54 protein-coding genes, 1 tRNA gene and 2 pseudogenes (1 of these 57 cut by a window edge) are annotated in these 56,527 nt (G+C 64.3%); 20 read left to right on the plus strand and 37 right to left on the minus strand.

The genetic code is table 11. The features are described 5' to 3' along the window. From Q0C17_RS15210 to Q0C17_RS15220, 3 genes and pseudogenes are all read right to left on the minus strand, one after another. Positions 1-760 (minus strand): annotated as a pseudogene (locus Q0C17_RS15210) (ABC transporter permease); the annotation flags it as partial. A gap of 44 nt (positions 761-804) precedes the next feature. After that, the gene (locus Q0C17_RS15215) at positions 805-1,536 is read right to left on the minus strand and encodes an ABC transporter ATP-binding protein (protein WP_291208079.1); all 732 of its coding nucleotides are present in this window, start codon (positions 1,534-1,536) and stop codon (positions 805-807) included. Between the two features lie 384 nt (positions 1,537-1,920). Next, positions 1,921-2,463, minus strand: coding sequence for a hypothetical protein (locus Q0C17_RS15220; RefSeq protein WP_291208081.1), 543 nt, complete (start codon positions 2,461-2,463; stop codon positions 1,921-1,923). Between the two features lie 438 nt (positions 2,464-2,901). On the opposite strand from Q0C17_RS15220, the gene Q0C17_RS15225 reads away from it, so the two are divergent. Further along, positions 2,902-3,672 (plus strand): class I SAM-dependent methyltransferase, encoded by a 771-nt coding sequence (locus Q0C17_RS15225; protein WP_291208083.1) that lies wholly within the window; start codon positions 2,902-2,904, stop codon positions 3,670-3,672. Between the two features lie 62 nt (positions 3,673-3,734). On the opposite strand, the gene arfB is transcribed toward Q0C17_RS15225, so the two are convergent. Next, positions 3,735-4,169: an alternative ribosome rescue aminoacyl-tRNA hydrolase ArfB gene (gene arfB, locus Q0C17_RS15230; protein ID WP_291208085.1), complete on the minus strand. Its 435-nt coding sequence runs from the start codon at positions 4,167-4,169 to the stop codon at positions 3,735-3,737. A gap of 139 nt (positions 4,170-4,308) precedes the next feature. On the opposite strand from arfB, the gene Q0C17_RS15235 reads away from it, so the two are divergent. The 3 genes from Q0C17_RS15235 (at position 4,309) to Q0C17_RS15245 (ending at position 6,697) form a co-directional block, all read left to right on the plus strand. Next, positions 4,309-4,839, plus strand: coding sequence for an RcnB family protein (locus Q0C17_RS15235; protein WP_291208087.1), 531 nt, complete (start codon positions 4,309-4,311; stop codon positions 4,837-4,839). A gap of 473 nt (positions 4,840-5,312) precedes the next feature. Then, complete coding sequence (gene kdsA, locus Q0C17_RS15240; protein WP_291208089.1) at positions 5,313-6,158, plus strand: 3-deoxy-8-phosphooctulonate synthase; 846 nt, start codon at positions 5,313-5,315, stop codon at positions 6,156-6,158. After that, complete coding sequence (locus Q0C17_RS15245) at positions 6,155-6,697, plus strand: rRNA large subunit pseudouridine synthase E (protein ID WP_366914847.1); 543 nt, start codon at positions 6,155-6,157, stop codon at positions 6,695-6,697. Before kdsA ends, Q0C17_RS15245 begins: the two co-directional genes overlap by 4 nt. Before the next feature lie 4 nt (positions 6,698-6,701). Here the strand turns inward: Q0C17_RS15245 and Q0C17_RS15250 are convergent, their stop codons facing one another. The 6 genes from Q0C17_RS15250 to Q0C17_RS15275 form a co-directional block, all read right to left on the minus strand. After that, on the minus strand, positions 6,702-7,898 hold the full coding sequence (locus Q0C17_RS15250; RefSeq protein WP_291208093.1) for a serine hydrolase domain-containing protein: 1,197 nt from the start codon (positions 7,896-7,898) through the stop codon (positions 6,702-6,704). 141 nt (positions 7,899-8,039) lie between these two features. Continuing rightward, the gene (gene clpA / locus Q0C17_RS15255; RefSeq protein WP_291208095.1) at positions 8,040-10,355 is read right to left on the minus strand and encodes an ATP-dependent Clp protease ATP-binding subunit ClpA; all 2,316 of its coding nucleotides are present in this window, start codon (positions 10,353-10,355) and stop codon (positions 8,040-8,042) included. 58 nt (positions 10,356-10,413) lie between these two features. Beyond that, on the minus strand, positions 10,414-10,731 hold the full coding sequence (gene clpS, locus Q0C17_RS15260) for an ATP-dependent Clp protease adapter ClpS (protein ID WP_366914848.1): 318 nt from the start codon (positions 10,729-10,731) through the stop codon (positions 10,414-10,416). Positions 10,732-10,883: 152 nt separating this feature from the next. Next, entirely contained in the window at positions 10,884-11,285 is a 402-nt protein-coding gene (locus Q0C17_RS15265; protein WP_291208097.1) for a DUF1499 domain-containing protein, read from the minus strand. 19 nt (positions 11,286-11,304) lie between these two features. Next, on the minus strand, positions 11,305-12,624 hold the full coding sequence (locus Q0C17_RS15270) for a tetratricopeptide repeat protein (protein ID WP_291208099.1): 1,320 nt from the start codon (positions 12,622-12,624) through the stop codon (positions 11,305-11,307). Positions 12,625-12,812: 188 nt separating this feature from the next. After that, positions 12,813-13,241, minus strand: a complete 429-nt coding sequence (locus Q0C17_RS15275; protein ID WP_291208101.1) for a phasin — start codon at positions 13,239-13,241, stop codon at positions 12,813-12,815. Between the two features lie 230 nt (positions 13,242-13,471). Between Q0C17_RS15275 and Q0C17_RS15280 the strand changes: the two genes are divergently transcribed. Together Q0C17_RS15280 and Q0C17_RS15285 are read left to right on the plus strand one after the other, a co-directional pair. Beyond that, positions 13,472-14,719 carry a D-alanyl-D-alanine carboxypeptidase family protein gene (locus Q0C17_RS15280; RefSeq protein WP_291208103.1) on the plus strand — a complete coding sequence of 416 codons (1,248 nt, stop codon included), beginning with the start codon at positions 13,472-13,474 and terminating at the stop codon, positions 14,717-14,719. A gap of 91 nt (positions 14,720-14,810) precedes the next feature. Beyond that, entirely contained in the window at positions 14,811-15,776 is a 966-nt protein-coding gene (locus Q0C17_RS15285) for a KpsF/GutQ family sugar-phosphate isomerase (RefSeq protein ID WP_291208105.1), read from the plus strand. A 79-nt stretch (positions 15,777-15,855) separates the two neighbouring features. Here Q0C17_RS15285 and Q0C17_RS15290 read toward each other — a convergent pair whose 3' ends face one another. Then, positions 15,856-16,656 (minus strand): SIMPL domain-containing protein, encoded by an 801-nt coding sequence (locus Q0C17_RS15290; protein ID WP_291208107.1) that lies wholly within the window; start codon positions 16,654-16,656, stop codon positions 15,856-15,858. Between the two features lie 101 nt (positions 16,657-16,757). On the opposite strand from Q0C17_RS15290, the gene Q0C17_RS15295 reads away from it, so the two are divergent. Both Q0C17_RS15295 and Q0C17_RS15300 read left to right on the plus strand, forming a co-directional pair. Then, positions 16,758-16,834: transfer RNA gene (locus Q0C17_RS15295), tRNA-Ile, on the plus strand. 1,082 nt (positions 16,835-17,916) lie between these two features. Continuing rightward, positions 17,917-18,932: pseudogene (locus Q0C17_RS15300) on the plus strand (polysaccharide biosynthesis protein). A 72-nt stretch (positions 18,933-19,004) separates the two neighbouring features. Here Q0C17_RS15300 and Q0C17_RS15305 read toward each other — a convergent pair. The 12 genes from Q0C17_RS15305 to Q0C17_RS15360 all read right to left on the minus strand — a co-directional run bounded on the left by Q0C17_RS15305 (position 19,005) and on the right by Q0C17_RS15360 (position 28,679). After that, the gene (locus tag Q0C17_RS15305; protein WP_291208109.1) at positions 19,005-21,140 is read right to left on the minus strand and encodes a TonB-dependent siderophore receptor; all 2,136 of its coding nucleotides are present in this window, start codon (positions 21,138-21,140) and stop codon (positions 19,005-19,007) included. A 327-nt stretch (positions 21,141-21,467) separates the two neighbouring features. Continuing rightward, positions 21,468-22,340: a phenylalanine 4-monooxygenase gene (phhA, locus tag Q0C17_RS15310; RefSeq protein ID WP_291208111.1), complete on the minus strand. Its 873-nt coding sequence runs from the start codon at positions 22,338-22,340 to the stop codon at positions 21,468-21,470. 58 nt (positions 22,341-22,398) lie between these two features. Beyond that, positions 22,399-22,665 (minus strand): flagellar motor switch protein FliN, encoded by a 267-nt coding sequence (gene fliN / locus Q0C17_RS15315; RefSeq protein ID WP_291208113.1) that lies wholly within the window; start codon positions 22,663-22,665, stop codon positions 22,399-22,401. After that, positions 22,662-23,045 (minus strand): hypothetical protein, encoded by a 384-nt coding sequence (locus Q0C17_RS15320; RefSeq protein ID WP_291208115.1) that lies wholly within the window; start codon positions 23,043-23,045, stop codon positions 22,662-22,664. Before Q0C17_RS15320 ends, fliN begins: the two co-directional genes overlap by 4 nt. Beyond that, entirely contained in the window at positions 23,042-23,956 is a 915-nt protein-coding gene (locus Q0C17_RS15325; protein WP_291208117.1) for a FliG C-terminal domain-containing protein, read from the minus strand. Before Q0C17_RS15325 ends, Q0C17_RS15320 begins: the two co-directional genes overlap by 4 nt. Beyond that, positions 23,953-24,624, minus strand: a complete 672-nt coding sequence (locus Q0C17_RS15330) for a hypothetical protein (RefSeq protein ID WP_291208119.1) — start codon at positions 24,622-24,624, stop codon at positions 23,953-23,955. Before Q0C17_RS15330 ends, Q0C17_RS15325 begins: the two co-directional genes overlap by 4 nt. Before the next feature lie 91 nt (positions 24,625-24,715). After that, positions 24,716-24,988, minus strand: coding sequence for a DUF1153 domain-containing protein (locus Q0C17_RS15335; RefSeq protein ID WP_291208121.1), 273 nt, complete (start codon positions 24,986-24,988; stop codon positions 24,716-24,718). Positions 24,989-25,263: 275 nt separating this feature from the next. Then, a complete protein-coding gene (locus Q0C17_RS15340; protein ID WP_291208123.1) occupies positions 25,264-26,355 on the minus strand; it encodes a phosphotransferase in 1,092 nt (363 codons plus the stop codon). Continuing rightward, the gene (locus Q0C17_RS15345) at positions 26,352-26,966 is read right to left on the minus strand and encodes a hypothetical protein (protein ID WP_291208125.1); all 615 of its coding nucleotides are present in this window, start codon (positions 26,964-26,966) and stop codon (positions 26,352-26,354) included. The genes Q0C17_RS15340 and Q0C17_RS15345 overlap by 4 nt, the downstream gene beginning before the upstream one ends. Positions 26,967-26,984: 18 nt before the next feature. Beyond that, a complete protein-coding gene (gene proC / locus Q0C17_RS15350; protein WP_291208127.1) occupies positions 26,985-27,794 on the minus strand; it encodes a pyrroline-5-carboxylate reductase in 810 nt (269 codons plus the stop codon). 7 nt (positions 27,795-27,801) lie between these two features. Further along, positions 27,802-28,305: a YbjN domain-containing protein gene (locus Q0C17_RS15355; protein ID WP_291208128.1), complete on the minus strand. Its 504-nt coding sequence runs from the start codon at positions 28,303-28,305 to the stop codon at positions 27,802-27,804. 113 nt (positions 28,306-28,418) lie between these two features. Then, positions 28,419-28,679: an accessory factor UbiK family protein gene (locus Q0C17_RS15360; protein ID WP_291208129.1), complete on the minus strand. Its 261-nt coding sequence runs from the start codon at positions 28,677-28,679 to the stop codon at positions 28,419-28,421. A gap of 76 nt (positions 28,680-28,755) precedes the next feature. Here Q0C17_RS15360 and lgt point away from each other — a divergent pair, with 76 nt between their 5' ends. From lgt to Q0C17_RS15385, 5 genes are all read left to right on the plus strand, one after another. Then, the gene (lgt, locus tag Q0C17_RS15365) at positions 28,756-29,709 is read left to right on the plus strand and encodes a prolipoprotein diacylglyceryl transferase (RefSeq protein ID WP_291208131.1); all 954 of its coding nucleotides are present in this window, start codon (positions 28,756-28,758) and stop codon (positions 29,707-29,709) included. A 58-nt stretch (positions 29,710-29,767) separates the two neighbouring features. Continuing rightward, positions 29,768-30,124 carry a hypothetical protein gene (locus tag Q0C17_RS15370; RefSeq protein WP_291208134.1) on the plus strand — a complete coding sequence of 119 codons (357 nt, stop codon included), beginning with the start codon at positions 29,768-29,770 and terminating at the stop codon, positions 30,122-30,124. Positions 30,125-30,151: 27 nt separating this feature from the next. After that, the gene (locus Q0C17_RS15375; RefSeq protein ID WP_291208136.1) at positions 30,152-31,198 is read left to right on the plus strand and encodes an SAM-dependent methyltransferase; all 1,047 of its coding nucleotides are present in this window, start codon (positions 30,152-30,154) and stop codon (positions 31,196-31,198) included. A 69-nt stretch (positions 31,199-31,267) separates the two neighbouring features. After that, positions 31,268-32,278, plus strand: coding sequence for an LLM class flavin-dependent oxidoreductase (locus Q0C17_RS15380; RefSeq protein ID WP_291208137.1), 1,011 nt, complete (start codon positions 31,268-31,270; stop codon positions 32,276-32,278). Positions 32,279-32,381: 103 nt separating this feature from the next. Continuing rightward, positions 32,382-33,620 carry a serine hydrolase domain-containing protein gene (locus tag Q0C17_RS15385; protein ID WP_291208139.1) on the plus strand — a complete coding sequence of 413 codons (1,239 nt, stop codon included), beginning with the start codon at positions 32,382-32,384 and terminating at the stop codon, positions 33,618-33,620. Positions 33,621-33,994: 374 nt separating this feature from the next. On the opposite strand, the gene Q0C17_RS15390 is transcribed toward Q0C17_RS15385, so the two are convergent. From Q0C17_RS15390 to Q0C17_RS15415, 6 genes are all read right to left on the minus strand, one after another. Continuing rightward, the gene (locus tag Q0C17_RS15390; protein ID WP_291208141.1) at positions 33,995-34,393 is read right to left on the minus strand and encodes a hypothetical protein; all 399 of its coding nucleotides are present in this window, start codon (positions 34,391-34,393) and stop codon (positions 33,995-33,997) included. 4 nt (positions 34,394-34,397) lie between these two features. Then, entirely contained in the window at positions 34,398-34,679 is a 282-nt protein-coding gene (locus Q0C17_RS15395) for a hypothetical protein (protein ID WP_291208143.1), read from the minus strand. An 897-nt stretch (positions 34,680-35,576) separates the two neighbouring features. After that, positions 35,577-36,485, minus strand: a complete 909-nt coding sequence (locus Q0C17_RS15400) for a LysR family transcriptional regulator (protein WP_291208145.1) — start codon at positions 36,483-36,485, stop codon at positions 35,577-35,579. Between the two features lie 475 nt (positions 36,486-36,960). Continuing rightward, positions 36,961-37,179: a DUF2892 domain-containing protein gene (locus tag Q0C17_RS15405; RefSeq protein WP_291208147.1), complete on the minus strand. Its 219-nt coding sequence runs from the start codon at positions 37,177-37,179 to the stop codon at positions 36,961-36,963. A gap of 15 nt (positions 37,180-37,194) precedes the next feature. After that, the gene (locus Q0C17_RS15410) at positions 37,195-37,641 is read right to left on the minus strand and encodes a thioredoxin domain-containing protein (protein ID WP_291208149.1); all 447 of its coding nucleotides are present in this window, start codon (positions 37,639-37,641) and stop codon (positions 37,195-37,197) included. Positions 37,642-37,655: 14 nt separating this feature from the next. Then, on the minus strand, positions 37,656-38,930 hold the full coding sequence (locus tag Q0C17_RS15415) for an FAD/NAD(P)-binding oxidoreductase (protein WP_291208151.1): 1,275 nt from the start codon (positions 38,928-38,930) through the stop codon (positions 37,656-37,658). A gap of 140 nt (positions 38,931-39,070) precedes the next feature. Between Q0C17_RS15415 and Q0C17_RS15420 the strand changes: the two genes are divergently transcribed. From Q0C17_RS15420 to Q0C17_RS15430, 3 genes are read left to right on the plus strand one after another with little or no spacing between them, the layout of a single operon-like run. Beyond that, positions 39,071-40,138, plus strand: a complete 1,068-nt coding sequence (locus Q0C17_RS15420) for an efflux RND transporter periplasmic adaptor subunit (RefSeq protein WP_291208153.1) — start codon at positions 39,071-39,073, stop codon at positions 40,136-40,138. After that, positions 40,135-43,413: an efflux RND transporter permease subunit gene (locus Q0C17_RS15425; RefSeq protein WP_291208155.1), complete on the plus strand. Its 3,279-nt coding sequence runs from the start codon at positions 40,135-40,137 to the stop codon at positions 43,411-43,413. Before Q0C17_RS15420 ends, Q0C17_RS15425 begins: the two co-directional genes overlap by 4 nt. Continuing rightward, positions 43,391-43,732: a metalloregulator ArsR/SmtB family transcription factor gene (locus Q0C17_RS15430; protein ID WP_291208157.1), complete on the plus strand. Its 342-nt coding sequence runs from the start codon at positions 43,391-43,393 to the stop codon at positions 43,730-43,732. The genes Q0C17_RS15425 and Q0C17_RS15430 overlap by 23 nt, the downstream gene beginning before the upstream one ends. A gap of 52 nt (positions 43,733-43,784) precedes the next feature. Here Q0C17_RS15430 and Q0C17_RS15435 read toward each other — a convergent pair whose 3' ends face one another. From Q0C17_RS15435 to Q0C17_RS15460, 6 genes are all read right to left on the minus strand, one after another. Then, positions 43,785-45,092, minus strand: coding sequence for a type II toxin-antitoxin system HipA family toxin (locus Q0C17_RS15435; RefSeq protein WP_291208159.1), 1,308 nt, complete (start codon positions 45,090-45,092; stop codon positions 43,785-43,787). Beyond that, positions 45,089-45,448 (minus strand): helix-turn-helix transcriptional regulator, encoded by a 360-nt coding sequence (locus Q0C17_RS15440; RefSeq protein ID WP_291208161.1) that lies wholly within the window; start codon positions 45,446-45,448, stop codon positions 45,089-45,091. The genes Q0C17_RS15435 and Q0C17_RS15440 overlap by 4 nt, the downstream gene beginning before the upstream one ends. Before the next feature lie 315 nt (positions 45,449-45,763). Further along, a complete protein-coding gene (locus Q0C17_RS15445; protein WP_291208163.1) occupies positions 45,764-46,762 on the minus strand; it encodes a phytanoyl-CoA dioxygenase family protein in 999 nt (332 codons plus the stop codon). Continuing rightward, the gene (locus tag Q0C17_RS15450) at positions 46,762-47,412 is read right to left on the minus strand and encodes an acyl-homoserine-lactone synthase (RefSeq protein WP_291208165.1); all 651 of its coding nucleotides are present in this window, start codon (positions 47,410-47,412) and stop codon (positions 46,762-46,764) included. The genes Q0C17_RS15445 and Q0C17_RS15450 overlap by 1 nt, the downstream gene beginning before the upstream one ends. Before the next feature lie 74 nt (positions 47,413-47,486). Next, positions 47,487-48,215, minus strand: coding sequence for a LuxR family transcriptional regulator (locus Q0C17_RS15455; protein WP_291208167.1), 729 nt, complete (start codon positions 48,213-48,215; stop codon positions 47,487-47,489). Between the two features lie 159 nt (positions 48,216-48,374). Further along, positions 48,375-48,773: a helix-turn-helix transcriptional regulator gene (locus tag Q0C17_RS15460; RefSeq protein WP_291208169.1), complete on the minus strand. Its 399-nt coding sequence runs from the start codon at positions 48,771-48,773 to the stop codon at positions 48,375-48,377. 191 nt (positions 48,774-48,964) lie between these two features. On the opposite strand from Q0C17_RS15460, the gene Q0C17_RS15465 reads away from it, so the two are divergent. From Q0C17_RS15465 to Q0C17_RS15480, 4 genes are all read left to right on the plus strand, one after another. Beyond that, positions 48,965-50,344, plus strand: coding sequence for a tetratricopeptide repeat protein (locus Q0C17_RS15465; RefSeq protein ID WP_291208171.1), 1,380 nt, complete (start codon positions 48,965-48,967; stop codon positions 50,342-50,344). A 187-nt stretch (positions 50,345-50,531) separates the two neighbouring features. Continuing rightward, a complete protein-coding gene (locus tag Q0C17_RS15470; RefSeq protein WP_291208173.1) occupies positions 50,532-50,666 on the plus strand; it encodes a hypothetical protein in 135 nt (44 codons plus the stop codon). 100 nt (positions 50,667-50,766) lie between these two features. Beyond that, on the plus strand, positions 50,767-51,456 hold the full coding sequence (locus tag Q0C17_RS15475; protein WP_291208174.1) for a lasso peptide biosynthesis B2 protein: 690 nt from the start codon (positions 50,767-50,769) through the stop codon (positions 51,454-51,456). A 14-nt stretch (positions 51,457-51,470) separates the two neighbouring features. Continuing rightward, on the plus strand, positions 51,471-53,273 hold the full coding sequence (locus Q0C17_RS15480; RefSeq protein WP_291208175.1) for an asparagine synthase C-terminal domain-containing protein: 1,803 nt from the start codon (positions 51,471-51,473) through the stop codon (positions 53,271-53,273). Between the two features lie 15 nt (positions 53,274-53,288). Here the strand turns inward: Q0C17_RS15480 and Q0C17_RS15485 are convergent, their stop codons facing one another. After that, positions 53,289-55,943 carry a prolyl oligopeptidase family serine peptidase gene (locus Q0C17_RS15485; protein WP_291208177.1) on the minus strand — a complete coding sequence of 885 codons (2,655 nt, stop codon included), beginning with the start codon at positions 55,941-55,943 and terminating at the stop codon, positions 53,289-53,291. A gap of 7 nt (positions 55,944-55,950) precedes the next feature. Further along, on the minus strand, positions 55,951-56,527 hold the end of the coding sequence (locus Q0C17_RS15490) for a TonB-dependent receptor (protein WP_291208179.1). The gene runs 2,171 nt beyond the window's last position; only the last 577 of its 2,748 coding nucleotides appear in the window; the start codon falls outside the window, past its right edge; it ends in the stop codon at positions 55,951-55,953.

A 56,527-nucleotide genomic window follows, 5' to 3' on the forward strand; every position in this document is an offset into this window, starting at 1 on the left:
CGACTTCACTGGATACAAATGCGTCCGAAACCTGGTCGCTGCGGTCATACGCGCCGACCGCGCCATAGGCGGCAAGCTCACGGTCAAGCCGCCCGAGGATGTCCGGCACGCTTGCTTCACGCGACAGCCGGAGTACGGCCTCATTGAAAGCCCCTTCCCAGCCGGCGAGTTCGGCAAGCGTCCGGTCGCCCATCCACAGGACGCCAAAGCGCTTTTCATCTGGCACGAGTTCTCCAGGGGCAATCGCATATACATGCTCTGGTGACATCACGAGGCCGGTGACCATCACCTGTACCTGGCGCCCACGGATGATGAACGAGATGTGATCGCCCGGCACGATACGGTGCGCTTCAGCAAATCGCTTGAGCACAACGGCCTCATCCCGTCGTCCGCTGGCCGGAAGGCGTCCCTGGGAGACATGCAGCCGGTTTACCGAGGGTTCGTGCGATTCCGGGATCGAGATGACTTCGCCCAGCACCGGAGCCTGGCTGGCCGGCATATCGATGCGGATGCCGAACCGGAGTCGTCCCTCGATCGCCTGAATACCTGCAATTTTCCGTAGGCTGTCGATCTCGCCCCGAGGCGCCCGCACGACGGGCGCCCAGACATCGGCCATCAGGTTGCGCTCGTAATATGCGCGCCGCGTTTCCTCCAGGGAGGTTACAAGTCCCGATGACAGCAATTGCACCGAGACCCCGCCAGCGATTACCAGCGCAATTGCAATTGCCTGGACGCGCATACCGAAGAAGTCGCGAAACATCTTGCGATCCAGCATCCCGACTGAACCGGACGAGGAAGATCGCCCTACCATGTGATGTTCCTTGGACTGATTGGCGCGGCGTTCACCCTGGTCTCGCGCACCTTGCCGTCCGCGAAGACAACGACCCTGTCAGCAATTTCAGCGACACTGGCATTGTGTGTAATGATGAGTGTTGTGGCGCCAATGCTGTGATTGACGTCGACAAGGGCTTCAAGGACTTTCACGCCGGTCGCAGAATCGAGCGCGCCCGTAGGTTCGTCGCACAACATAACCGTGGGCTGCTTGGCAACAGCCCGGGCGATCGCAACGCGTTGCTGCTCGCCCCCCGACAGCTGCGCCGGAAAATGGTCCATCCGGTCGCCCAGGCCCACGAGTGCAAGCGCATCGGCCGGAGCGAGCGGCGCTTCGGCAATCTCGGTGATCAGGGCAACATTTTCCCAGGCCGTCAGGCTGGGCATGAGATTGTAGAACTGGAACACGAAGCCGACATGCCGGCGGCGATATTCGGTAAGCTCAGCGGACGAAGCTCCTGAAAGGTCTGAGCCGCGGAACAGGACTTCACCGGCTGTGGCCTGGTCGAGCCCGCCAATGATGTTCAGGAAGGTCGATTTCCCGCTGCCAGAAGCGCCGAGTATCACGACGAGTTCACGCTCAGGGATCTGCAGGTCTACCCCGCGCAGCGCCTCGACGGCTGCGGGCCCCTTCCCGTAGGTCCGCCGAAGGCCACGAACATCGAAACAGGCGGTGTCCGGATCTTCACTGATGGTCCGGTGCACGTGGTGAGACTCCCAAATTCAGTGAAGAGGACCGGGATCGTTGAACAGGTCGCCAGCCTACTCCGCTGGCCTAACCAATGCCATTCGATACGCCGCAAGCGCGAGGAACCTGACCGCTCTTCCGCCATCTGTCGGGGATGCCTCGGCCGACTGCTGCGGCCGGGCCGGATGACCGCACCTTGATGGCGCGGGAACCACGAAGATGGCATCAGTGTTTTCCCGGATACCCCGAGGGGAACTTGCGCGCTCGAAACAATCCGCATCGGAACCTGCCGGCATCACCCGCCCGGCTTGAGCCATGATAGCAGGCCGGCCAGCCTTCCGAAGCGGGACTTGTCGCGGTTCTGACGCAAAAGGGTTCTGCCCACAGACGGCGGGTTCGCTTCAGGCGGTCAACACTTCGACAGGCATCTCGGCCAGACGCTGAAAAAGCCTTCTCCGGCGTGCCAGTGGCCACCAGCCATAGAGGAATATCTCAAGCGGGCGCCAGTTTGCGACCCATCCCAGGATGATCAAGCCTTCCGAAAGGATGCGTGCCGCAGAGCCGCTCCCCAGAAGCATGACTGCAACCTGCCCGCCGAGGACGCACGCTATCAGCGTTGCGAGCCCAATCATCAGCGATGTTCGTCCTACGCCAAAGAGTTCGTCTATGTCGCCTTTGACGCGCCGGGCGCGCTGGCGGAAATGATTGGAGAATGCCACCTGCAGCTGCGAAAGGTCCTGCTGTCCGGATTGGGGTATATGCAGGATGAGCCGTATCGGGTTGCGGCGGGGCAATTCCCTCGCCCATTCCACGATGAAGTCTTCGGCTGTCTTTGACAGGTCACGTGAAGGCGTCGGAAAGGGGTCCAGCGGATCGAACAGGAGGGCTATGTTCTCGATCCTGAGCTCGATGACGGATTCAGTTGAGACCAGATCATCGGTCATGGGACATCACCTCTTCACAACCACCCGGCTGGCCGCCGGAGCGCCTCAACTGTCACGCGGAATGCGGCGCAGTTCAAGCTTCAGGCCCGCTCCGGTGCAGGCGACGCCTGGGACGATACCGATTGCCGCCTTCTGCATAGTCCGGGACTGCCGCGTGTTTTTTTGGCAAAGAAGGACCGTCCCGCTCTCCGTTAAGCTGACTGGGCGTGTTGATCCGTGAACGGACCTGACTGAAAACGTATCCCGCAGGGCCGGAGCAGTCGAGGAACGCAGGGCACGCGGGACCCGTTCGCGCCAGTTTCACCGCAGCAGGTGAAGCCGGTCTCAGGCGATAGGCAGGTCCTGATGGCTTGATCGGACAGGCCGCGGGCGCTACCGATCAGCCCGGCCTGTTGCCCAGGCAGCCTGCAAGCCCATGCAAATCGAGGGTGAAGCCCCATGGATGAAATCGCACTCCTTTCAGACCTGCATCAACGGCAGATGCGCCAGGGCCCTGGCGGCGAAGCCGAGACACGCCTCGCGGTCAGCCTGTCGGGCCTTGCTGGCCGGACAGGGCTCAGGATCGCCGACATCGGTTGTGGCACAGGCGCATCGACGCTCGTGCTCGCGAAAGAGCTCGACGCGCACATCGTCGCTGTCGACTTCCTGCCCGGTTTCCTCAAGGCGCTCGCGCAGCGTGCGGGCGCCGAAGGTCTCGCATCCCGGGTCGAGACGCTCCGTGCCGGGATGGGTGAGCTGCCTTTCCAACGTGGATCACTGGATGCAATCTGGGCGGAAGGCGCCATCTACAATATCGGTTTCGAGAAGGGCGTCAGAGCCTGGCGGCGTTTCCTCAAGCCAGGCGGAATTCTCGCTGTTTCGGAACTTACCTGGCTGACCGGCGAGAGACCCGCAAGGCTCACGGAGCACTGGCATAGTCAGTATCCGGAGGTTGCGACCGCGTCAGCCAAGTTTGGTGTGCTTGAGGCCCATGGCTACGCTCCGCTCGGGTATTTTGCGCTGCCCGAGCGCTGCTGGACCGACAATTATTACCGTCCGCTGCAGGCACAGTTCGAGCCGTTCCTTGCACGCCATGCAGGTTCTGAAACAGCGCGCGCGATCGTCGCGTCAGAGGAGGCAGAAATTGCCCTCTACGAAGAATTCTCTGCCTATGTCAGCTATGGCTTCTATATTGCCAAGAAGGACCAGCGCCCGGACGCTGGCATCTGACGATCGCTCGCCGACATCTTGACCGCGGTCCGGGAAAGCCGGGCAGTCCGCACCGACCCGGCCTAGTCCTCGTCACCGACACCGCCGCGCAGGGCTTTGACTTCGCCGCGCTTTTTCTTGGAGGCGATGCGGCGTCGCACGCTGCCGGCGGTGGGTTTGGTCTTGATCCGGCGCTTGGGGGCCGCAGCCGCCTTCAGGATCATCTCGGCAAGGCGGGCCCTTGCAGCCTGCCGGTTCTGGACCTGGCTGCGGTGCTCGCTGGCTTCGAGGATCAGCCGGCCGTCGGCCGTGATGCGGCTGGCATAGAGCTTCTGGAACCGCTCCTTCAGGGCTGCTGGCAGGGACGAAGCGGCCACCTGCCAGGTCAGCTGCACGGCAGATGAAACCTTGTTCACGTTCTGCCCGCCAGGCCCGGAGGCGCGAACGAAAGCCTCACTGATCTCCCATGCCGGCACGGTGAGGCTGTCCGAAATGCGCAGGTCGCCAAACTCGCTCATCGGAGAAACCTGAAGGACCTGTTCAGCCAGAGTTCAGACGGAGGGGCAGACATTCACCCCAGAAACCGGTGTTTGCGCCCTTAGTCCAGCGCAGGCGTCACACCGGCCGAGCAGTTTACAGGAAAGGCCCGTCCCCACGATGTCCCTGATCAAGCACTTTAGCCGTTTCGTGGCAGCGGTCACCGCCGCCAGCCTCGTCATAGCCCCCGTGGCCCAGGCCGACCGGGATCGCGGCGACCGCGGCGGCTGGGAACGTCATGATGACGACGACTACCACGAGTATCGCCGGGATCACCGCCGCGATGACCGGCGCGACTATCGCCGCGACCGTCGCGACCATGACTATTACGACTATCGCCGCCACAAGCCGGTGGTCGTCTACCGTCCGGCCTACGATTACTATCCGCGCAGCTCGGTGACCGTCACTTACGGGAGCTCTTACGGCCCCTATTACTATTCCGGCTACCGGCCACGCTATGATGTGGGCCATTATTACAGCTATGGCCCGCGCCGCACGGTCTACATTCACGACTACGACCATTACGGCCTCTACGATCCGCCGAGAGGCTACCACTGGGTTCGCGACAATGACAGCGGTGACGCCATCCTTGCCTCGGTCGCCACCGGCGCCATCCTCGGCCTCGTGATCGGCGCCATCGCCGCAGACTGACACAAGGCCTCTGTCTACCCCTTTTGAGGCTCACTGACGCCCGGGCGCACCATAAAGGCCGCCCGGGCGTTTTTTGTGCAGTCGCCACAATCCAGGCAGCGATCACCACGATGTTAACTTCACATTGGCGCAAATCATGCTTACCTCGGGACAGCGCCGGATGGTCCGGCGCAAAAGGCCGTGCGCATCGCACGCGTGAAAGGAGGTGATCCATGTCGAGTGAGAAACCAGGTGAGGCCGTTGGGTCTGTGTCCTATGGTGTCTGGCTGGAGCAGCCTCTGACCAGCGCCTAGAGATTCGAAGGGTCGCTGCAACGCGGCCCGGACCTGACAGCCCCATGGGCTCACGGAAGCCGCTCCTTGATCGGGGCGGCTTCTTTGATTCGCACCTGATGATTCTGGACCTGTGCTGACCGGGCTTTTGCGCCGCAGCGTTTTTCCGCTATGGCAGCCCAAGCAAACAGGAGCCGCCCCATGCGCGTCGTCACCCACAAGGCCTCCGGCTGGAGCATCGGCACCGGCAAGCCTCTTGCCGTGCTCGCCGGCCTCAATGTGCTGGAAGACGAAGGCCTTGCCCTGGAGGTCGGCACCGAACTGAAGCGCATCTGCGCCAGCCTCGGCCTGCCCTACGTGTTCAAGGCAAGCTTCGACAAGGCGAACCGCTCGTCGATCAAATCCTATCGCGGCCCCGGCATGGACGGGCTGAAGATCCTCGCCAAGGTGAAGTCAAAGCTCGGAGTGCCGATCGTCACCGACCTGCACGAGCCTGATCAGGCCGAGCCTGTCGCCGAAGTCGCCGACATCCTACAGCTTCCGGCTTTCCTCGTGCGCCAGACCGATCTGGTGATCGCCGTTGCCGGAGCTGCCGCCAGGCACGGCGCGCTCATCCAGGCCAAGAAGGCGCAGTTCATGGCCCCGTGGGACGCGAGGAACATCATCGCGAAGATCGGCGAAGTCGCGCCGCACGTCGGCGTGATCCTCTGCGAGCGCGGCGTCAGCTTCGGCTACAACAACCTGATCGTCGACATGCTGGCGATTCCGGAGATGAAGAAGCTCGGCGTTCCGGTGACGATTGACGCGACGCATGCGGTGCAGCTGCCCGGCGCCGATCCGCGCACCGGCGGCGCCTCCACGGGCGGGCGGCGCGACGGCGTGGCGATCATCGCGAAGTCTGCCGTGGCGGCTGGCGCGGACGGCGTCTTCCTCGAGTTCCACACTGATCCCGACAAGGCCCTGTGCGATGCACCGAGCTGCCTTGCCCTCTCAGCGGCCGAGAACCTTCTTGCCACGCTCAAGACCCTGCACGAGGCCGTCAACTGAAAATCATCCTGTTCAACAAGCCCTTCAACGTCCTGTCTCAGTTCACGGATGAAGGCAGCGGCAAGCGCACGCTGAAGGAATTCGTTCCGGTACCGAACGTCTATCCGGCGGGACGGCTCGACTATGACTCAGAAGGCCTGGTCGTGCTGACAGACAGCGGCCCGCTCCAGGCGCGCATCAGCGATCCCAAGCACAGCCTCACGAAAACCTACTGGGCGCAGGTCGAAGGCATTCCGGACGAAGCGGCCCTCAAGGCACTCGCCACCGGCGTGGAGCTCAAGGACGGGATGACACGCCCGGCGAGGGTGCGCGCGGTCCCGGAGCCGGAAAACCTCTGGCCGCGCGATCCGCCGATCCGCTTCCGCAAGTCGGTGCCCGACAGCTGGATTGAACTCACCATCACCGAAGGGCGCAACCGCCAGGTGCGCCGCATGACCGCCGCGATCGGCCACCCGACCCTGCGCCTCATCCGCGCGCAGGTCGGCGAATGGACCCTTGAAGGGCTCGCCCCCGGCGAAATCCGTTTCGCCAAGGGCTGAAGCGTCAGCGCACCCATGCCCCCGGCGCGTTGGTGCGGTAGCCGAGCGCCGTGTACGCCGCATCGATCAGGCTCTGGCCGCGTTCGTTGAGCAGGAGGCCGTTGCCCATCTGGTTCATCGTGTAGCTGAAGGCGAGGCCGCATTCGGGATCGGCAAAACCGATTGAGCCGCCGGCGCCGACATGGCCGAAGGCTTTCTCGCCGATGATCGCGCTGGTGCCTGGTCCGAAGCCGCCCTTGCGGTTGTCCATCGACTTCATGAAACCGGAAGCAAAGCGCGTCGGGATCAGGAGCGTCGCGTCTCGCTGCGTCGCGGTCGACACCATCGACATCGCAGCGAGGCGGTCGGCCGACACGAGCTTGCCGGAATTCGTCGCAAGCTCCGTGTACCATGCCACTTGCCCGCGGGCATTCGACAGGCCGCCCCCGCCGCCGATCTCGGCGGCCTGCCCTTTACGGTCGTTGAAGTCCCAGCCTCCGGTATTGAGGAAGGACTTGTGCTGGATCGAGTCCGGATCGGTCATCAGCTTGATAACGAACTCGGAAGGCTTATCGTCCGGCTTCGGAACATATTGGCGGATGGGCGCGATATGCACCGCCTCGTTCTCCGGCAGGCCGATCCAGAAACGCGCACCGGTCTTCTCGGCCACTTCCTCGCGGAAGAAGGCGCCGAGCGACTTGCCGGACACGCGGCGCACCAGTTCGCCAACCGTCCAGCCGAAATTGATCATGTGATAGCCGTTGCGGGCGCCGACTTCCCAGAAGGCTTCCTCATCAGCCATCCGGCCCGCCATGTAATCCCAGTCAGCAAAGCCGCCCGGCTTGACCGGATCGCGCAGCGTTGGCAGCGCGCTTTCATGGTTCAGCATCATCTGGACGGTGGTCTTTTCCTTGCCGCCGCGGGCGAATTCCGGCCAGTAGGCTTTCACCGGCGCGGCCAGGTCCAGTTGCCCCCGGTCAACCAGAATGTGAGCACACAGCGCGACGGCGGCCTTGGTGCAGGAGAAGACGATCGAGATCGTGTCCTTCTGCCATGGATCCTTCATCTCCGGGTTTGCAAAACCGCCCCAGAGGTCAACTGCGGTCTCGCCGCCCACAGACAGGCAGACACTCGCGCCGACTTCGCCTCGCTCGGCGAAGCTGCGCTCGAACTCCTCCTTCACCTTCGCGAATTTCGGATCGCACTTGCCCTGCACTGCCATGAATTCCTCCCGTTGTTGTCAGGGACGTTAGCCGATTGGTGCGGCTTGGCGAGCGCTGACTTGAGGGAAAGGCGCCGCCCCAAAAGCGAAAAGGGCCGCCCCGGCGGGACGGCCCTTTGTAACGGACGGGACGCAGGGAGCCTAGCTCGCCGGCTCTTCGGCTTCGTCCTTGGTGGCTTTCTTCTTCTTCGCCGGTTCGGCCAGATACTTGAAGGTCAGCTCGTCCTTTTTCTCGTCGAGGCCGATCTTCACGAGACCGCCCTTCTGGAGCTTTCCGAACAGCAGCTCTTCGGCCATCGGCTTCTTGACGTATTCCTGGATCGTCCGGGCCAGCGGGCGGGCGCCCATGTCAGCATCGAAGCCGCGCTTGGCGAGCCATTCGCGAGCTGCTTTCGAGATCTCGATCGAGACGTTGCGGTCTTCCAGCTGGACTTCCAGCTGCAGGATGAACTTCTCGACAACCCGGTCGATGATTTCCGGCGTCAGGCCGCCGAAGGCGATCGTCGCATCGAGGCGGTTGCGGAACTCCGGCGTGAACAGGCGTTTCAGCGCCTCGTCGGATTCCTCGTCTTTCTTGCCGCGGCCGAAACCGATGGAGTTCTTCGCCGCGTCCGACGCACCGGCATTGGTGGTCATGATCAGGATCACGTTCCGGAAGTCGACCTTGCGGCCGTTGGCATCCGTCAGCGCGCCATTGTCCATGACCTGCAGCAGGATGTTATAGAGATCCGGGTGGGCCTTCTCGATTTCGTCGAGCAGCAGCACGCAGTGCGGATGCTGGTCTACACCATCCGTGAGCAGACCACCTTCGTCATAGCCGACATAGCCCGGAGGCGCGCCGATCAGACGGCTGACGGTGTGACGCTCCATGTATTCCGACATGTCGAAGCGCAACATCTCGACACCCATGATGGAGGCGAGCTGCTTGGCGACTTCGGTCTTGCCGACGCCGGTCGGGCCAGTGAACAGGTAGGAGCCGATCGGCTTGTTCGGCTCGCGCAGGCCGGCGCGGGCCAGCTTGATGGTTGCCGACAGGGCCACGATGGCTTCGTCCTGGCCGAACACGACCCGCTTGAGGTCGCTCTCGAGCGATTTCAGCGACGCGGCATCGTCCGACGTCACCTGCTTGGGCGGAATGCGCGCGATCTTGGCGACCACGGCTTCGATGTCGCGGATTCCGACCTGCTTCTTGCGCTTCGAGGCGGGCAGCAGCCACTGCGCGGCGCCGGCCTCATCGATTACGTCGATGGCCTTGTCCGGCAGCTTGCGATCCGTGATGTAGCGGTCCGACAGCTCGACCGCCGACTTGATGGCATCGTTGGTGTATTTCAGGCCGTGGAAATCCTCGAACTTCGATTTCAGACCCGTGAGGATCTTGATCGTATCCGGAACGGTCGGCTCAACCACATCGATCTTGCGGAACCGGCGCGACAGGGCGCGGTCCTTCTCGAAGTGCTGCTTGTATTCCTTGAACGTCGTCGAGCCCATGCAGCGAAGGCCGCCCGATTGCAGCGCGGGCTTCAGGAGGTTCGACGCATCCATCGCGCCGCCGCTGGTCGCGCCGGCACCGATGATCGTGTGGATCTCGTCGATGAACAGGATCGCTTTTTCCTGCTGCTCGAGTTCCTTCATGACCGACTTGAGGCGCTCCTCGAAGTCGCCGCGATAGCGCGTACCGGCCAGCAGCGCGCCCATGTCGAGCGACCAGATGATCGCATCGTCCAGGATTTCCGGCGCTTCACCGTCAACGATGCGTTTGGCCAGACCTTCGGCAATTGCCGTCTTGCCGACGCCAGGATCGCCCACGAGGATCGGGTTGTTCTTGTTGCGGCGGCACAAGACCTCGATACAGCGGTTCACTTCCATGTCGCGGCCGATCAGCGGGTCGATCTTGCCGGCCCGGGCCCGCGCATTGAGGTTCACGCAATAGGTGTCCAGCGCTTCGTGGCCCTGCTTGACGGGTTCTTCCTCGTTGGACTCCGCGCCGCGCGGGGTCGACGGGCGCGACATGCCCGGCTGTTTCGCCACGCCGTGCGAGATGTAGTTCACCGCGTCATACCGCGTCATGTCCTGCTCCTGCAGGAAGTAGGCCGCATGGCTTTCGCGCTCGGAGAAGATCGACACCAGCACGTTGGCGCCGGTCACTTCCTCGCGGCCCGAGCTTTCGACATGCAGGATCGCGCGTTGCACGACGCGCTGGAACGCGGCGGTCGGCTGCACCCGGCCGTCGCTGCCATCGACGATGAGGCTGGAGAGCTCCTCGTCGATATAGCGCGTCAGGTCGGCGCGAAGTTCGTCGATGTTGACCTTGCAGGCGCCCATCACGTCGCGCGCGTGCTCGTCCTCCGTGAGGGCCAGCAGCAGGTGCTCCAGCGTGGCGTACTCGTGGTCGCGTTCGGACGCGAGCGAGAGAGCCTTTTCAAGAGCCGTTTCGAGGGAGGTGGAAAGACGGGGCAAGGTGTGAGCCTTTTCGAAGGTCGTGTTTCTAGGTGTCGTTGGTATTCATATGGGTAGTCTAGTCGTCTTTCTCCATAACGCACTGGAGAGGATGTTCGTGGCGGCGCGCAAGGTCGAGCACCTGAGCTACCTTGGTCTCGGCAACCTCATATGTATAGACCCCGCAGAGCCCGACACCCTTCTGATGCACATGAAGCATGATCCGGGTCGCCTGTTCACGTGAACGATTGAAAAACCGCTCCAGGATGAACACGACGAATTCCATCGGCGTGTAATCGTCGTTGAGCAGCAGCACCCGGTACAGCGAGGGCTTCTTGGTGCGGACGCGGGTTTCGGTGGCGAGGTCAAAGCCCGTACCATCGCCGTCGCCGGGCATACCGCTGCCCGGAGCGCCGCCGCCAGGTGCGCCGGGCGCCGGCGGGCCCGCCATCCGGATCGGGTCAAAAACGATGTTCATGGGAGACAAGATATACGTTCCTGCAGGAGAATGAAGATGCAATTGGCGCCTGATCACAGCTGTGCCCGCTTTCAAGGCGACTGAAGCGCCGTCGCCAGCGCCTCGAGACGTTTCCGGTTGGCGCCCAGGTCGGAATAGCCGACACGTGACCTTGAGTAAGCCGCGAAGGTCGATTTGCCCGGTTGCCCGGCAACCGGAAGTACAGCGAGATCGATATCGTCCTTGAACCGCATCAACGGGGTGACCGCGATAAAGTTCAGCCGCATCGCGCCGGCATCCTGCTCTCCGAGCTGCCAGTCGCGCTTGTCGGCAATCAGCCGGAGGGCGCGCATGTAGAGCTCGCCGGGGGCCAGGTCGTAGACAGGCGCCGCGCCGTCCGGCGCCGCGTCCGGCGTGAAACCTGCGGGCGCCAGCAAAGCAGTGTTGGGACTTCCGGGCCGCGTCAGCGTCTTGAAGTTGATGAAATCCGGCATGGCGGTTGGTCCTGTCTGGTCAGTGAGGGCGCAGGCCCGCGCGGCGGGCAAAGGCGAGATTGACGTGGCTGTCAGGTCGAAGGGCCAGCCGTTCCTGGACCAACGCCCGCGCGATCGGCACGACCTTACCCCGGATTGCGGCTTCGGTCAGCGTCCAGTCGATGACGTCGCGCTGCGCATGGCTGCCGCCGAACGTGCCCGATATCTGGCGTGCCCACAGCAAGGGTTCAATGGCTGCCTTGTATTCCCCGCGGTCAAACAGAAGCAGCGCGTCGATGATCGGCGTGCCGGTCTCCCGCATCCAGCGGTTCATTTCGTGATGCATGTCACCCTCGTGGGCGACCTTCACGAGGTCGGTCGCATCGCTGCGACGCCCCGCACCGACATAGGCGAGCGCGGCATGCACATCATTGAAGGGATAGCACTTTCCGTCCGCATGCTGGGTCCAGGTATCCGCCAGCTCGTCCCAGCGCTCGCCGACATCGACGCCCAGAAGGTGGAGCCGCCAGAGCAGCGCGGAGGCGTCGACCAGGTTCTGGGCCACCGTCGTCGGCTCGCCGCGCACCTGTTCGTCGTAAAGGCTCAGCGCCGCCTCCGGCTCACCAAGCTCAAGGTGGAAGAGCGTCAGGTGCCACCAGTTATGGACCTTCAGGAAGTTCTCCGGCTGCGCCCAGTGGGCCCGCCGCTTGCGCATGAAATCGCGCCCCTCGGCGGCGCGCCCCTGCATTTCCAGCACGTGCGCCACCGCATGGTGCGCCCAGCTGTCGTCCGGGTCGGCCTCCAGCGCCTTGAGACCGGCTGCTTCCGCGCGGCGATAGTCGCCCATCTCTTCAAGCCCGAAGGCCAGCATGCCGAGCAGGAAGGAGCGCCCCGGGACGCCGTCCCAGGCCGGCAGCGCCCGTGCAATCCGGTCGCGCAGGTTGCGCGCGTTCGCCGTGAGGAAATCCGACTGATGGCCAGCCAGCAGGCCGATCAGGTCGCAAGGGTAGGTTGCGTTGTGCAGGTCCAGCGCCCGGGACGCCGCCGTCCACTCGGTTGCCGCCGCCAGCTTCAGGGCGTGCATGTGGCTGTCCTCGCGGGGCCCGCGCGGCATCTCGGCCAGTTCTTCAACCATCCGGCGCGCTGAAGCGGTCGCCTGAGGTTCGGTGGACATCGCGTAGATCCACGCCTTGGCAATCAGCGCCATCGGGAACCCGGGCGAGTCTGCCAATGCCTCGCGCAGGGGCTCAAGCGGATCGCCGCAGAAATGCGCAAAACGGCTGACCGCCTCGTCAAACAGCGCCGCCGCGCGCGCAGACGCGCCGGTCAGCTCCAGCCCTTGCCTGTCAGAAACCGTCATCCCCTGGCTCCTGCCCCGCGCCGCCTGCAACCATTGTGTGGCGGACGCTCCCGAGTCGCAAGCCGGACGCCGGGACAATCAGGGCAAGCCCCAAACCGAAAAGGGCCGGACCATGAAGGTCCAGCCCTTAAACTCTACGTTCGCACTCTACTGCCGGGAGGCCGCGCGCGGCCTGCCCAACTCCGAGATTACTTTGCGAAGGAAGACATATACGGTTTTGCAGCATTACGCCATGCAGCGACGCAAAGCTCGGTCTGAGCCGTCAGTTCGGTCGTGTAGGCCGAGAACATCGACTTGGCGAAAGCCGACTGAAGCTCAAACATTTCGCGCGGGTCGCGGACATTGGCGAGCGTCTGGGTCAGCTCGACGCTCTGTTCCATCGCCTGGGTGACGAAGCTGACATTGCGGTTGCCGATTTCGCGGAGGACTTCGGTCGACGCCACGGCGCTGTCGGTAAGCGCTTTCACGCTGCCTTCAGCCATGCCGGTGAACTTGCTGGCGAGGCCGGTGACCTGCTCCATGCCGGCATCGAACTGTTTTTCGATCTGCTTGGTGGTGGCGGTGTTGGGGCGGGCTTCCGCTTTGGCGCGGGCCGTCGATGCAGTGGTCTTGGCCATGGGAGGAATCCTTCTTTTGCAGGGTGTGCTCTGGATAACACACCTTCCTCGCAGATGCAATAAATTTTGTGCGCTGCAACATTAAGCATTTGGCGTTTGGATTGCATTCATTCGGGTGCGGTTACAAAACTGTCAGCGGACAGGCTGCGTTAAGGTGTGGTCAACTGGTTTCACCGAATCTAGGTTCGTATCCGGGGAGTCCGGGGCATAGCGTATTGGAGGTTGCCTAGATGGCACTGCTCAACCTATCCTTGTATCGCGCCGCAGCGCTGTCTGTGGCGGTCGGTTCCACCGGGATGCTGGTTGGCCAGGCTGCAGAGGCTGAAAAGTACGCGGCGCTGGTGATGGACGCCAACACCAATGAAATCCTCCACGCCCGCAACGCCGATGATGCCCGGTATCCCGCGTCCCTGACAAAGGTCATGACGCTTTACCTGCTGTTCGACGCGATTAACGCTGGCGAGGTCTCCCTCAACGAGCGGATGACCGTTTCGCGCAATGCCGCCGCCCAGCCGCCGTCGAACCTCAAGCTGAAAGCGGGCGATAAGATCAAGGTCGAGGACGCCATCTATGCGCTCGTCACGAAATCCGCCAACGATGTCGCTGTCGTAATCGCCGAACACCTCGGCGGCACCGAGCGCAAGTTTGCCGTTCAGATGACCGACAAGGCCCGCGATCTCGGGCTCAAGGACACGACCTTCAAGAACGCCTCTGGTCTTCCCAACACCGCCCAGGTGTCGACGGCCTACGATCTCGCGTTGCTTGCCGACGCACTGGTCGAGAACCATGCCCAGTATTACCACTACTTCGAAACCAAACGTTTCGAATGGGGCCGCCTGGTCTACAAGGGCCATAACGAACTCGTTGGCACCGTCGACGGCGTTGACGGCATCAAGACCGGTTACACCCGAGCCTCGGGCTTCAACCTGATGACCTCCGCCGAGCGGGACGGCCACCGCGTCATCGCGATTGTGCTGGGCGGCGCCACCGCCAAGTCGCGCAACGCGCACGTGGCCGACCTCGTCGAAGCCGCCTTCACTCAGTTGAATGGCCCGATGGCCGCCAGTTCGCCGCAACTGCGCGGCACAAAGGTGATGGCGTCGATCCAGACACCGGCGAACCCGAACGCTGCGGCCGAGCCCATGCTCAACGGGATGCCCCTGAGCGCCTACACGGCCCAGCCTGTGAACCTCGTGATGAACGCAGCCGCGGACGAATCGACGGAAGAGGAAATGCCGGGCGATCTGGTCATCGTCGAAGGCGACAGCGCCGACGATATTGCCTCGGTCCAGCCCTCGCCGGCCCTGCCCGCCCCGGGTGCCAGCTTCTCGGTCAGCGAGTACGAAGCCCGCCAGACGGCGCAGGCCGCCAAGGCAGCCGGTCTGTCAGTCTCGGATTACGAGGCCCGCCAGACCGCCAGGGCCTCCGCCGCCGCCGAAGTCGCCGAGTATACCCGCCGCCAGACGCGCCGCCGCTGACACCGGGCCCGCACCCGGGGACTTGCCGAAGCCGCCCGGCTCCCGCACAACGCCGCTCGCCGACCTGACCCTTGCCGGGAGCCGTTGAACCGTGAGTGCATCCTCAGACCTGTCCCTCGCCCGGAGTGTGATCCGCATCGAGCGCGACGCCCTCGACAAGCTCGAGGCCTCCCTCGGCACCACGCTGCTCGAAGCGGTCGAGCTGATCCTCTCGACGGATCGCCATGTCGTTGTCGCGGGCGTCGGCAAGTCCGGCCATATCGGCCAGAAGATCGCCGCGAGCCTCGCCTCGACCGGCACGCCGGCCTTCTTCATCCACCCGACTGAAGCCAGCCACGGAGACCTCGGCATGCTGGTGCCGGGCTCGGTCGTCATTGCGATCTCTTATTCCGGCGAGAGCCGCGAACTCGTGGACCTGCTGCGCTACTGCAAGGGCAACGACATCCCGGTCATCGCCATGACGCGCGCCCGGGACTCGACCCTCGGCCGGTTTGCCGATGTGCTGCTCGAAATGCCGACCGTTCCGGAAGCCTGCCCAAACGGCCTCGCGCCCACTTCGTCCACAACGATGGCCCTCGCGCTCGGCGACGCGCTTACCATCGTGCTGATGGCGCGGCGCGGCTTCTCACGCGAGGATTTCGGCTTTCGCCATCCAGGCGGCAAGCTCGGCCGCTCGCTGCAGACCGCCGGCGATTATGTCCGTGAGCGGAAGGATCCGCTGCCACTGATCGAGGCGGGTGCCAGTTTCGAAGCCGTGGTCTACGCTGTCTCAGAAGGCCGCAAGGGCTGCGCCGGTGTCGTCGATGGCACGGGCGCGCTGATCGGAATGGTAACCGACGGCGACCTGCGCCGCGCCATGCTCGCCGGCAAGACAGGCGCCCCCGCGCGCGACGTCATGACGAAGTCCCCGCGAACCATCGACCCGGAGGAACGCATGCAGATCGTCATCAAGCAGCTCAGCGAGAACCGCATCTCCAACGCCTTCGTCCTCGGCGAGACCGGCGAGCCCCTGGGCCTCGTCGACATGAAAGACCTTCTGGCGGAAGGCTACCTCTAGGGCCCGAAACAAAAGCCCCCCTCGCCCGCTACGGCGAGAGGGGCTCGATTGCGACAGCGGCGATGGCGCCGGCTATGTCCTACTTCACCAGCTCAAACAGCACGCTCACGCTCGCCGTTACGCCAACCTCACCGCCGGCCACCGGCGTCGGCGCGCCGCCATCCATCGCCATTTCGGCGCGGGCCATCATCACCGGCTGGGGCGAATACTCGTAGCCTTCGCTGATCGTCACGATCCGCCCGACCCGCATGCCCGACGCCGCAGCATACAATTCCGCTTTTGCGATCGCATCCTTCATCGCCTGCGTGCGGGCCTGGTTCTTGATTTCCTTGTCGTCCTCGATGGCGAAGGACACGCCCGAGAATGTATTGCCGCCCGCCTTTACGAGGCTGTCGATGGTCGCACCGAGCGTGTCGAGATTGCGCACGCGCGCTGTCACGTTGTTGGTGGCGACATAGCCGGCCAGTTTCTGCTCGCCGCGCACAGAGCCATCGGGCTGCGCCACTTCCAGATAGTCATACCGCGGATACAGGCTGAGGCCGGACGTCTGCATGTCCTTTGCTGCAATGCCGGCTTTCTGCAGCGCCTTGAAGACGCCGTTCATCGACGCCGACTGCGCGGTCATGGCTTCGCTGGCGGTGGCGCGTTCCTCGGTCACGCCGGCGGTAATATAGGCAATGTCCGGCGCCTGGTTGATTTTCGCTTCAGCGTTTATCTGGAGCGTCGTTTCCGGCTGGATCGAATTCGGGTGCACGGTCATGGCAGCTGGGCTCGCAAACATGGGGGTAGCAGCCGCCGCCGATGCGAACGGCATCTGCGCGCAGGCGACGGGCGCCGCGGCAATCATAACGGCGGCGAGAGCGAAGAAGGAGCGGTTCATGGTTTTTCTCCATTATGAACAGGTAGAAGCCGTACGCCTCTCTTCCGGCCCGAACAAGGCCGTTGCAAGGCGCCCGTGCGGCGCCTAAACGACGCTCTCAGGGGCCTGTAGCTCAGTTGGTTAGAGCGGACCGCTCATAACGGTCTGGTCGGGGGTTCAAGTCCCTCCGGGCCCACCATTCCCTGAAGAACCGGGCCGAGGCGACGTCTTGAGGGAACCTCCAGTTTACGTCACAAACTGTGGCTTCTGTGCCAGCCTCGAGCAGGGACGACCCTTTCCCGCAACGGATTACAGTTTCGCAATGTAACCGGGGTTTTCCTGACGCGCCTTCGGTGGCACTAGAGGGGAAATCGCTCCGGCGATTCAGTGAGGGGAGTAGAGGCCGTGAAATCCAGAGACGCCGCCCGGCGCGCAATGGCTCTCACCCTCTCGTTCGACGTCGCGATGGCCGGCGTCGCGATGACCATGGCCCACATCGCCATCCTGATCTCGGATTCCGACGTACCGACCTTCCAGGTCAGGGCCTGGATCCTGGCCAGCTGCGCCTTCATGTTGGCGGCCGCCGCCGGCCTCGTGATTGGCGGTGTCCACCGCCAGGTGTGGCGCCATATCGGCGCACCGGACGCCATCCGCTTGCTGCAGGGCATTGCGCTCGCTGTCGTCCTCTACCTGCCGGTCATGGTCGCCCTCAACGGCCGCCTCGTGGACCCGCTGCCCGCCTTGCTGGTCGCCACCTTCCTGTGGACTGCCGCCGCCTTCACCGGCCGAATGGTGGCGCGATACCGCACGACCAACGCCCCTTTCCGGATCTTCCAGCGCATCCCCAGCCACGGCCAGGCTGTGCTGCTGGTCGGCGATCCGGCCAGCTGGATCGAAGTGCTGCGCCGCATCGAAGCCTCTGGCGACGGCGCCACGCTGCGCGTCCTCGGCCTGATCGAAGTGGACGCAAAAGAGCATGGCCGCGCCGTCCGCGGCCTGCCGATCATGGGCAGCCTGCTCAATCTCGGCGAGATCATCGACATCCTCACCCTTCGCTATGGCACCACGCCCTGGATCGCGGTCACGGGTCCGGCCCGCGAACGCGCGACGATGAACCGGGTACTCGAGATCGCATCCGGACATGGCGCCCATATCATGTCGCTTGGCCATGACAGTGCCTCGCAGACCCTCGCGCCGGTCCGCCCGGCCGATCTGCTGGCCCGTCCAGAGCGCGGGCTGGACCTTGCCCCCGTCCGTGAGCTGATCGAAGGCGCCAGTGTGATGGTCACAGGGGGCGGCGGATCCATCGGCTCGGAAGTCGCCCGGCAGGTCGCGCGTCAGGCCCCTGCCTCGCTGTCGATCCTCGACTCCTCGGAGTTCAATCTCTACCAGATCGACTATCACCTGCGGGTCCAGCATCCCTGCCTGCCGCTGGAATCCCACCTCGGCGACGTGCGCGACACCGTTCGTCTCGCCGGCATCTTCGCGCAGCAAAGCCCAGCCTGGTCATCCATGCCGCCGCGCTGAAGCACGTGCCGCTGATGGAAGAGAACATCTGCGAAGCGATCCTCACCAATGTCGGCGGCGCCGTTGCCGTGGCGCGCGCCGCAGCGGCGTCCGGCGTCAGCACATTCGTCTTCATCTCGACCGACAAGGCCGTCGCACCCGATAACGTCATGGGCGCCACCAAGCGTCTCGCCGAACTGGCCCTTGGGCGGATTATTGCAGAAGCCGGCATGGCCGGCGCGATGGTGCGCTTCGGCAACGTGCTTGGATCCTCCGGCTCCGTCGTACCGCTATTCGAAAGCCAGATTGCTGCCGGCGGTCCTGTCACCATCACCGATCCCGAAGCGACGCGCTATTTCATGACGATCGAGGAAGCGACCGCCCTCGTCCTGCAGGCCGCCGCGCTGCAGCGTGAGAAGGAACATGCGGAGCTTTTCGTCCTCGACATGGGCGAGCCCATCGCCATCCGCCAGCTGGCCGAAACGATGATCCGCCTGAAGGGTAAAGTGCCCGGCGTCGATATCGAGATCACAACGATGGGCATGCGCAAGGGCGAGAAACGCCATGAAGCGCTGACCTATTCGCACGAGACGCTCGAGCCCACCGGCGTCGACGGCGTCAACCGCGTCACCGGCCAGGCCGCCACTGGCGACCTGCTCGACAAGCAGGTTTCGGCCCTGATCGAGGCTGCCCGCCGCCACGACACATCGGAAGCCCTTCGCCTCCTCAGCCTGCTGGTCCCGGAATACGGCGCCGAACGCAGCGGCGAAGACCACCGGCGCCCCGCCTGAAGCGCACATAGTCGGCATAAGAACAGCCCGGAGAGCGCCTCCGGGCCGTTTTGCTTTTATACGACACTCTTGTCAGAACCGGGCGCTGAGGGTCACCTTGGCCGTCAGCGGAGCAGACAGCGTGATGTTGTTGTCATTGTGCGAACTCACGGCATACAGCTCGCCCGTCAGATTCTCGACATTCAGCTGGAGCGACAGATCGTCCGTAAGCTGATAATAGGCTGCGGCGTCAAGGCGGGTAAATGCAGGCAGCACAACGGCATTGGAGATCGTGGCGAACCGGTCATCCTGCCAGACCAGCCCGAGGCCGAGATCAAGCCGGTCTGTCGTGCGCACCTTGTTCCAGATGCTGGCACTCTGCTCCGGCACCAGCGGCGCGTCCCTGCCTGCCGGCGCCGCGCTGGTCGTCTTGGTAATCTCCGCCGACTGCCAGGCATAGGCGGCCGCCACATCCCAGCCGTCAAGGACTTCACCTTGCAGCGACAGCTCCAGGCCTTCGCTGCGCTGCGCGCCGGTCAGCACGGACACGCCGGCCGCCGGCCCCGGCGCCAGAGTGTTGGTGCGATCGAGGCGGAACATGGCGGCGGTCAGGAGGAGTTCCTGCGAAGGCTGCCACTTGATACCAACCTCGGTGTTTTCGAACTCTTCCGGCTCAAAGTCTGCCAATGTCGGCGTCAGGTTACCGAACTGCTCGCCTGACTGCGGCAGGTAGGACTGGGCCCAGCTGGCATAGAAGGCCAGTTCACCGATCGGTTCGTAAACCAGACCAAGGCGCGGGGAAACGAATTCGTCCGTACGCGCCGCATCCGCACCCATCCGGTTGTCGAATTCAAAATCGAAACGATCGAACCTTACGCCTGCGATCACCTGGAACTGATCTGTCAGTTTCACCTGGTTTTGCGCATAGACCGCCAGAAGGTTGAGGTCATTCAGGTTGTCACGCGACACGCGTCCAAACACGGCAGACGCGGTTTGCCCTCTGTCGGCCACCGACACGGTCAGCCGCTCAAGTCCGCCGGAGGCAGGAAATTGCCCTTCGATACGCAGGTTCTCGCTTTCCTGCAGCCCGGCTTCAACGCCGAGCAGGAGTGTATGCTCAAGACCCGCAAACTCGCCCTCCCAGATCAGATCTGTCTGCCCGATCAGGTTCTCGCGCGTGGTCAGCGAATTGTAAGCCGCCAGCTGCACGGCGCCGTTGGCCGCGCTCACGGCGCTCGCGGCAAAGACATTCTGGTAGAACTTGTCGTAGTCGCCGTAGAGCACTGTCGTGCGCAGCTTCAACGCATCCGAAAATTCATGCTCAAGAACGGCCGTCAGAGAATTGACGGTCACATCACTCGGGCTCAGGTCCGGATTGCCGTAGAACGCTTTTTCGGACGCTTCATAGGGCCGCCCATTGATCGATGGCACGCCGCGGTCCGTCACGCGTTCGTCGACAAAATGCTCCGCTGAAAGACGAAGAGATGTTTTCGCACCCAGCGCGAACGCCGCGCTCGGTGCGATGCCATAGCGTTCGCTGGAAACGCTTTCGCGGTAGCTGTCGGCCTGCTCGTAAAGCGCATTGATCCGCGCATCGACCCCGTCCGTGAGCGCACCGCCAATGTCCCCGCTTGCCCGCGCATATCCAAATGAACCGATGCCCAGCGTCACCGCCCGCGTGCGCTCGCCATCGGCCTGCTTCGACACGCGGTTGATCACGCCGCCGCCCGTCCCGCGCCCGAAGACAAGGCCCGACGGCCCTTTCAGCACTTCAATCCGGTCGGTGTTGTAGACATCGCGGAAATACTGGAGATCATCGCGAACGCCGTCGACGAAGAAGTCTGCCGTCGTGGTGTTCCCGCGCAGCACCGGCGCATCCCTGTGGCCTTCGCCCTGCGCCACCGTGACGCCCGGCACGAACCGCAGGGCTTCGCCAACGCCTGTCATTGCCTGATCGCGCATCAGGTCTCCGGTGATCACCGTCATCGCCTGCGGGATTTCGACAATCGGCGTATCGGTCTTGGTTGCGCCGCGTGACTCGTCCTCGGCATAGCCGGTGCGGGCGCCGTACACGTAGACTGTCTCCTGCCGCTTCGGCGCATCGGCCTCTTCCTCGGCGACGGCAGGAAGGCTGGTGGCAAAACCGAGGCTGAGCGTGGCGGCACAGCCCAGCAGGCGAACAGAAAGCCTTTGCCCGCCAAGAGGTCTGGCGCGATGTGAGGTGGTCATGCAGGCGAACCCTTAACTGCGAACGTTTCTCATTCGCCGGTATCAGGCCCGAATGCTATTTGCAACTCATTCTCATTCACATGCGGCGTTTTGTACGCCAGGGCCAGAAAGTGTCGCCTTCAGGCCACAACGATCGGCCGGAACGTCCCGCAGATCATCCGGCCTATGTCAGCGCCCACGGTCGCTGGGCTGAACCCGGCCATCCGGGGATCCGCCATGGCCCTTTCCCGGCGCGCCGAACTCCCGCGCGTCGCGGCTGCTTGTTGATCTGCGTCCGCGCGCCCGCTGGGCACGCCGGTCAGGGGAAATACCGGTACGGAATCTCGGTCAGCCTTTGCGCCCGCCGGCCTGGAAGTAGGCGAGGCTCCCGCGCGTCATCAGCCGGTCGCCGGCTGCCACGTCGTGTGCCTCGAAGTCCGGCTCGCCCTTCACCTCGGCATACACGTTCCCGAAGTCCTGGTAGCAGGCTTCCAGAAGCGCCTCGAAACTGTCGATGACGAAATAGGTCTGCTGGAAATCATCGATGATGTATTTCGTCCGCATCAGGCGTTTCAGATCAAAGCCGATCCGGTTGGGGCTGGTGTCCTCCAGCGCGAACACGGTCTCCTGCGGGCTGGAGAGGATGCCCGCGCCGTAGATGCGCAGACCGTCCGCCTCCTGAATAAGCCCGAACTCCACCGTATACCAGTACAGTCGGGCCAGGTTGTGCAGCTGGCCGAGCTTCATCGCTCGCTGGCCGCCCTTGCCATAAGCCTCCATGAAATCCGCAAACACCGGGTTCGCCAGAAGCGGCACATGGCCGAAGATGTCGTGGAAGATGTCCGGTTCCTGAAGATAGTCGAACTCGGCTTCCGGCCGGATGAAGGCCCCCGCCGGGAAGCGGCGGTTGGCGAGGTGGTCAAAGAAAATCTCGTCCGGCACCAGCTCCGCGACCGGCACGATGCGCCATCTGGTCAGTTTCTCCAGCCGGTCCGACAGGCGCCCCATGTGCGGGATGCCAGAGGGCGACAGCTCCAGCGTGTCCATCGCCGCTAGCGCCGCGGCGCAGGCGCGCCCCTTCGTCACCTCGCACTGGCGGCGGAACAATCGGTCCCAGCGGTCATGCTCGGCCGCGCTATAGCTCTCCCACGCCTGGTCAATGGTGAAATCGGGCGCGCGCGGCGCGCCGTGATAGCGATTCTTGGCAAAGGCAGTGTCCATGCGGCCAGTATAGGCCGGATGCCAAATTAGTTCCAGATGTAACTAATTCAGACGCCTGTCAGGCCACCGCGCGGCTATCGACGATCTCGGTCAGCGTCACACCCAGTTCCCCGTCCGCCACGACCAGTTTGCCGCGTGCGATCAGGCGTCCGGAGACGTAGATATCCACCGGTTCGCCGGTCTGCTTTTCCATCGTCAGCACTTCGCCGGGCGACAGCGCCATCAGCTCTTCCATCGTCATGCGGACCTCGCCGAGGACAACCTCGACGCGCACGGGAACATCCATCAGCATGCGGTGGAAAGCCGGGTTGGTCGGTTCGGTCATTTCGGGCCTTGTCCAATCTCGGCAAACAGGTCGCCCTGCCCGCCGGCAATTCGTGCCGCCGCGCCGTCGATGAGGCTGCGCAGGCGCGCTTCGGTTGTTGCATGATATTGCGAAGACGCAATGAGGCGCATTACCTCAGTGATCTCGTCGAGCGCCTGCGTAAGTTCGGCGGTCACGGCAGAGAGCCGCTCGCTTTCTGTCTCGCTTTTGATCTTGGCCACTTCGGCAAGCGTCTCGACGCGCACCTGCGTGATGAGGGCGGCAACCTCCTCGCCGGTAAAGCTCACACGCGCAGGATCGGCTGCGACATCCTCCACCTGCGGTCCGAAATCAGCCCGGAAGTCAAACGCCGAAACGGATTTCACAGCACGCTCTGTCATTCGATCAACTCATCATCCGGCGCGCGCTTGCCCGCGCTCAGGTCGCCGCGCGCGATCATCTGGCGGGCAAGTTCCACCAGCTCGCCACGGGCGGCCTCTACGTCGCTCAGGCGCACAGGACCGAGCGCAGCCATCTCCTCACGCAGCAGGTCTCCGGCGCGCGACGTCATGTTGGCGAAGAAGGCAGCGGTCGTTGCCTCTTTCGCGCCCTTGAGCGCGGTGATCAGCACAGCGCGGTCCGCTGCAGCAAGCAACGTCTGCATACCGCCTGCGCCGAGCGCTGCGAGATCATCGAAGGTGAACATCAGCGAACGGATCTTCTCGCCCGTGCCGGGTTCCGACTTCTCCAGCGCCGCCAGGAACAGCGTTCCGGCGCGCGGGTCGAGCCGGTCGAAGATGCGGGCAATGCGTTCGAATCCGGCGCGGCCACCCTCGCGGGCAAGCGAGGCGACCCGGCCCTTGAGATGCTGTTCAAGGCTTGCCATGGCGGCGGGGTGGACATCGCCCAGATGCAGCAGCCGCTGCATCGTCTCGATGGACAGGGACGGCGGCAGCACGCGCAGCAGTTTTGCCGCCGCGTCGCCTGAAAGGCGCGATAGGATCAGCGCGGCGACCTGCGGACGCTCGTGGCGCAGCAAGGCGGCCAGCGCAGATGTCTCCAGCACCGAAAGCTCGGCCCAGACGCCTGCGCCGCTTGTCGCGCGCTGGGTTTCGGTAAAGCGGCGCAGCGCGTCATTGTCCGCCGACGGATCATCGGCCAGCCGGTCCATCGCGGCGCTGAGTTCGGCGGCCTCCTGCGGATCAAGCTCCGCCCAGATTGGGGCGGCGTCCGGCCCCAGCGCGCGCATCAGCCTGGCCGAGCGGGCGAGACCGGGCGCCAGCGGCGCCGACTGTTTGGCTAGCGCGCTCATGTATTGTCATCCCTGGCGCTCATCCAGCCCCGCACCACGGCGGCGGCGCGGGCGGGATCGCGGCGGGCCATGTCAACGGCCCCGGTCGAGGGCGGCGGAGCGGCGGGCAAGGGACGCACCGGGCGCGGCGCGTCGCGCAGGCGCTCTTCGGCTTGCGGCGCAGGCAGTATCTGCGCGACCGGCACCGGCTGGGGCGCTGCGCGGCCTGAAAGGAAAGCCAGCGCGCCGGCGATGAGGACGAGCGCGCCGAGGCCCCCGAGTTCGGCCCAGGCGGCCGCGTCGGGGCGGCCCGGCAGGCCTTCGGCAAAGGTAACGGTTTCGATGACCAGCCTGTCGCCGCGCTCGGGAATGAGGCCAGCTGCGAGCGGCGCGATGCGCTGCAGCTCCGGCAGGCGGTCGCCGGCGCGGTCATCGACAAGCAGGAGAACAGTGCGCCCGCCTTCGGCATTGAAGGTGACGCTGAGACGGGAGAGGCCCGGCCCGGCGACAGGGGCGAGGACGTCCGCTAGGGCGGCTTCAGCGGGGCTGGCAGAGGCCGGTGTGCCCGGCCCGGTCAGCAGCGCTGCACCGCGCCAGCAGAGCAGGCAAAGGGCCAGCGCGCAGGCCAGCATCGCGAGCGGGCGCATGTACCCTCCCGTTGCCGCTGCCGTGCTGTTGCCCAACGCCATTTAGCCCTCCGGGGCCGGCCACGAGGGCCGGCAGATTCCCGGAAAGCTAGAAGGCCCGCCTTAAGGCAGGTTTAACAAGGCAAACGCCGCGTTAACGGCGGTACTGCTGCAGGCGCGTGGTGCGAAGGCCTTTGGCGCCGTGGCGGGCGTAGAGGCGCTCCCAGGCATCATACTCTTCGTCGGTCAGATTGTAGCGTTCACAGGCGCTTTCGCGGGTCAGGAGACCGCCCTGGACGGCGGCAACCACTTCGGCCTTGCGGCGGGTGACCCAGCGGGAGATGCCGGGCGAGGGAAGGTCGGCCAGCGTGAGGGTCTGCCCGTCCGGGCCCTTGACGCTCATCGGGCGTGCATTCTGCATGTTCATGTTCAAAACCACTTCACGGTCATTACGTTTCCGCCCCGCTTCTGCGGGCCGTATGAACCAGACCCTACACGAGGCGGTTTAAGCCCGGCCTTGCCTTGCAAGATGAGTTTGGGCGCCCCCGTTAGGAGGATGTTTGGAAACCTGTTCCGGCCCGGCACAATCGCGCCGAATGGGCCCAAAAGGCGCCGTGTTCAGGGTTTTGGTGCCAGTTTCTGGAAAGGTTTGGACCAGGCAACCACTCAGGCGTGCGAGCGCGGAAGATCAGCGGGCTTCCGTCAGACCAGCGACTTCAGCAAGTCCAGACTGTTGTTGTCGTGGATCTGCGCCGAGTGGCGGCGCAGCATCGTGAGGAACATCTCATCACCGCGCTCGGTCTGCTTGACGATCATGGCTGCGGCGAAGGCGACCGAGATGCCGTAGAAGGCAAACCAGCGATAGTGAGTGTAGAGATCATCGAAGCTGTAGCTGGTGATGCCTTCGGCTTTCAGGCGGTCGTGATAGTGGCGCAGCAGCGCCTTCTCATGCTTCGGGCGCTCCTCGCGCGTCAGGCCAGCGCCAATAAAATAGGCGACGTCATTGGCGGGCGCGCCCTTGCCGGCGGTCTGCCAGTCGACGACGGCGAGCGGCTTCTTCGCGCCCGGCTGGCCGAACAGCATGTTGTCGAGCCGGTAATCCGAATGGGTCAGCGCGTACGGGCCCTGATAGGTCTCGCCCCATTTCGGCAGGCTCGCCGCATAGGCATCGCCCACCTCGATCTGCTCGGCGTTGATATGGGCCGCGTAGCGTTCCTTGAAACCGGTCCAGAGCCCGGCGACCATTTCCGGACTGAGGCCCGGCGGCGGCGCCTTGGCGGAGCCCTGCAGCCAGTCATGCTCATCCAGCACCGGGTCTTCCCAATGCGCAGCATGCAGTACGGCGGCCGCCTCCATGGCGAGCCTTGCCTCTTCAAGGCCGCAGCCTTTCAGCTGGTCACCCTGCTCCGACGGCGACATGTCTTCCATGATCAGCGCAAAGCGATTGGTCTCAGGATCATAGTCCGTGTACAGCGCATCCGGCGTGATGCGGCCGGCGACTTTCGGGAAGGTGCGATAGAACATCACTTCCCGCTTGTAGTGATTGAGCATCTTGGCCGTAGCAACGCTGATCTCGTTGGCGGACGGGAACTTGCCCACCAGCGTCTTCGGTGCGCCCGGGCCCGCGCGGGCATAATCAAACACGAAGCGGACATTCTCGCCGATCTGCCCAGTGCCGATCGATTTCGAGGTGAGGCTGCGCACTTCGCCGTCGATGCCAATCTCGCCGAACAGCTGGTTGAACCAGTCGGCTTTCAGTTCCAGCGGATGGGTGTCGAGACCGGGACGGCTCATGCGGGCTTTTCCTCTGTTTTCTGATTGTCCGGTCCACGGCCGGTGAAGCGGCGGAACTGGCCGAGCCGGTCTTCCGCTCGGCGCAGGCCCTTGTCGAGCGCGGCCATGGTGAGGGCGAAATCGCCGCTGGTCTCGCGCCGCCAGGCGCGTTCGGCCTGCGCGATGACGAGGGCGATGCCGATGCGCTTGAGGCTGGCGGGGGCGCCGCCATCATGGTCGAGACCCGCCGAGGCGAGCGCCCAGGCGGCGCTGGCATGGCGGTGGTTCGGAAGGCGCACGACATGGGTGAGCGAGGTCTCGCGAAACTTCATGATGTTCACGAGGCCCGCGCGGTATGGCTCCATTGCTTCGAAACGCAGCATGATGACATCGAACAATCGCTCGCGCGGCGAGGCCTCATCCGGCACGCCTTCAGCGGACATGGCCTTGTCGAAATACCCGTCCAGCGCCTCGACCAGATCCTCGCGCGAGGCGACGCCATGGAAATCGGAAAGAGAGAGTTTCGCCTTGGCCGCGATGTCCGTGAGCGGAATATCGGACCATGGCCGCGACGCGGCGAGGTCAAGGGCGGCTTTCAGCCCTTTTTCGATGATCTTTTCAGCAGCCGCCAAGGCGGGCCTCCCGGGGTTTCAGTCCGCCTCCTTTGACAGCTGCCGGTCGCGGGTGGCGGCGGCGCGCAGGGCGTCTCTAAGCAACCTCGGCATCCCACCCGTGTCCATGAGGATGTCAAGGGCTGCCTGGGTGGTGCCGCCGGGGGAAGTAACCGCGCGGCGGAGGGATTCGGGGCTGTCGGGGCTCATCGCCATCAGCGCAGCGGCGCCCTCGACGGTGCGGCGGGCAAGGCGCTGGGCGAGTTCGCGCGGCAGGCCTTCGGACTCGCCAGCCTCGGCCATCGTCTCGGCGAGGAGAAAGAGATAGGCGGGGCCGCTTCCCGAAAGGGCCGTGACAGCGGACATCATCTGCTCGTCCACGGGTCCGTGGACATCGCCCAGCGGCTCAAGCAGGCCGCGGGTGGTTTCAAGGTCGGCGGCGGCGAGGCCCGGCGCGGCGGAGAAGACCGTGATCCCCTGCCCGATGGCGCCCGGCGTGTTGGGCATGGCGCGCACGACGCGGGCGGTGCCGAGGCGGCGGGAAATCTGCGCAATGCGCACCCCCGCCATGATCGAGACGACGAGCGTCTTGGGGCCGACAAAAGCAGAGGCGGCTTCAGCGATGCCGGAGAAGGCCTGCGGCTTGACCGCGAGGACAAGGATTGCGGCCGGCGCCGGAGGCGCGTTGAGACGGATCTTGCCCGCTTCGGCCCAGGCAGAGACGTCCGCTGAAGGATTTGGCTCGATAACGGTGATGACGCGTTTCGGCTTGGCCTTCAGCCAGCCGCGCGCAAGGGCAGCGCCCATGCGCCCGGCGCCGAACAGGACAAGGGATGGCGCGCCAGCCACCCCGGCCTCAGGCTTCGCCGTGGGTTTCGAACATCACCGCATCGATGGCTTCGCGCGGCGACTTGCCGGCCCAGACAAGGAAGTTGAAGGCCGGCATGAACCGGTCGGCCGCACTTACGGCGGCCGCCAGGACAGCGCGGACCTCGCCTTGCGTGACTTCCTCGCGGCCTTCCATCGGGAAAGTGTAGCGGAAGATGATGACCCCGTCGTCCGACCAGAAATCGAAGTGGCCGACCCAGAGGCGCTCGTTGGCGAGCATCACGAGCTCGGCGATGGCGCTGCGCTTGGCGGCCATGGCCTTCACGTCGAGCGTCAGGGAGAAATGGATGGCGGACGGCTCCGGCCGGTAGGCGAACAGGGCGCCCATGTCGCCCCAGCGCGTTTCGGCGACGACCTGCAGGGTGCCTTCCTCGTCGCGCTCGTAGGGCCAGTTGGCGGCTTCGAGCACGACTTCCACGAGATCGAGCGGGTCGATGTCGAAGTCCTGGCTGCGATCGAGGTCAAGGCTCATTCGGAGGCCTCCGCATCTGGGTTAACGTGATTGGCGCGGGATTCGTATGACAAATCCACCTCCGAACAAATCGGGCGGCCCGGGGCTTGTCCATGGGGTTGCGCAGTGGGGGATCAGGATTTCGTGGAATTCGCCTGCCCCGCTTCGAGGGCGGCGATGCGCGCCTCGAGGGTTTCAACCCGGTCCAGCGCGGCAGTCGCGATGGCCTTGAGGGCCTCCACTTCGTCGCGTCCGGCAAGATCCATGTCGGCAATCAGGGCGCGCACGCGCGCCTGCGCGGCGGTTTTGGCTTCTTCGCCCGCTGCGCGGGCGGCGCCGAGTGCGCCGGTCATCAGGCTGGCGATGTCATCGAGCAGTGGATTTGTGCCTGCCATGCGGCTACTCCTTCGCGCCGGGAATGCCGGATCGCCTATCAGATAAGGCGCCGGCCAGACAGGGAAAAGACGCCGCATGACCGAACTGCTGACGATGATGGGCGTTTACCTTACCCAGGCCGTCCTCACCTTCCCCGAATGGAGCCCGGCGCTGGTTTCCTTCGATCTCGGGTTCATTGGCCTCGGTGAGTTCCATCTGCGCTGGTATGCGCTCGGCTATATCGCCGGCATCGGCGGGGCCTGGTGGTACGGCTCGCAGCTGCTGAAACGCGAGAGCCTGTGGGGCGGCAAGGCTCCGCTGAACCAGGACGGTCTCGACGACCTGATGTTCTGGATCATCATCGGCATCATCCTCGGCGGCCGGCTTGGCTATGTCCTGTTCTACATGGTCCCCTACCAGATGGAGACGCTGGCCGCGGACCCGCTGACGGTCATACGGATCTGGGACGGCGGCATGGCCTTCCACGGCGGCATCCTGGGCGTCGCCGTCGTCCTGTGGTTCTTTGCGGCGAAGCGCGGTGTGCGGCTGCTCTCCGTCGGCGACATTGCCGGGGTGACGGCGCCGATCGGCATCGGCCTCGTGCGGATCGCGAACTTCACCAATGCAGAACTCTATGGCCGGCACACGGACGCGCCGGTCGGGATGGTTTTTCCGGAAGGCTATGTGCCGGGCTCAACCCCGCCGGCCTTCAACTGGGACACCGACAAGTGGGTTTATGCGGGCAATGAAATGGCGCGCCACCCGAGCCAGCTTTATGAATCGGTCCTCGAAGGCTGGCTGCCGCTGATCGTGCTGTCGATCCTGATCTGGAAGTTCGGCGCACTGAAGCGGCCTGGCCTCGTGGCCGGTCTGTTCCTGATCATGTACGGCGTCGGCCGGTCGGTCGCCGAGAACTTCCGGGAGCCCGACGCTTTTGTCAGCGGATTGCCGGAATGGCTGACCATGGGGATGATCCTCTCCGTGCCGATGTGGGTGGGCGGCGCCTGGCTGATCTGGAACGCCTTGAAACAGAAGGAAAAGCGCGTATAAAATTCGTTGATAAGTAAAACTACCTAGTCACAACGCGCGATCCCGGGGGAGGCGCCAGATGCGAGCGGATAGCCTCTACAAGCTCACGGCAGCGTGCCTGATCACGCATGAGCTGGATTCGATCATGCGAATGGTGATGGCGCCGGACCCGTTCAGCGCCTTCTCCCATCTTGAACAGATGATCTACATGTGGGGCCACATCCCGGTCGTGATCGGCCTCCTTTTCATTGCGCAGAGCACCTACAGGTCCTCGATCCGCTATGGCACGTGCGTCTTCGCAGTCGCGCATGTCGGTCTGCACTGGATTGGCCGGGATGCGGCGTTCCATGATTTAGGGACCATGGCGAGCTGGGTGCTGATCCTGCTGGCCGGCATCTTTGGTGCGGCCTATCTCGTCCCCGCAAAAGCGCGTTGAAACGCGTCGAAGGGAACTGAGTGAGCCATGACGATTGAAAACCGGCTGGTGCGCCTGATCGAGACAGGCGGCCCGATTCCCCTCTCCACTTTCATGCAGATTGCCCTTCACGATCCGCAGGACGGCTACTATGCCGTCCGGCCGGGCATCGGGCGGGACTTCACGACCGCACCGGAGACCAGCCAGGTGTTCGGCGAGCTGATCGGCCTTTGGCTGGTCCACGAGTGGCGGGCGATCGGCACGCCCGAGACCTTCCAGCTGGTCGAGATCGGCCCGGGACGCGGGCAGCTGATGCTCGACGCGCTGCGGGTGGCCGGCGCTGCCGGTGGCAAAGCCTTCGCGGACGCCGCGCGCCTTGTCTTCGTGGAGCCGAGCGCGGTTCTGAAACGCACGCTGGGAGAGATGTTCGCGCCGTTGTCGCCGCAGTTTGCCCGGACATTGGCCGAAGTGCCGGCCGGGCCGGCGCTGATCGTGGCGAACGAGTACCTGGACTGCCTGCCCGCGCGCCAGTTCCGCCGGTCCGATGGCGGTTGGCGCGAGTGCGTCATCGGCCTCGGTGAGGAGCGCCGACTGGTGTTCGGCCTTGCCGCCGACGAGCCGCGCCCGCCGCAGGGCGCTTCGCTCGATGGCGAGGTCGTAGAGGTGCAGGCGGGACTGGACCTGGTGGTGGCTGATCTGGTTTCGCGTGCGGCGCCGGTACGGGCGCTGTTTATCGATTACGGGCCGGATGACCGCGCGCCGGGCGATACGCTGCGCGCCTTCCGCGACGGGCGGCAGGTGAGCCCACTGGAGACTCCGGGGATGAGTGACCTGACGGTGGACGTGGATTTCGGGCGGCTGGCACGCCTCGCAGCGGCCGGCGGCCTCGATGTGGCGGGGCCGGCGCCGCAAGGCATGTTCCTGCTCGGCCTCGGCGCGCAGGCGCGGCTGAACCAGCTGGTGGCGGCCAATCCGGACGACGCCGAGACCGTGTTTGCCGCGGCTCGCAAACTGATCGACCCCGCCGACATGGGCGCGCGGTTCAAGGCGATCTGCCTGTCGTCGAAGGGCCTCGCGAAACCGGCGGGATTCTAGCCTATTGGCACGCAGCCGGGTTGCCCCCATCTGATGGGCAGCCCGCAAGCCACCCGAAGGACACCTCCCATGACCGAACTCTCCATTCTGGAACTGGGACGTGTGCGCGAAGGCTTCACCCGCGCCGACGCGCTGAACGAGGCGCGGCGCCTGGCGCAGCATGCCGAAGCATTGGGCTACAAGCGCTTCTGGGTGGCTGAGCATCACAACATGGCGGCGGTGACGACGGCGGCCACCTCGCTGGTGATTTCGCACATAGCCGCGGGCACCAAGACGATCCGCGTCGGCGCCGGCGGCATCATGCTACCGAACCATTCACCTTATGTGATCGCCGAACAGTTCGGTACGCTCGAGGCGCTCTATCCTGGCCGGATCGACCTCGGTCTCGGCCGGGCGCCGGGCACCGACCAGAACACGCTGCGGGCGCTGCGGCGGGATCCGTCCGCCTCTGAACATTTCCAGCAGGACGTGCTGGAGCTTCAGGCCTGGCTCGGACCGTTGCGTGAGGGTCAGCGGATTGAAGCTGTACCCGGATCAAATTCCAACGTGCCGCTGTGGATCCTTGGCTCCAGCCTCTATGGCGCGCAGATGGCGGCAGCGTATGGCTTCCCGTTCGGCTTTGCCTCGCACTTTGCGCCGCAGATGCTGGACCAGGCGCTGGCGATCTACCGTGGCAGTTTCCGCCCGTCTAAACATCTACCGAAACCCTACGCTCTGATCGGTGTGAACATCATCGCCGCAGAGACGACCGAAGAGGCGAAGTATCTCGCGACCTCGCAGCAGATGTCGTTTGCTAACCTCGTGCGCGGCGAGCGCAAGCTCACCCAGCCGCCCATCGACGACATCGACACCTACTGGACGCCGGTCGAGCGCGCGCAGGCCTCCGCGATGCTGAACTTCAGTATTATTGGCGATGCCGCCGCCGTGCGCAGAGGCATCGACGCGCTGCTGGAACGTACGCAGGCGGATGAACTGATGGTTGTCTCCGACATGTACGACCAGGAGAAGCGGCGCCGCTCGTTCGAGATCATCGCCGGCGTGATGGCCGGGCGGAAAGCGGACGTGCGGGCTGACGCCTGACGGGCGGCGGCGCGCCCGAATTCTTTCCAGAGTTCAACTGGACAGACCGCGCGGAGTCGATTCTAACCGCAAGCCCAACGGGAATCGCAAGCAGGTTACCTCAATGCTCAAATCGCTTACCGGCGCGCTCGCAGCCTTTGCCGTAAGTTGCCTGCCTGCGGCGCAGGCAAATCCGGTTCGCCTCGCACAGCTGGCCTCACCGGAAGTCGTCGCCTCCGTGCAGGAGCTGCGGATGGCAGCGACCCTTGAACAGGCGATGCAGACCGGCGATTTCGTCGGCCTTGCCGTGGCCGTGGTGCGCAATGGCGAAATCACGTTCATCGGCACCTATGGCGAAACGGAAATCGGCAATGGCGAGGCGGTGACGCCGGACACCGTGTTCCGGATTGCGTCGCTGTCCAAGGGGTTCGCGTCCAGCTTGGTGGCAATTGCGGTCAATGAAGGACGCCTCTCCCTGAGCGCGCCCGCGACCGGGATCGCGCCGGAGCTGGCGCTGGCTGGCGGCGCCGAGAAGTCGCTGACGCTCGCGCACCTCCTGAGCCACCGGACGGGACTGCCGCCGAACGCGTATGACAACCTGCTGGAAGAAGGCATCGCACCTGAGCGGATCCTTCCGATGTTCCGGAAGGTGAAATCCATCTGCCCAGCCGCGGACTGCTACGCCTACCAGAACATCACCTATGATCTGGCGGGGCGCGCACTGGCCGACGCCTACAGCCTGCCTTATGCCAGCCTGGTCGAGCAGCGCTTGTTCCGCCCACTGAGCATGAAGACGGCCTCCTACGGCCTGGAGGGCCTGACGCGCACGAACAACTGGGCCCGGCCGCACACCCGCAAACGCCAGACCGATCCGGCGAAACCGCCGCACCCCTGGACGATACTCGAGGTGAAGACGCCCTATTACGCCACACCCGCAGCGGGCGGCGTGAACGCGTCGATCCGCGACATGGCGCAATGGGCGAAGGCGCAGCTGGGGCATATGCCGGATGTGCTGGCGCCGGGCGCGCTGGGCCTGATCCACGCGCCGCAAGTCAGCACGCCGACAGAAACGCGGCGGATGCGGGAGGTGATGCCAGGACTGCGCGCGTCGCACTACGCCTACGGCTGGCGCGTTTATGACTATGCGGGCCGCACCGTGATCGCGCATGGCGGATCGGTAGACGGATATGGCGCGCAGATCATGTTCGTGCCGGAGACGGACACCGGCATCATAGTGCTGTCGAACACGCGCTCAACGCGCGTGTGGGCGATTGCGCCGATGTTCCTTGACCTGACATTCGGCCTGCCGCCAAGGGACTGGCTGTTGCTGGAAGAAGCCGCCGCCCTCGGCGCAGCGCGCTGAGGCGCCGGCCTGCGAGACCTCAGGCAAGGTCGCGGATTTTCAGTTCGCAGGTCCTGTCGCGGGAGGCCGCAGCCTTGGCGAACGTCTCGTTCGGGAGGACGCCGTCATCCGGCGCAATTCCGCGCTCATCGGGCACCGTGGTGGAGCCCTCGCAATGGCCGACCGCGTTGAGGTGAACACAGGCGTTGGTGACCCAGTCGCGCGCGCCTGCCCGCCCATCAGCGTCTCCACCCGGTCAGGCATCAGCACCACCGCGACGGCCTCCGACAGCGTCGAGGCGAACCGCGAGCTGGCCATCCGCTTTCAGGGCGGCGCCTTTCACCTTGGTTGCGCCGATTGTCGGGGCGACCCGTTGTGTCCAGTGAGACGTCAGATCAGAGAACCGCCATCACCATCGATTGCAACTGGCGCATGGCGCGCCCCGGATCGCGAACGAGCGTATAGCCAAGCATCAGCGCTGCCAGGACGACAGCTGTCGGATGTTTGCGGATCAGGGCCATGACGGCGTCGCCCGGGAGACCTGCGAGCATGTCGGCAGCGGCAGTCTTTACCTCTTCGGTTTCTTCTTCGACTTCCTCGCTTGGCCGGGACACGGCCCAAAGGGCAAGGAATGACAGGGCGGCGAGCAGGCCTGCCGCCGCCGCCAGGCCGCCGACGGGCCCAAGCCAGTTGGCGAGCGCCGCGATGAGGGCCTGACAGGCGATCGCAAAGGCGCCGAGGCCCAGAAGGACCCCGGCGACAGCAGTGAATACGCGCAACTTTATCGCGGACACCGGATTACTTCCGGAGAACGGCGATCAGAATACCGACGCCGAAAGCGATGCCGACGGCCGCAAGCGGGTTTTCGCGGATCTGATCAACAAGAAGCGCGCGCGCTTCCTTGGCCTTTACACCGGCGACATCTGCCATGTGCTTGCCTTTCTCGAGTGCTTCGTCGGCCTTGTCGGCGGCCGTTTCTGCAAACTCGGAGGCCCTGTTTGCAGCCTCATGGGCCATGGAAGGCTTGTCCGAAAAGGTCTTCGTGCGGCTGCCGGGAATCTGTGTCGTGGTATCGCTCATCGTTAGCTCCATGCTTTGTGCTTCGTGCTCAATAGACGCCGCGCGCGGAGCGATGTTCCCTTCAGTGTGCATTACGCTTTGTGCACCTATCGGGAAATGGAACCCAGACTCTGTCCCGGCGGGTCGCATGACTGTCCGTGATGGCCGAGCGCCCATGCCTTCAGGCGCCTCAAGGCCTTTCACTTTTCAGCTCATTGATTTTCTTCGTCCACGGAATACCAAGCAAGCCGCTCCGGAGAGCGGGTTCATTGCAAGTTTCCGGGGCGCTGCGACCTCTTCTGCCAGGCTCAAGGACATTGGGAGCGTCGCCGCTTGCGTGCAGCCAGGATGCCGGCACCCAGGTTGACGGCATTCCCTGTCCCGGCTTCGTCCTATGCCGTTTCGTATACGAAGAATGCCTGCCGGCGCCATTCGTGCCGGGCCGCTCCTCTGGTAGCGATCGTCTTTCGGAAGCCGCGCTCGGTCTCTGTGAAGAGGAAACGGGAATCTGGGGGTGCCGGATTGACTACACCATTGAGAACGGCCGCATACCGGCCAGAGCTGACAAGAACGTGGACTATTCCGAAGACTTCTTCCCGAAGACACCTGTCGTGCGCGACAGGTATGCGTTCGCGGCGATGCCTGACACAAGGCCCGTGGAACGCTGGCGAAAAAAATCCTGGGTGGGGAGCGGAAGTCAGGGCTACGACGCGGGCATCCTGGAAGTCCGGGATCGCTGCGAGGCCGATAGCGGCGTCGCCTGCTCGGCCATTGTCGGGACAGCGAACGGCGTGCTTGTTCAGTACTCAGACAAATATGGGCAGGGGTTCTGGACAAATGCCCTGAACGAAAGGTCTGCCTCAGCGCGCGGTCGTAGACCTGACCCGGCGCGGCGAGACAACCCCCGCCTACTGAGTTTCAGACGGGTGGGTGGTCGCCGTGCCGGGAAAGCGCTGCCGCAAGGAAATCGAATACCGTGCGCACGCGCTTGCTGGTGTTCAGTTCGCGGTGGGTGGCCAGCCACATCGGAACCACGATGGGCGCCATGTCGGGCAGTACGCGGCGGACCAGCGGCTCATGCTCGCCAATGTTCGCCGTGATGACACCGATCCCCGCGCCGCGCTTGACCAGCTCCCACTGAACGAAATGGCTATCGCAGGTGATCGGAAAATTGCGCTTCGTCAGGTTCAGTCCGTGCGCGTTGAGCCCGTCCATCAGAAGGTCCGTGTTGGAGAAGCCGAGGAATTCCGCGCGCGCCAGGTCAGCCATCGTCGACAGCCCCTCCAGTCGGCTCAGGTAGGTTTCCGCCGCATAAAGATAGGCATTGTCGTCACGCAGCTTGCGGATGATGAGATCAGGATCCGTAGAGCTGAAGCTGCGGATCGCAATGTCCGCTTCGCGCCGCCTCAGGTCCGTCGGCGAATTGGACGCTACGAGCTCAATCTCGATTCCGGGATAACTCGCATGCAGTTTGGTCAGGATGGGTGGCAGGAGATAGGCAGAATAGACTTCGCTCGCCGTTATCCTGATCTTGCCTTCGATGGCTTGTGACTGGCCCGACGCTGACAGCGAAACACGTGACGCCGCCTCGCCCATGGGTCGCACGTGCTCGAGGAGTTCGAAACCGCTCGGCGTGAGGAACAGCCCCCGCCCTGCACGTTCGAAAAGGACAAGACCGAGTTCCTTTTCCAGCGCATCAACCTGCCGGCTGAGCGTCGGCTGCGTCATGCCGAGCGCGCGCGCCGCCGCGGAGAGAGACCCCTCCTCCGCCGTTACGAGGAAGGCTCGCGCCCTGTTCCAGTCAAATTTTACGGACCGCCAATTCATGAAGGCCGTTATACGGTCAGAACCTGTTCCGGCAATTCATGTTTGACATCTGTCTGACTGCCCAAAGATCGCGTGGCGCAAAACCCATGACAGATGAACCCGGCACGGGGACCGCCACGATCGCAATCGATGACGGGCAGATGGGTCACCTGCCTGACGATCCATACAATCACGCATATGTCAGATACGAAATGCGATCTTTCGGGATCTGGGCCTCGCCAATAGTCTCGCGCCGCGAAGTTCTGCACGAAGCCCGGTCAGGCAGATTATCCGCGAGATGACCGGACAGTCAGAGTTCGGTTGGGTTTCGCGGACACGATCAGTGCGCTGATGGTCCTGGCGGGCAGGTCCTGGAGGAAATGCCGGAGCCGCGCCGGGGAAAGGCGCCTGCTTTGATGCGCCGCGCGTCTGGTTGCTGCTCACTGAAGGCGCGGATGGCGGAAACGCCAGCCTGCTAGAGGCCGCACCCAGACCTTCAGCGGAAGGCGTTTCCCGACTTGATGCCGAGCGCCTTGAAGAGCATCGCTGCAGGGCAGAACCCCGTGAAAGACGCCTGGAGCAGGTTCAGCCCGGCAAAGGCTGTGAGCAGCAACCAGTATGGCGAAACGAAGTGGGCCAGCACGAGGCTGGCAAGCACGACGAGGCCGGCAAAGGCAAGTACGGCACGATCTAGGTTCATGAGATTACTCCGCATGGGATCAATTGAAAGTCAGGCGAGATTGAAGGAATTACGGATCCAGGCGTCCAGAGCCGGACCGGTCTGGGCGCCGGGTTGGTTTGCAACGAGCCGGCCGCCCTTCCAGCCCATCAGCGTTGGCACGCCGCGAATCTGAAGGCTTGCCGCCGCATCCTGATTCTGGTCGGAATCCAGTTTGAAGAACCGCACCTCCTCCGCGAGGCGCCCTGCCGCCGCGTGATAGTGCGGCGCCATCATCCGGCAGGGTCCGCACCAGCTTGCCCAGATGTCGAGCAGGAAGGCCCCGGTGTCCCTGGACTTCAAGGCGGCCAGCTGTTCGGACGTGATGTCGACCGGTTCAGGCGTTGCAAGCCCCTTGGCGCACCGGCCGCACTTCGCGTGGCGCAGTGTCTTCTCCGGCGGCACCCGGTTCACGGCGCCGCAGCCAAGGCAGAGGATCCTCCTGTCGTCACCAGCCATCTCCACTGCTCCTTTCAGTGCGCCTTGATCTTGTGTGTCTTGATAAGCCCGAGCACTGCGTTTTCGTAGAAGGTTTCAGATTTTCCGGCCTTTACCTTGCCGATGAAGTATTTCTCGAAGCCGACCTTTGCGGTGTGGACCCACCCTCCCGACCCGGACCAGTTTACATTGCGCGGCGGTATCTGGGGCTGGGCGACGAAGGCGACACCTTTGTCGCCGAAGTCGGCGAGGCAGATTGCGTTCCAGGTCGCTTCGTGTGTGGGCGCTTTGCCCCGGACGATCTGGCCGAGGTTCTCCGCAGTCGCCGTGACCATCGATTCGATCATGAAGCCCGTCTTCGGAACACCCACCGGAACGGGCGTCTTGCCGATGGGCGGGATCGCGATGCAGACGCCGATACCGAAGATCTCGGGATACTTCTCGTTTCGCTGATGCTTGTCGGTCAGGATGAAGCCGCGCGGATTGGAGAGGCCCTCAATGCCGCGCACAGCGCCAACACCCCGGAAGGCGGGTAGCATCATGGAGAACTTCATCGGCAATTCGTGAAGCTGCTTGACGCTGCCGTCCTCCGCCATTTCTTCCACGATCATCTTACCGGGCTCGGCCCTGACCACGCGGGCGTTGGTGATCCACTTGACATGGCGCTCGCGCAGTTCGCTTTCGAGCAGGCTCTTGGTGTCGCCGACACCGTCGAGGCCAAGGTGCCCGATATAGGGCTCGGATGTGACGTAGGTCATCGGCACGCGGTCGCGGATCTTGCGGCGGCGCAGTTCGGTCTCGATGATCATCAGCGTTTCGTAAGCCGGCCCGAAACAGGAGGCGCCCTGTACGGCGCCGACGATGATCGGGCCTGGATCGGCGCAGAACGCCTCGAACGCGGTGTGCGCCTGCACGGCGTGGTCGATATGGCAGACCGATTGCGTATGCCCGCTGGGGCCGAGACCTTCAATCTCGTCGAAGGCAAGTTCAGGACCTGTGGCGATTACGAGATAGTCGTAGTCCACTTCCTGTCCACCGGCGAGGCGGACACGTTTCTTGTCTGGCTCGACTTTCTCGGCTTTGCCGACGACCAGTTCGATATGCCGCTTCTTCATCGGCTTCGCGAGGTCGACGACGATATCTTCCCGTTCCCGCCAGCCGACGAGGACCCAGGGGTTGGACGGCACAAACTGATAGAACGGGTTTTCGTTGATCACGGTCACGTCGTCTTCGGGTCTGACCGATTTGCGGATTTCATAGGCGGCGATAACGCCGCCCAGGCCCGCTCCAAGCACCACAATCTTTGCCACGTCATTGCCTCCGATAGGTAAGATGCATTTGGCGTATTTTATCATTTTATAATATACGTATAATTCCGCATTGCGGATCGGCGCAGATTGCCACGATCTGCCGGAATGGCCGTGAAAGCCTCGATTGACGGGAGTGAGCGATGAACAAGCAGGACAGGAACATGCGGGTTCGCAGCCCTTCCAATCCACCCCTCAGGCCCAACGCCTCGTCCGGGATTGCGCGGCACGGCTGGATTTCGGCGGCGGCCCTGCTGTTTGCTTTCCCCGGCCTCGTCCAGGCTCAAACGATAACGGTCGAAGAATCGGTCGTCATTGACTACCGCCCGGTGATTGCGCGGATCGAGGCAGGCGACACGGCGACCGCCCGGTCCCGGCTGCAAGGCGTGGTAACCCGGCTCAATGTCGTGGAAGGCCAGATCGTGAAAGCCGGCGACCTTGTGGCCGTCGTCACAGATAGCACCCTGTCTCCCCAGCTCGCCGCGCTCGGCTCGAACATCGAGGGCTTGAAGTCGCAGGTGAAGCAGTCCGAAAACGACATCACGCGCAACGAGGGCCTGCTCGCACAGGGCTTCTATCCGAGGGCCCGCCTGGATGAGGAGAAGACCTCTCTCGATGTCCTGAAGCGAAGCCTTGCGTCCGCCGAGGCAGAACGGCGCGCGCTGTCGGCCCGCGAAGCAGAGGGGCGTATCCTGGCGCCGGCCAATGCGCATGTAACCGATGTCAATGTGGTCCGCGGATCCGTCGTCTCACCCGGAGATGTGCTGGCAAGCTTTGCAACCGTGAACGGTGTTGTCCGGCTCGCGCTGCCCGAACGCCACGCCGCGACCCTCACGGAAGGCGAGTCGATTTCCCTGCGTCTCCCCTCTCGCTCGGACGTGATCCGGACCGCAACGATCATCAAGATCTATCCGGAACTGAAGCAAGGCTCGGTGATCGCCGATGCCAAGGTTGAGGGGGGGCTCACGGCCCTGTTCGGTGAGCGTGTCGACGTGCTCGCGCCGGTCGGAGAGCGCCGTGCGGTGCGGATTCCCAAGGATTATGTATCGACCCGTTTCGGGGTCGATTTCGTCCGGGTCCAGGTGGGCGAACGGTTCATCGATGCACCGGTCGCCCTGGCCGCGCCGCTGGTGGATGCAGCCGGGCAGTTCGAAATTCTCTCGGGCCTGAAGCCGGGTGACCGGATCGAGAAGCCGGAACAACGCCCATGAAAACCGACCTTTCCGGCGGGATCACGCGCGCGACCATCCGCTCGCCCCTGACACCGCTCTTCCTTCTGTCGGCGCTGGCTGTTGGCCTGATCGCCCTGCTCTCGATCCCGCGGGAGGAAGAGCCGCAGATTTCGGTTCCGATGGTCGACATGATGGTGTCGGCGCCAGGCCTCAGGGCAGCAGACGCGGTCGAGCAGGTGACAAAGCCGCTCGAGAGCATCCTGATGGCGATCCCGGATGTGGAGCATGTCTATTCCCAGACCCGGGATGACGGCGCGCTGGTCACAGCGCGATTTGCCGTGGGTACGGATGCGGACAATGCCATCCTGCGGGTCCACGAGAAGATTCGGGCGAATCTCGACAGCATTCCCTATGACGTTCCCATGCCGCTCGTGGTCGGACGCGGCATCAATGATGTTCCTATCGTCACGCTGACACTTTCCCCGGACGCGTCGACGGGTAACATCTGGAACGATACCGCCCTGCGGATGCTCGCCGACGAGCTGCGCAACGAACTCACAAAGGTAAAGGATGTCGGCCTGACCGACGTGATCGGCGGGCGGGCGCTGGAACTTCGGATCGAGCCCGATGTCCAGGCCTTGTCGGCGCAGGGCGTTTCCTTGCAGACCCTGGTGCAGAGCGTGACTGCGGCCGCCGCTGCGCTGCCTTCGGGACGGGCACACCAGGACGGCCAGTCGCTGATCATACAGGCCGGAGACCGCGTGAACGCGGTTCATGAACTCGAACGCCTTCAGATCCGGGGCGCCGGCGGACGGGTCGTCTATCTCAGCGACGTCGCCAATGTCCGCGTGACCGGCGCCGAAACAGATTCCCGCGTCTGGACGATCCAGCCGGATGAGACAGGGAGCCTGGACGCAAGGCCCGCTGTGACCGTCACCCTCGCCAAGCGCCCCGGGGCGAACGCCGTCGTGGTAGCGCAGGCCGTCCTTGACCGGCTGGCCTCCCTCAAAGGCCCGTTGATCCCTGAAGGCGTGAACGTCGAGGTCACGCGCGACTACGGCGCGACAGCCAACCACAAGGCCAACGAACTCCTGTTCCATCTCGGGCTCGCAACCGTCTCGATCGTGGTTCTGATCGCGTTCAGCATCGGATGGCGTGAGGCGCTCGTGACGCTGATTGTCATTCCGACAACCATCCTGCTGACTTTGTTTGCGTCGATAATGATGGGCTACACCATCAACCGGGTGAGCCTGTTCGCGCTGATCTTCGCCATCGGCATTCTTGTCGACGATGCCATCGTGATCATCGAGAACATCGCCCGACATTGGGCCATGAACGATGGGCGCGGACGCACCGAAGCCGCCATCGACGCGGTCACCGAAGTCGGCAACCCGACCGTCATCGCCACCCTGACCGTGATCGCGGCGCTCCTGCCGATGATGTTCGTATCCGGACTGATGGGCCCGTACATGGCGCCCATTCCGGCGAATGCGTCGGCGGCCATGGTTTTCTCCTTCTTTGTTGCGGTCGGCATCGCGCCCTGGCTGATGATGAAAATCGTCAGCAGCGCGCCGGCTAGCGGCGGAGAACACGCGCACGCAGGCGAGACACGCCTTAGCGGCTTCTACCGCCGGATTGCATCACCCGTGGTCGCGTCCCGGAAGAATGCCTGGACATTCCTGATTGTGGTGGGGGTCGCAACGCTCCTGTCGCTGTCGCTGTTCTTTACGCGGGCCGTACCTGTCAAACTGCTCCCCTTCGATAACAAGTCCGAAGTCCAGGTCATCGTCGACCTGCCGGAAGGCGCCGCGCTTGAAGATACCGAGCGTGCGCTGCTGGCACTGGCGGACGCGATTGCGCCCGTCGAGGAAGTGAAGACGATACAGGCTTATGCCGGCACGGCTGCGCCGTTCAATTTCAACGGCCTCGTACGCCACTATTTCCTGCGCGCCAGCCCGGAGCTCGGAGACCTCCAGGTGAACCTCACCAAGAAGGAAGAGCGCAGCCGTGCGAGCCATGAGATTGCGCTGGAACTGCGCGAGCGTGTGTCGGGCGTGCCCCTGCCGGAAGGCGCACGGGTGAAAGTGGTCGAAGTGCCTCCCGGCCCTCCCGTCATCTCAACCCTCATGGCCGAAATCTACGGCCCGACGCCTGAAGCACGTCGCAAGACAGCGGCCATCATCGAACAGTTTTTCGTCGAGACCGACTTCATCGTCGACGTCGACAATTCGATCGGGGAGTCTGCGCCGCGCCTGACCTTCGGAATAGACGAGCCGAGCGCTGCTGATGCCGGCGTGCTGCAGTCCGACATTCTCGACACGATCAACCTGGCCTTTCACGGACAGACAGTCGGCGTCTCGCCGCGCGGCGAGGGCCGTGACCCGCTCAACATCCGTGTCTACCTGCCGCGCTCGGAGCGCAGCTGGTCGCAGCAGACGGCAGCAACGCCGGTGCCGCGCCGGCTTGCCGGGACAGATGCGTCACCCGCAGAACTCGGCGAACTCGTGGACCTGCATGAGGAAGCCGGATCCCTCACCATATTCCGGCGCGACGGCCACTTTGCCGACATGGTCCTTGGCGAACTCGCCGGACGCTTTGAAGCGCCGATTTACGGCATGTTCGAGATCGAAGCTCGCATCAAGGCATTCGACTGGGCGGCTGAAGGCCTCGAGATGCCCTCGGTCAGCCTCTATGGTCAGCCAGCAGATGAAACGCGCACCAGCCTGCTGTGGGACGGCGAATGGGAAGTGACCTATGTAACCTTCCGTGACATGGGCCTCGCCTTCGGTGTCGCGCTGATCGGGATATATATCCTCGTGGTTGCCCAGTTCGGCACGTTCCGTGTCCCGCTCATCATCCTGACGCCCGTTCCGCTGACGCTCATCGGCATCATGATCGGTCACTGGCTGTTCGGCGCGGCCTTCACGGCGACATCAATGATCGGCTTCATCGCCCTGGCCGGCATCATCGTGCGCAACTCCATCCTCCTGGTGGATTTCATCCGGCACAGGAGCGATGATCACACGCCCTTGCGGGACGTGCTTCTGGACGCGGGCGCGATCCGGTTCAAGCCGATCGTACTGACGGCCGTGGCCGCCATGATCGGGGCCGCCGTGATCCTGACAGACCCGATCTTCCAGGGGCTCGCAATCTCCCTTCTGTTCGGGCTCGCCTCATCCACGGCCCTGACCGTGCTCGTGATCCCTGCAATTTATGTTGCCTTGCGAGGCCCGGACTGGTTACCCGTCAAGCCGACATCAACCGATACCCCAGCCGCCACAGGAGACGGGCTTGCCGACGCGATCGAAGCATGAATTTGACGGCGCACTCGAAATCGTCTCGAGCCGCGCCTCAGAAGCCGCAAGCACGCTCAAGGCAATGGCGAGCGAGACGCGGCTCATGATCCTCTGCGCCCTGAGTGCCGGGGAGCTGCCTGTCCATAAACTTGCCGAGATAACAGGCCAGTCGCAGTCGGCGGTCTCCCAGCATCTGTCCAAACTGCGTGCGGCAGGCCTTGTTGAGAGCCGGCGTGATGGCCAGACCATCCACTATCGATCCTGCGCCGGGATTGCCCGCGATGTGATTGATACGCTGTGCCATCACTTTACGGGAACGCCTCCGCAAGCGGGATGACTGGAGACGCCGGGCGCCCGGCACAGGTGCTGGAAGATGCCCTTGGGCAATTTCAGGCAAACAGCTCACGGCGCTGGGCGCGCGCGATGCGAAGTATATCCGCTTCGGGAACGCCTGCGTCCTGCGCGAAGCGGCGCCAGGCGCGAACCGCAGCGGACACATCGGACAGGATCGCTTTCGCCCTGGTCCGCTTGACGCCGCCCACGCCGGCAAAGGTCATGAGGTCTTCGGCCTCGAACCCATCCCTCTTCCCGTTGAGGCTCATCTGGTGCTGGCCCGTCCAGACACCGGAGGGATTATAGGAATAGGCCATGTCAAAAGCCGGCGAGAGGCGCCAGGCCCCGTTGCGGTCCATGAGGAAGGCGATGTTCTTGACGTGATCGTCCTGGTTGCGGGCGACAACATTGAAGAACGTCCTGCGCACCTGCCGCTCGATATCTGCCATGGGCAGCCCGAGGCGCCGGATTGCCTGGAGCGCCTGCTCATAGGCGTAACCGCCCGCGATGTTGAAGTCATAATGCATGAGCGCCCCGAGCGACTGCATGTGCAGCTTGCGTCCCGTGTCGGTGCGGTCGAAACGCTTCGTCATGAAATGGGCGCGGCCGCCTTCTTCGTGCAGGCGGCACAGTTCCATGTCGATTCCAGCATCAAGCGCCATCAGGTAGTAGGCATACTCGATCCGTCCGAACCCCTGCGGGTCAGCAACTTCCCGGTCCCGGTTACCGTGCACCCCGTCAAACTTCATCAGCCAGTGGCTGAAGCCGCCGCCTGCCGGGGCCTGGCCGGAGCGAAACGCACCGGTCTGCGGGTTCCAGGCGAGGACGGCCTTGGCGCGCGCGCCGCCTGCAGAGGTGCCCACCCGCAGGATGTCTTCGATCGCCTGCTGGTCATCGACGCCTGCGAGCTTGCCTTCAAGCGCGATCCGGTCATCGAGGACGCGGTTCGCAAGATCAACCAGCGCCCCGATTTCGACCGGGCGCGAGGCCGTGGGCGCCTCGCTGATCAGCGGCTTGAACTCAAGGGCGCCCATGCCGCGGGTGCCGGTATAGCAGAGGCGCTCCACAGGCGTGAAACTCCCGGGCTCGCGTCCGCGCCGGGACAGCCAGGCATTGATCAGTGTACTGCCGAACTTGTCCGGCAGGCTGTCGGCCAGCAGGCCCGGCAATCCTTTGAACGTCTCCCGCGACAGCGACGGAAATTCGTAGGGCGCATCGGACAAGGGCATCATCAGGGGCGCTACTTCGATGCCGGACCGGGAGAATTCCGGGGTGTACTGGAAGACGCCGATGCCGCGCCCGGCAAGCCAGGTGACAGCGCCGATATCGCTGCCCCAGAGAATGACGCGGGCAGTATCCGTCATTGTCCGCTCCCTTCGTCGCCCCACTTCCATTCGGTGGGCGCAGCGCGTTTGCCGCTGGCACGCCGGCGCTCTGCGCCGTCCAGCCGGACCCGCTCCACAGGCCGGACAGCCGGATCGGGGAGCAAGGCGGCGAGATGGTCGGCCAGGTTCAGCGCCTGCATGATGCGCAGGAAGGAATCGAGGGATATCGGCTTGCCATCGGCGAGCCGCGTCAGCGTGCTGCGGGACACGCCCGCCTCGGCGGCAAGCTCGGCCTGGCTGATATTGCGGCTGAGCCGGATTTCATCGAGCCGTTGGCACAGGGCTTCGATGATGGCTTGGCTCGACGCCGTCGAGAAATCCACCTTATGCGTCACTCTTGAAGCCCAATCATCGAAACCAAGCGTTATTGCATCATTTATAAAGCACTATCTCACCTAAAAGGACAATACGATAATGCGTCTATTTTGATGCAAAAAGTAGTTATTGGCCATTAATGCGTGACTAATGAAGCGTTGCACCACACGGGCCCAATCCACTCACGCGCCCTTTGACGCCCCTGGGCGCAGACAGGGACATGGATCGGATACCCGGAAATCCCACCCGGCCGATCCTGCCCGGTCGCACTCTAGCTGCCGGCGAAAAAAGATGTCGTCTCCGCCTTGGCCGGGCAGCCCGCCAGCCACACCCAGCTAGCTGTCTTCCGGCAGCCTGAACAAATCGGCCAGCCGCATCTGCGGCCATGGCTTCGGCCACACAACAGGATAGTCCGCCGCAAACAGGCGGTCCCCATCCTTCAGGGTGTGCGAGACGCCCACCTGCGCGATTGCGCCCGGCCGGTCAAAGTAGCGCGCCCGGTCTCCGCAATACCGCAGCGACACCGCCCGCCGCCAGCTGCCTGTCGGATTGCCACCTGCTCCGTGCACGGTTTTCACGTGGTGGATGATCACATCACCGGGCTCCACGTCGAACGACACAATGTCATACTTTTCCGGCGCACCTTCTATGTCCGGGCAGCGTTTCTCCGGTGAAGAGGCAAAAGGTGTCTGCGAGACGAACACGTTAGGTGCATAGGTCTCGCCCCAAAGGTGCGATCCGCGCACATACTGCATGACCCCGTTCTCGAGGGTTGCCGGATCGAGCGGAATCCAGACCACGACACACTGGTCGCCTTCGATCTGGAAGTAGGCGAGGTCTTGGTGGAACGCCGTCTTCTGGCGCGTATGCGGCGCCTTCACAAACGTCGTGTCTTCCCAGAAATTGACGTAGGCCGCGTCCATCAGATGGGCGGCGATCTCCGGCAACGCGGAATCGAACGCGACCTGGCGCACGCCGCGGTCATGCTTCCATGCGGCAACATCATAGAAGAACATCCCTTCGCCGTGATCCCCGGGCGCTTCCTGCAAGGGACGCGCCCAGGCATCCGCGCGCACCATGTCCTTCATCCGCCTCATGTCGAACCTGTCGGCGGCGCCGGTCTCGACCGGCCGGCCTTCGTCCCAGACCTGCCGCGCCAGCGCTTCAAAATCATAGCCCGTCCTCGAAACGCCCAAGGCCGCAATCTGGCGATCTACGGCGCCCCTCAGGTGACTGATCTCTTCCGGTGTCAGCGCATCCCGAAGGCAGAGGACGCCGTCCCTTATGAAAGCGTCGTAGTCAGCGCCCGATACCCGTCCGTTGAACGCCGGCATCAGACGGCCCTCTCGAACTGAGCGGCGATTTTCGGCGCCATATAGGCTGCCACGATCGCCTCGGCATTCCGGAGCCGGTCAAGCTGGCGGTCCAGCGTTGCGAGATCGATCTGAGAGACTGCGGCAATCCAGGCCCAGTCGCCTTCGCTGCGCCGCGGCAGGCCCAGGGGTTCGGTCCTCCAGACCTTCTGGACAAGATTGTAGAACTTCTGGTGAGTAAGCCAGCTGAGACGCGTTATTCCGTGGTCGATACAATAGACCGTCAGCCCGATTCCGAGCCGGCACCTGACCTCGAAATCCTCGACCGGGTCGCGGAACTTAGAACGCTCCGTCACGTAGCGGGAGCATTCCCAGACATCCGGGCCAACCGGCCAGGGCTGCAGGTCGCAATAGTCGGCGAAGAGATCGCTCAGCATGTGCGGCTGCGTCGTCGGATTGAGGCGCACGCAGGCGACCACCTCGCCGTCTTCATTCTGTACAAGGACATAAGCCGTCTCGTCGGTATCAAACTGGTCGGCTTCGAAACCGGCGCGGCTTCCCGGTATCTCCCACCCCCATTCGCAGACAACGACCCGGTGGCGCATCTCATGCATCGCCTGGATGAGTCCGGCATGCTGACTTCGGCTGCCCGGAGAAATGATCTTGAACATCAAACTGCCTCCCTTTCGGCAGGCCGAATGTGCGCGCCATACGTCTGCGCGTAATGTCCCCTTTCAGGGACTTGTCATGGAAAGATGAGATGGCGCGCGATTGCAGTCGCAACGATATGGGCCCTGTTGACCGCTTGGAGCTTGGTCCCTGCCCGCCCCAGCGTCTTCTTGACCGTGTCCTCCTCGACGCCAAGTATCCTTGCAATTTCCCAGTTCGACTTGCCGGCTGCCGCAAACTGGACGCACTCGGTCTCGCGGCAGGAAAGCTCAGCGAGCCTCTGGTAGGGAAAGGGACCGAGCATCGCTTCAAGATGGTAGTAGGCTGTCTGGCATACGATCTCGAGTTCAGAAACCTGGAGTACCGACAGCTCCGTCTTGCAAGGGCCGCCCAGTGAGACGCCGCCCGATATGCTCTGCAAAGCGTGCATCGGAAACATCATCCCGTGGGTGATGCCGTAGTCATGGACCATGTCGACGACCCTGCGGCCCATGCTGGAGGCATGCGCCCGCGCCTCGGCCCAGGTGAACGGGCGTTTGGAGCGCAGGGCGCAGAGCGCGATCGGATCATGCAGGATCGCCATCTGGCTGCGCCGGCGGGCTTGCAGCTCCTCGGGCCAGTCCGAGACATAGAGGATGTCCTTGAGCGGCACATTGGCCGGATTGACGAGCTGGCCAAGGAAGATCCGCTCGAACCCATACCCTTCTATGAACGAGGACAGCGCAGCGATCGTGGCCCTCGGCGTTTCGGCCGAGTTGATCGACCGGATCGCCGCAAGGACAGCAGAACCATCATAGTCGCGCATGCGCCTGCTCCTGTGCCAGCCATGATACTAGACGATATTTCTATCTTGACAAGAACACGATTGCGCCCGTAGACTTCAAACAAACAACCGGAAAAACCGTCCGCCTGCTGAGTATATGGGCGCCTCTTTCGCGCCGCGAGGCAGCAGGCCGTCGCGTGGTCAGGTGTCCGACGACAAGGCTTTCAGGACCTGGACCATCTGGCGGAGCGTCTGTTCCGACTGGGACCGGTTCAGCCAGTAGCTGCCTTCGGTGCGCAGCTCGGCAAGGATGGCGTCTTTCCGGCTCGTCGCCTTCGAAACCGCCTGGGCTTGCGCGAGAAAAAGCGCCTCGATCGGGACGCAGAGGGCGGCGGCAACATTGCAGAGCGTGCCGGCGCTGAGCCGGTTCATGCCAGTCTCATATTTCTGGAGCTGCTGGTGGCTGATGCCAAGCTCACCTGCAAGCTGGGCCAGGGTGAGGTTGCGCTGCGTACGCAGCTTACGGACATTCTCGCCCACCAGCCTGTCCACATCAGACGGCGAACGCGGGCTGACATTTCCGGGTCCGGTCTCCTTCATCTTCCCCTCCGCGACTTACCTGAAACAGTAGGTACACCCATCAACAATCGTAAGTCGCAAATCGTAACCCGTCTAGGATGGGCTGCACGTGCGCGCGCCGCGCGTGAAATTCTCAAGATCGCTTTGGTTGCTTTTTATTTCTATTTATAATAGATACCAAAATCGAGACACTTGAATCAAAACGAACCCTCATGGCCAGCGACAAGGAACACACCGGAGCAACAGGCGAGGCGCCCGATGACGGATTGCATGCCGGACTGACGCTGATCAGGGCCGGCGAGCCTGCTGCCGCGCTGGCGCCGCTGGGCCGGTTCCTGTCGGTGCGGCCAGATCATACGCTGGCGCGCTACGCTTTTGGCGCTGCCCAGCTGCGCGCCGGCTGTCCGGCGGCCGCCCTCACCAGCTTCGACCTGCTCCTTGAAAGCAAGCCGCACCATGAAGGCGCAGCCCTTGGCCGCGGCCTGGCGTTGCAGGCTCTGGGCGACCGGGAAACTGCCTTGAATGTTTTCCGTACACTGACGGCTTCCAACCCGCTTTCCTGGCGGGCCTGGAACTCGGTTGCCGACCTTTCTCCGGACGAGGCCGAGCGCACGATTGCGATCGACGCGGCCGCGGAGGCGCTGGCCTGTCTGTGCCGGGACACGGATCGGCCTCGGTGGCGGCTGGACGCCGCCGCGCAGGCGCTGATGGCCGCGCGCCGGCCAGGTGACGCGGCCGCGCTCTTCAGCGGCCGCGCCGGACGGGTCAGCGGCGCTCCCATGGCGAGCCTGCAGCTTGCCCGGGCGCTCTATCAGGACGGGCGCTTCGCCGAAGCCTATGCTGAGGCTTGCCGGCTGCTCGGCGCCCTGCCTGAACCTGCAGCCGCCGGCAGGCAGCCGCACACCTTCCATCCGGGTGCGGCCACGCGCGCGCTGATCGATATCCTGGACATCCTGTCGGCTGCCGGGATCACGGCGTTCCTGGCGGCCGGCACCCTGCTCGGCTTTCACCGGAACGCAGGCCCTCTGGCGCACGACCGAGATCTGGACATCGGTGTGATCCGCGAAGCGTCCGGCGGCCCGGATATCGCCGGCGTGCTCAGAACGCACGCCGCGTTGTTCCTGCCCCGGCCGGCACGGCCGGGCGACCGGTATTTCGGAATCCGCCACAGGGGCGTCGCCATAGATATCTTCGTCCATGATGCGGATGAAAGGCACGTGACCTTCGGGGTCAGCGACCTGCCCGGCGACATCCAATGGCGCCTGCCCGCCTTCGGGCTCGCGCAAGCCGGCTATGGTGGCCGGACCTGGACCGTCCCTGGACAGGCGGAAGGCTACCTCGCCGCGCTTTACGGGGCGAGCTGGCGTACCCCGGACCAGGTCTTCGCGTCGGCAGTCAGTTCGCCGGCCCTGTTCGGCACCGATTGCCATGTCCGCGCTTATTATGCGGCGATGCGGGCCCGCGCCGCCCTGCTCGCGGGCGACAGAAAGAAGGCGGCAGGCCTCCTGCGCCAGTCACCCCTGCCTTTGTCCTGCAGCAGTCCTTCCATCGTGCTTCCTCGCTGGGCCGGACCGGACCTGGGAGACAGTTGAGCCGAGGCAGGATGCCAACACTAACGCGTAGCGCTGATCCGGCCGGATAAGCGCCAAAAGCGGCTGCGCAATGCATTGATTCATTTAAGAAATTTAACCTTTGCGCGCATTGACTCTACTTATGGTTGATCACATTCTCCGCATGTCGCCCGGCCAGCGACACTCACCCCAACAAAGGAGAATGATCATGGATACTGATACCAAAGACCATCCGGCCACGGATGAACTTGAGCCGGTCGCCCTCGGCTCCGCCTCGGAAGAGACGCGCGGCGGCCTGCAGGACGGGGTCGAATTTGCACTCGGCCCCAACTCGCGGATCTGAACGGTCCAGGCGGAAAGGGGAGCGTCATGCTCCCCTTTCTTTATATCCATCCCTCCGCCCGGCGGCGCAGGTCGACCGGAAAAAGAACGCCCGTATACAGATGACAGATCCGGTCTCCCTTTCAGATAGCCTGCATGCCTGCCTTATCGGCGATACCTGGGTCCTCCTGCAAACTGTCCAGGACCGGTACTTTGTTCTGACCGGACACCAGGCGCGCTGGTTTTCCGAGATTGCAGCCGGTACGCCGCGCGCCCTGTGCCCGCAGGCCGCCGCCTTCGAAGAGCGCCTTTGCGCGCGCGGCATCCTGCCGAGGCCGCTTCCGGCCGGTCACCAGATCGCCGAACCCGGCGAAGCAGGGTCTTTCGAAAACCTCCCTGAGACGCCCGGCGCGCCCATCCGGTTGCAGGATGCCGCGTTGTTCACGCGCACCTTCCTCGCGCTTTGCCATCTCCAGGATCCGAAGCGGCGCAGGCTGGACCGCCTCCTCGCCTCGGCCAGGCGGTGGAAAGACGGCGCCAGAAGACGGCGGCGCGCGGAGACCGCGAATACAGCCTGTCTCACCCGCACTTTCCATGCGCTGACGCCCTGGTTCTTTTCATCGCATGACGCCTGCTTTTTCAGGAGCCTGATGCTGGTCAGGTTTCTCAGTCGGTACGGTATCGCCGCCGACTGGACCTTTGGCGTACGCGTCTCTCCCTTCCGCGCCCATTGCTGGGTCACCTGCGAGGGGTACCTGCTGACCGAGGACCGGGACAGCGTGGCCGGGTACCGGCCCATCCTGACTGTCTGAGCAGGCTGGCCGCGATGTCTGCTTTCATCGCCCTGATCTGGGATCCCGAATGCCCCGAAGCGCTGGATGAGGCGCGCGGCCTCATCGAAGAGCCATCCCGGCAGCCGCCCATGACTTTCAGGTCGGATGTGGCCGGGCTTTACGTTGCCGATCTTTCCGCCCCGCTGGCGAGGGCGCAGCTCCTTGCGCTCGGCGGAGCCGGCGCGGTGTTCGGCCACCTGTTCACCCGTTCAGGGACGCTGCGGCCGGCCGCCTGTCTGCAACAGGTCCCGCCGGACGCCGCCGCCGCAATCCGCGCCTCGTCTGGCAGGCGCCTCCTGACGGATTTCTGGGGCAGTTATGTTGCCTTTGTCCGGCACGAAGACACGCTGACGGTCCTGGCTGACCCGGCCTCGTCCATCCCCTGCTTCTACACAAGGCGCGGGCGTGTCACCTGCGTCTTCTCGCACCTGGAGCGGTGCCCACGCGCCTGGCGGCGCGGGCTCAGTATCAACCGCGCCTTCGTTTCCCAGCTCCTTGCCTATGACAAGATCCAGAACGGCGCGGCAGGACTGAATGAGGTCCGCGAACTCCAGGCAGGTTTCTGCCTCGCGGTGTCGGGTTCGGGCTCCGAGGCGTGCCTCGCCTGGGATCCTCGCGAACTGGGGCGGCAACCGGACCGGCGTCCGGCAGCAGAGGCCGCTGATGAACTCAGGGCAACCCTCCGCTTCGTCGTGCAGAGCCATGCGCTGAGCCTGCCTAGCACCGCGCTCAACCTGTCAGGCGGCCTCGATTCAGCAATCTTGGCGGCAATGCTGTCGGACGGCGGACAACCACTCGATGTTGAGGGCGTGCACTTCGTGCTGGGCGGCGGCGATCCGGCCGAGACCGAGTATGCCCGCTCCGTCGCCGCCGTCCTGGGCCTGCGCCTCATTGAACGGGCCGTCGACCCGGCGCGCGGCCTTCCGTCCCCGGAACAATATCCGCCGACGGCGCGTCCCTACCGGGACTTCCTTGGGCTGGCAGCGCCGGACGCCGGCGCCGCGCCGGGCGGGCGTGTTGTGTTCACCGGCCAGGGCGGCGACCATCTCTTTCTCGAGACACGCTCACCGCTCCTGTTTGCAGATTACCTGCGCCGCTGCGGACCTGGCAGAGAAACCCTGAGAGTCCTGCAGGACGCTGCGCGCCTGTCTGGTCTGTCGGTCTGGCAGGTCCTGCGGGAGGTCCTGCCTGTCGCGGCGCGCGGCGAGGAAGACGCGCGGGCGCGCCTCGCCGGCCTCACGGACCGGCAGACCCGCATCAACCGGCACGCACATGCCGGGCTCGACCCAGCCGAACTCCTTCCGGCCTGGGCCCGGCGCCCGGACGGTGTCGCGCCGGCAAAGTTCCGCCAGATCATCAGCCTCGTCCACATGGCCCAGATCCGGAATGCGCTGCCGGCGACCGGCGCCGCGCCGCTTGTGCACCCCCTGATGTCGCAGCCCTTGATCGAGCTCTGCCTCAGGCTGCCCGCCGATCTGCTTTGTACCGGGGGACGGCCGCGGGGACTGGCGCGCCTTGCGATGAAAGGCCTGCTCCCTGACGCCGTCCGCCTCAGGCAGTCCAAGGGAGACGCCTCCCGCTTCTTCGTCCAGCAGATCACCGCCAGCCAGGCCCTGATTTCAGAGACGCTCAGGGACGGGGAACTGGTCTCCAGCGGGTATGTGGAGCGTCAGGATATAGATGCCTGCCTCACGCCGGACGCCTACCGTACACAGACGTTCGGGCGGATGATCCTCGTCTACTATGTCATCGAGTGCTGGCTCAGGCGCTGGAGAACCGAACTGGGCGCCCGCTGAACTGACCGCACGGCGTCAGTCAGGCGGCTGCTCCTGTTCAACGGGCGCAAGATCCATGTGTTCTTCGAGGAAGGCATCGATCCGCCTCCACAGGTCCCGGATATTGTCCGGAGAAGACAATCCGTGCCCCTCCCCCCAATAGCGCACATAGCGCGCTTCCTTGCCGGCGCGGTAGAGCGCGCCGAACATTTCGTCATACTGGCCCATGTCAAAGTAATCAAAGTCCGAGTGGACGAGGAAGACCGGCGCACGCACACGGGCCGCCTGCGCGACCGGGCTCGCGCGCACATAGAGTTCCGGCGCCACGAGGGGCGTGACCCCGAATCCGAACGGACAGAAGTGCGACGCGCCTTCGCCGAGGCATTCATAGCGCCACCGGTTGTCTCCGCCGTTCTGGTCGAGATGAAAGTAGCGCATCAGTCCGCGCGCGCCGAAATAGTGGCTGAAATAGTCCGCCCATCCATTCATCGAGAGGATGGCGGCCGGCCGGCCCGACTGGACGGCGGCAACCAGTGCAGCGATCCCGCCCTGGCTCGCGCCGTAGATGACGACCCGGTCCGCATCGGCGTACCCTTCCGCCGCCAGGGCGTCGATGGTCTGGTCGATGAGCGGGCCGAGACGGCCGAGCGGATCATCCGGCGACCGGGCAAGGTCAAGGGGCAATGGCGGGCGGACATAGATGAAGCCGCGCGCCGCCCAGATGTCACCGGCCAGCGCATCCGCCCCCGGCCTGTCGGTCATCGTCCGGCAATCGCCGCCCGTCCCGGTGGGGTAGAGCTCCATCAGGACCGGATAGCGCCGCGACGGCGTGAAGCCAGGCGGCAGCAGAAGGCAGGCTGATACCGGTCGCGGCGGGGCGCCCTCCTGGCCGGGCAGGACATAGTGCACCATCCGCGTCATCGGCGCGGCGACCGCATTGAGACGGGAATTGATCCGCGCCAGGTCATCGCCCTGCCCGTCCCCCTGAAAGAGGACGAGCCGCGTCGCGGCCCCGTCCCGGAACGTCGCGAGCACGGCGTCTGCCGCGCGGGAGGCCGCCAGGACACGTCCGCCCGGCTTCGGCAGATCGTGCCGCCATCCCGGAAGAGGAACTGACCCGGGACCGACCTCTCCGACCGCGATGTCATGGCCTCCTGCGTCCTGCAGGACCAGAAGCGGCGCAGGCGTCAGGACGCGCCGGGTCAGCCGCGGCATGGGAAAGGCCTCGCGGGACCAGGCATGCTCCGCATCCGGACGATAGTCCGCAAGCCGGGCTGATCCGGCAGGCGAAAGGTCGAAGCGTGCCGGGAGCGTTCCCGGCATCAGCCGGTAGGCCGCGTCCTCCGAAAGGGCGACCACAGACGCACCGGTTTCCGCAACCAGCTCTGCCCGCGGCATCGGGACCCCCGAGGAAAGGCTTGCTGCGGCGCGGCCCGGCCGGAGCAGGAACCAGCCCGCTGAGCCGGCCGGCGCCGCCGCGCCGTGAACGATCAGCCCGGCCTCCAGCAGGACCGCGCGGGCAGGCCCGGGCCACCAGCGGAAGGCGGGGTCGGCGATGCCCGGCGTAGACTGGAATGGGCTGGTCGTCGCCGCGACAGGCCGGAGCGTGTCCCTGTCGAAAACGAAAAACTGCCCCGCTTCCGGCGCCTCGTCCCGGCTCCAGCCGAAGACGGCAAACGCACCGGAATCCGCGCGCCAGGTAAAGGATCCCGGATCGACATGGAACGGCGCGTCGAGTTCAGAGAGCGTACCGGTGCCCAGATCGAGCATCCGGAGCGCATACCGCCGGTCAAAGATCGGATGGGTCTCACGTGCCACCGGCCCCGCCTCTGATGGCGGGCGCGCCCGCTCCGAGACACGCGCCGTGAGCAGGAAGCGGCGATCCGGCGACGCGAGCGCCCCGGCATGGCGTCCGGACGCCAGGATCCGGACTGTACCGGTCGAGAGATCAAACGCCGCGAGCGCGCCTTCCGCCACTTCGTCCGAGCGGTCGCCGGAGGTGCTAAGGACTTCCGACGCCGTCACGCCCCTGCCCGCCCAGGCCGCGGTCCAGGCCTCCCAGAGAAAGGTCCCGGCGGCGCCGCGACTGCGCATCTCGGAACCGGGCTGGTCGGGCCGGCGCACCGGCATCACAAACGTCGTCTCCGAGACCCATTCCAGCCGCTCATTCCATTGCAGGCCGGCAGCATACCGATCGCGAATGTCCGGCATCGGATCAAACCGGACACAGTCATCAGCGCCCAGCCGGCAGGCGGCGAGCCGCAGCCTGCCCCTCCGATGCTCCATGACAACTACGCGCGTGCTGTCCGGGGACATCCCGAACAGGAAATTGGTCACTGCCGGGTCGAGGCCGGGCTGCAGCCGGGGCGGGCCGGCCGCCTTGAGGTCCTTCAGCCAGAGCTGGTGTCCGCTGAGGCCGCTGGCCCGCATCCAGTAAGAATAGTCCGACAGGGACGCATAGGGTGGCACAAGGTTATAGGCGAGCCACCGGCCATCCGGCGAGAATTCCGCCCGCCCGATATACTCCGCCGACAGAGCATCCTCGACAGTCGCCGGCCGCTTTACCTGCGCCTCTACCGCCGGAATGACCGCCGCGCACCCTTGCACCAGGAGGAGAAGGACGCAGGCCGCCCTTGCCGGGAGCGACCGGAAGGTTTGCCTGGCAGCGCGTTGGTGCAAGGGCGGGTGCATGGCGCGATCAGAAAGACTTGCGGATGTCGAACGCGATGAACCGGCCGAGCGGCGAGGCGTTTGCCGGATCATAACCCGTGATCCCGGGCCCCGTCTGGGGCGGCGTCGCCGGCGGCGCGCGGTCGAAGAGGTTCTGGGCTGACAGGCCGATGACCGTATCGCTGAGCCATCCGGCGCCCGGCCCGAACCGGTAGGACAGCGCAAGGTCGAGCGTTGTCCAGGACCCGATCGGACGCGCCGCTTGGGTACTGTCGGTGGCATAGCTGTCGACATAGTTGGCAAACAGCGTGCCACTGAACGCGCCGCGGGCGAGCCCGAGCTGCCCGCGCAGGTGCAGGTCGACGGGATTGAACAGCGTGTTGAGGGTATCGACCGTCGGCGTCGTGTCAGAGGCCCGGCGGCTGAAGTCCAGGATGTAACTGGCATTGAGCCTGGCTGTCAGCTGCCCGACATCGGCATCCATCTCATAGGCCGCCTCGACATCCAGACCGCGCGTCTCGGTCGAGGCAAGGTTGCGCGTCAGCGAGACATTGTTGATGAAGCCGATATTCTGGATCGCCGTGGCGCCGCCGGCAAACGTCACG

Source organism: Hyphomonas sp. (genome assembly GCF_022844445.1).
In the GTDB taxonomy this organism is placed as follows: domain Bacteria; phylum Pseudomonadota; class Alphaproteobacteria; order Caulobacterales; family Hyphomonadaceae; genus Hyphomonas.

Coding starts and splice junctions, on each gene's coding strand:
- Q0C17_RS15380 (WP_291208137.1), top strand. CDS start 31,268: ATGACCGAACTCTCCATTCTGGAACTGGGACGTGTGCGCGAAGGCTTC.
- Q0C17_RS15250 (WP_291208093.1), bottom strand. CDS start 7,898: ATGGCAGTGCAGGGCAAGTGCGATCCGAAATTCGCGAAGGTGAAGGAG.
- Q0C17_RS15325 (WP_291208117.1), bottom strand. CDS start 23,956: ATGAGCGCGCTAGCCAAACAGTCGGCGCCGCTGGCGCCCGGTCTCGCC.
- Q0C17_RS15305 (WP_291208109.1), bottom strand. CDS start 21,140: ATGACCACCTCACATCGCGCCAGACCTCTTGGCGGGCAAAGGCTTTCT.
- Q0C17_RS15290 (WP_291208107.1), bottom strand. CDS start 16,656: ATGAACCGCTCCTTCTTCGCTCTCGCCGCCGTTATGATTGCCGCGGCG.
- Q0C17_RS15420 (WP_291208153.1), top strand. CDS start 39,071: ATGAACAAGCAGGACAGGAACATGCGGGTTCGCAGCCCTTCCAATCCA.
- Q0C17_RS15470 (WP_291208173.1), top strand. CDS start 50,532: ATGGATACTGATACCAAAGACCATCCGGCCACGGATGAACTTGAGCCG.
- Q0C17_RS15330 (WP_291208119.1), bottom strand. CDS start 24,624: ATGGCGTTGGGCAACAGCACGGCAGCGGCAACGGGAGGGTACATGCGC.
- Q0C17_RS15370 (WP_291208134.1), top strand. CDS start 29,768: ATGCGAGCGGATAGCCTCTACAAGCTCACGGCAGCGTGCCTGATCACG.
- Q0C17_RS15375 (WP_291208136.1), top strand. CDS start 30,152: ATGACGATTGAAAACCGGCTGGTGCGCCTGATCGAGACAGGCGGCCCG.
- Q0C17_RS15400 (WP_291208145.1), bottom strand. CDS start 36,485: ATGAATTGGCGGTCCGTAAAATTTGACTGGAACAGGGCGCGAGCCTTC.
- Q0C17_RS15445 (WP_291208163.1), bottom strand. CDS start 46,762: ATGCCGGCGTTCAACGGACGGGTATCGGGCGCTGACTACGACGCTTTC.
- Q0C17_RS15235 (WP_291208087.1), top strand. CDS start 4,309: ATGTCCCTGATCAAGCACTTTAGCCGTTTCGTGGCAGCGGTCACCGCC.
- phhA (WP_291208111.1), bottom strand. CDS start 22,340: ATGGACACTGCCTTTGCCAAGAATCGCTATCACGGCGCGCCGCGCGCG.
- Q0C17_RS15340 (WP_291208123.1), bottom strand. CDS start 26,355: ATGAGCCGTCCCGGTCTCGACACCCATCCGCTGGAACTGAAAGCCGAC.
- Q0C17_RS15475 (WP_291208174.1), top strand. CDS start 50,767: ATGACAGATCCGGTCTCCCTTTCAGATAGCCTGCATGCCTGCCTTATC.
- Q0C17_RS15395 (WP_291208143.1), bottom strand. CDS start 34,679: ATGAGCGATACCACGACACAGATTCCCGGCAGCCGCACGAAGACCTTT.
- clpS (WP_366914848.1), bottom strand. CDS start 10,731: ATGCCCGGCGACGGCGATGGTACGGGCTTTGACCTCGCCACCGAAACC.
- Q0C17_RS15280 (WP_291208103.1), top strand. CDS start 13,472: ATGGCACTGCTCAACCTATCCTTGTATCGCGCCGCAGCGCTGTCTGTG.
- Q0C17_RS15355 (WP_291208128.1), bottom strand. CDS start 28,305: ATGAGCCTTGACCTCGATCGCAGCCAGGACTTCGACATCGACCCGCTC.
- Q0C17_RS15455 (WP_291208167.1), bottom strand. CDS start 48,215: ATGCGCGACTATGATGGTTCTGCTGTCCTTGCGGCGATCCGGTCGATC.
- Q0C17_RS15435 (WP_291208159.1), bottom strand. CDS start 45,092: ATGACGGATACTGCCCGCGTCATTCTCTGGGGCAGCGATATCGGCGCT.
- lgt (WP_291208131.1), top strand. CDS start 28,756: ATGACCGAACTGCTGACGATGATGGGCGTTTACCTTACCCAGGCCGTC.
- fliN (WP_291208113.1), bottom strand. CDS start 22,665: ATGACCGAACCGACCAACCCGGCTTTCCACCGCATGCTGATGGATGTT.
- Q0C17_RS15425 (WP_291208155.1), top strand. CDS start 40,135: ATGAAAACCGACCTTTCCGGCGGGATCACGCGCGCGACCATCCGCTCG.
- Q0C17_RS15480 (WP_291208175.1), top strand. CDS start 51,471: ATGTCTGCTTTCATCGCCCTGATCTGGGATCCCGAATGCCCCGAAGCG.
- Q0C17_RS15220 (WP_291208081.1), bottom strand. CDS start 2,463: ATGACCGATGATCTGGTCTCAACTGAATCCGTCATCGAGCTCAGGATC.
- Q0C17_RS15270 (WP_291208099.1), bottom strand. CDS start 12,624: ATGACGGTTTCTGACAGGCAAGGGCTGGAGCTGACCGGCGCGTCTGCG.
- Q0C17_RS15485 (WP_291208177.1), bottom strand. CDS start 55,943: ATGCACCCGCCCTTGCACCAACGCGCTGCCAGGCAAACCTTCCGGTCG.
- Q0C17_RS15385 (WP_291208139.1), top strand. CDS start 32,382: ATGCTCAAATCGCTTACCGGCGCGCTCGCAGCCTTTGCCGTAAGTTGC.
- Q0C17_RS15265 (WP_291208097.1), bottom strand. CDS start 11,285: ATGCCGGATTTCATCAACTTCAAGACGCTGACGCGGCCCGGAAGTCCC.
- Q0C17_RS15410 (WP_291208149.1), bottom strand. CDS start 37,641: ATGGCTGGTGACGACAGGAGGATCCTCTGCCTTGGCTGCGGCGCCGTG.
- Q0C17_RS15360 (WP_291208129.1), bottom strand. CDS start 28,679: ATGGCAGGCACAAATCCACTGCTCGATGACATCGCCAGCCTGATGACC.
- Q0C17_RS15460 (WP_291208169.1), bottom strand. CDS start 48,773: ATGAAGGAGACCGGACCCGGAAATGTCAGCCCGCGTTCGCCGTCTGAT.
- Q0C17_RS15320 (WP_291208115.1), bottom strand. CDS start 23,045: ATGACAGAGCGTGCTGTGAAATCCGTTTCGGCGTTTGACTTCCGGGCT.
- Q0C17_RS15225 (WP_291208083.1), top strand. CDS start 2,902: ATGGATGAAATCGCACTCCTTTCAGACCTGCATCAACGGCAGATGCGC.
- Q0C17_RS15335 (WP_291208121.1), bottom strand. CDS start 24,988: ATGAACATGCAGAATGCACGCCCGATGAGCGTCAAGGGCCCGGACGGG.
- Q0C17_RS15450 (WP_291208165.1), bottom strand. CDS start 47,412: ATGTTCAAGATCATTTCTCCGGGCAGCCGAAGTCAGCATGCCGGACTC.
- Q0C17_RS15465 (WP_291208171.1), top strand. CDS start 48,965: ATGGCCAGCGACAAGGAACACACCGGAGCAACAGGCGAGGCGCCCGAT.
- arfB (WP_291208085.1), bottom strand. CDS start 4,169: ATGAGCGAGTTTGGCGACCTGCGCATTTCGGACAGCCTCACCGTGCCG.
- Q0C17_RS15275 (WP_291208101.1), bottom strand. CDS start 13,241: ATGGCCAAGACCACTGCATCGACGGCCCGCGCCAAAGCGGAAGCCCGC.
- kdsA (WP_291208089.1), top strand. CDS start 5,313: ATGCGCGTCGTCACCCACAAGGCCTCCGGCTGGAGCATCGGCACCGGC.
- Q0C17_RS15405 (WP_291208147.1), bottom strand. CDS start 37,179: ATGCGGAGTAATCTCATGAACCTAGATCGTGCCGTACTTGCCTTTGCC.